This window comes from Streptomyces sp. NBC_01317, assembly GCF_035961655.1.
GTDB lineage: Bacteria > Actinomycetota > Actinomycetes > Streptomycetales > Streptomycetaceae > Streptomyces.
The window spans coordinates 455,042-512,712 of the sequence record NZ_CP108393.1 but is presented as its reverse complement, the minus strand read 5'-3'; the positions used below and the strand labels follow the sequence as shown (position 1 = coordinate 512,712).

Here is a 57,671-nt window from a genome sequence, read left to right as displayed (position 1 = left end):
CGCAGGATGCGCTACGAGACCTGGTACTACCTGCACCTCCTCACCTATGTCGCGGTCTACCTGACCTTCTGGCACCAACTGGCCGCCGGAGCCGAGTTCGTGGCGAACCCGATGGCCCGCACCGCCTGGTACGCGCTCTACGGCGCGGCCGGGGTCCTGCTGCTCTGGTACCGCGTCCTGGCACCGATCCGGCTCAACCGGCGCCACCGCATGCGGGTCGAGAAGACCGTCTACGAATCACCCGGCGTCGTCTCCGTCCTGATCACCGGGCGCCGGCTGCACCGGCTCGGCGCCCAGCCGGGACAGTTCTTCCGCTGGCGGTTCCTCACGGACGGACTGCGCTGGAGCTCCAACCCGTACTCCCTGTCCGCACCCCCGCGCCCCGACCTGCTGCGCATCACCGTCAAGGCGAACGGCGAGCACAGCGAGGCCGTGGCCGGGCTGCGGCCCGGCACCCGGGTCTGGGCGGAGGGTCCGTACGGGGCGATGACGGCGGCCCGGCGCAGCCAGGAGAAAGTGCTGATGATCGCGGGCGGCGCCGGGATCACCCCGATGCGGGCGCTGTTCGAGACGCTGCCCGGCGAACCCGGCGACCTGACCCTGCTCTACCGGGCCAGCAAGACCGAAGACCTCGCGCTCTGGGGCGAGTTGCGGCGGATCGCGTCCGCACGCGGCGCGCGACTCCTGTACGCCGTCAACGGACCCGACGGCGTCAGACCGGAGATCACACCGCAGCGGCTGCGCGAACTGCTGCCGGACATCGACGACCACGACGTCTACGTCTGCGGTCCCACCGGGCTGGCCCGCCAGTCCTACGAGGCCCTGCGCGCGGCGGGCGTGCCCGCCCGCCGCATCCACCACGAATCCTTCGAGATGTGAGGCACACCCCGTGAAGAGGAGACATCCGCTGCGGCGGATCATGATCGGTGTCGCCGCGACCGCGTCGGGCGTTGTCCTGCTGCTCGCGCTGAAGCAGCCCGGCGGATCGTCGGTGGCGGTGGCGACCGTGCCGCCGGGCGGCGTGGCCGCGCCCCCGGCCGGGGCACCGCAGGCGGCGGGCGACGCCCCCTCGGCCGGTGACTCCGCCGCCGACGCCCCGGCCGCCGGTGCTCCTTCGGCGGGCGCCCGGGACGCCGGTGCCGAGGACGCGGATGGCCAGGACGCCGGCGTACCGGCTCCGAAGGCCCCGGCCCGGCCCGCGCCGCCGCGCGTGCGGACGGTGCTCGGTGACGCGGTCGACACCCAGTACGGGCCCGTCCAGGTGCAGTTGACCCTCAGCGGCACGAAGATCGTCAAGGCGGCGGCCGTCCAGGCGCCCGGTTCCGACGCGCAGAGCAAGTCGGTCACCGCCAACGCCGTCCCCCAGCTCAACCAGGCCGCCGTCGCGGCGCAGAGCGCGGGGATCGACGCCGTCTCGGGCGCCAGTTACACCAGCAAGGGCTACCAGGACTCGCTCCAGAGCGCCCTCGACAAGGCCGGGGTCTGATGGCCGCCGAAAGCGAACGCCTGCGCCACGTCGAGGAGTCGATGGGGACGGTCTTCTCGTTCGACGTCCGGGGCGTGCGCGACGGGGCCCGGGTCCGCGCGGGGCTGCGCGCCGCCGTCGCCTCGCTCCACCGCGCCGACGAGATCTTCTCGACGTACCGTCAGGACAGCGAGATCACCCGTCTCGCCCGGGGCGAGCTGACGGAGGCCGACTGCGACCCCGACGTCCCCGAGGTGCTGGCCCTGTGCGCGGCGGCCGCGCGGGAGAGCGGGGGATGGTTCACGACCGGCTACGCGGGCGGGCTCGATCCGACCGGGCTGGTGAAGGGGTGGGCGGTGGAGCGGGCGGCGAGGACGGTCGCCGAGGCCGGCGCGGGCGCGGTCTGTCTCAACGGCGGAGGTGACGTCCAACTCCTCGGCGGACCCTGGCGGGTGGGCATCGCCGACCCGCTGCGGCCGGGCGCGCTCGCCACGGTCGTCGAGGCCGGGGACGACCTGGGGGTGGCCACCTCGGGTCCCGCCGAGCGCGGCTGCCACATCATCGACCCCCGTACGGGCGAGGCACCGGCCGGCGGACTCGCGTCGATCACGGTGGTCTGCCCGGCGGGGCTGACCACGGCGGATGTACGGGCGACCGCCGCGTACGCCATGGGCGAGCGGGCCCGCGACTGGCTGGAGGCCCTGCCGGAGACGGAGGGTTTCGCGGTCACCGCGGACGGCACCACCTGGGCGACCAGCGGGTTCCACCACCACGTCGTCGGGCTGCCGCCGCAGGTCATGTCCGTCGGCTCATGACCGTACGGGGCTCATGACCGTACGGGGCTGTGGAAGGAGGCGCGGTAGGCCTGCGGTGTGGTGCCCGCGACCCGCTTGAACCGCTCGCGGAACGCGGTGGGCGAGCCGAACCCGGCCTGTTCCGCGACCCGTTCGACGGAGTGGCCGGTGGTCTCCAGCAGGTACTGCGCCCGGCGGACGCGGGCGCGCAGCAGCCATTGCAGGGGGGTGGTGCCGGTCTGCTCGCGGAAGCGCCGGCTGAAGGTCCGCTCGCTCATCCCGCACCGGGCGGCCATCGTGTCCAGCGTGAGGTCGTGGCCGAGGTTGTCCTCGATCCAGGACAGGACCGGTTCGAGCACCGACCCGCGTGGCACCGGCGGCTGCTCGTGCACGATGAACTGCGCCTGGCCGCCCTCCCGTTCCAGCGGCATCACCGACAGCCGCGCGGCGTCGGCCGCCACGGCGGAGCCGAGGTCGCGGCGGATCAGATGCAGGCACAGGTCGAGCCCGGCCGCCGCCCCGGCCGAGGTCAGCAGCTGCCCGTTGTCGACGTAGAGCACGTCGGGGCGCACGTCCACCTCCGGGTACAGGCGTGCCAACTCCTCGGTGGCGACCCAGTGGGTGGTGGCGCCCAATCCGTCCAGGAGTCCGGCGGCGGCGAGGATGAACGTACCGGTACAGATCGAGGCGATACGGGTGCCCCGCGCGGCCGCCGTCCGCAGTGCCTCCAAGGCCTCCTCGGGAGGCGGCCCCGCGTGCTCGGAGCAGCCCGGCACGATGATCGTGTCGGCGTCGGCCAGCGCCTCCAGGCCCCACGGCACGCTGAGGGAGAACGCGTCGCCCGCCACCTCCGGGGTCACCCCGCACACCCGCACCCGGTACGGGCGGCGGCTGTCGGGCAGGCGGACGCGCCCGAAGACGTCGATCGGGACGGCCATGTCGAAGGCCACCACATGGTCCAGGGCCAGCACCGCAACCGTATGCACAAAACAGACGATAGACGGGTTCCCGCCGTGCCTGGTACCTGGGGTGTTCTTCACGACCCCCTCATCACCCCGGCTCGGACGTGTGGCGAGAATCCGTTGGCATCTGTCGTTCCAGCCCATGGAGAGAGGTGACCGGCCGGCCCTAGCGTGAGCGCGGTGGCCCTGACGATCACGGACCGCACCACAGAAAGAGACGTTCTCCCGATGACCAAGTTCCTGCTCACCGTTCATGTGCTGGTCGCCATCATCGCCATCGGTCCCGTGACCGTCGCGGCCAGTATGTTCCCCGCCGCGGCGCGGCGCGCGGCCGCCGCCCCGGACACCGGGGAGGACCTCGCCACGGTACGGGTGCTGCACCGCGTGTCCCGCGTCTACGCGGGAGTGGGGCTGGCCGTGCCGCTGGCCGGGCTCGCGACGGCCCGTTCCATGCACGTCCTGGGCAGCCCCTGGCTGATCACCTCGATCGTGCTCACGGCGGCGGCCGCGATCGTCCTGGGCCTGCTGATCCTGCCCTCCCAGGAGGCCGTCCTCGACACCCTCGCGGGCACGGGCACGGGCACGGACACTGGCTCTGGACAGGTGGCGGTCGAGCGCGCGACGACCGCCCGGCTGGCGATGCTGACCGGCGTCTTCAATCTGCTCTGGGCGACGGTCACGATCCTGATGATTGTCCGCCCCGGCTCGACCACCGGGGCGTGACCCTCACGACGTACAATTTCCGCCTTTGTGTCAGGCGTTGGGGTTGAAGGGAATTCCGGCCGGCATGGAATGCTCAAGGGCGTAGTCGAAGTCGCCGTCCTTGATTTTGATCGAGGCGGAGCCGAAATTCGCACTCAGGAGCTTGTCGCGGAATCCCGGCGGGTAGCCTTCCCAGCCGGCGAGGCGCGGGAAGAACCAGCCGCCGGTGGCGTTCTCCGCCGGCTCGTCGTTGTTGCCGGCGAAGCGGAAGGCGTGGGTGGAGGCGCCGTCCTTGTGGTAGACGATCTTGGGGTGGCTCCCGTCGAAGCGTATGGACGACCTGGCGGCCACCTGGTAGCTGGAGTGCTGCGACACCGAGACGTACTCGGCCTGGTTGTCCTTGACCCACACCACGACGTGCTCCCAGTCGTGGCGGTGCCCGATGGCGGCCGGCCCGAGCGTGGCCGGGGTTGAGGGGGCCGTCGCTGCCGATGGCCGCGGTGGCGTAGCGGCCGTTGGGGCGCCGTTTTCTCGGAGTTCTTCGCAAAAAAACAGCATGCTGCGCATACCAGCCTTGACGATCGAATGTGGGGGTGGGAGAGGCGTCTCCCGGGTGACGCGGCGTAAAATTAGCCCGGGGCGGGGCAAGTTGCAAGTAAAGAAAAATGTCTCCACGGAAACCATGTGCCGAATGAGCGGCATTCCGGCCGCCTCTTCGTGACCGGTCGGGGTTCGTGCATCATGGACGCCATGAACGCATCGGGTGGCAGCGCCGAGTGGCTCACCGTGGCGGCTTACGAGAGTGTGCGGGGCTGTCCGCACCCCGTGGCGGCCGTGCGCGCTTGACTGCGCGACCGCGGTATCGACTGGATGCCCTTCGACGAGGGCGAGATCCAGGTGGACCTCGCCTGCGGCCCCGGCCCTGACGGGCACTGGCGAGGCTGGTTCGACGTCCGCGTCCGAGCCGCCGACCTGCGGCGGCTCGGACTGCACCCGGACCAGCCGACCTCGGAGGTCACCGCCCCGTCCCCGCCGCGTTGGTGGCACGCCGCCGCGGAACGTGACGCTCGCCGGTCGCGGTGACCGTCAGGAAAGTGCTCCAGTCACCAACGCGGCTGTTCTGGCGATCAGTTGGTCGTCGGCCGGGGCGTCGGGGTCTCGCTTGGTGGACAGGACCGACAGGACGACGGCCCCCCGGCCGGGGGGCCAGGCGACTCCCACGTCGTTCGTGGTGCCGTAGTCGCCCGTCCCGGTCTTCTCGGCGACGGTCCAGTCGTCGGGGAGGCCCGCGCGCAATCGTGCGGCGCCCGTGGTGTTGGCCAGCAGCCAGCCGGTCAGCCGTTCGCGGTCCGCGGGGTCGAGGGCGTGGCCCAGGATCAGCCGGGCGTAGGTCCGGCCGACGGCGTACGGGCCGGTGGTGTCGGTCGCCCGCTCCGGTTCCGCCGAGTTCAGCTCGGGCTCCCACCGGTCGAGCCGGGTCACGGTGTCCCCGGTGGAGCGGCAGAAGAGGGTGACCGACGCCGGTCCGCCGAGCTTTCCGAGCAGGAGGTTCGCGGCGGTGTTGTCGCTGTGGGTGATGCTCGCGGCGCACAGGGCCTCGACCGTCATGCCCTGGGCGAGGTTGGCGGGCAGGCCGGTGACCGGTGCGTACCCGGACCGTACGACATCCTGCTCGGTGTACCGCACGCGCCGGGACAGGTACTCACCGTCCCTGTCCCGGTCCCGCAGCACGGCCGCGACGGCGAGCGTCTTGAACACCGAGCAGATCGGGAAGCGTTCGTGCGCCCGGTGGAGGACGGTCCTGCCCGTCGCCACGTCGTGGGCGAACACCCCCAGCCGGGTGGACCGTTCCTTTTCGAGGTCGAGCAACTGCCGCGCCAGTGGCGTGTTGTCACGCCGACCCGACGCGTACGCGGTCGTCCCCAGCGGCACGATGCCCGCCAGCGCGGTCCCGGAGCCCGCCGCCAGCAACAGGCGGCGCGACAGGGCTGTTGATTCTTTCGACCCCAAGATCCTGCTTCCCTTCTAGTCGTCGTCCGGCTGGTCCCTCTCCGGTGCCCGCCAGCCCAGCGCCGGGCCGAGCTTCGTGGCGATGTCGGTGAGAATCTGGACGTAGTCCTCGTGGTCGAAGGTGAACGGCAGCGCGAACGCCACCTCGTCGATCTCCCGGAACGCGACGTCGGCGTAGAGCTGTTCGGCGATCTCCGCCGAGGTGCCGACCAGGTCGCGCGCGAACAACATGCGCGCGGGACCCTGCGGTGTGGTCGTACGCGGTGTCCGCTTCGCGACGAACTCCTCGTACCTCGCCCGCTGTTCGGACGACGCGCTGTCCGTGGGGATCACGACGAGCCCCTGCGAGACGCGGGCACGGTCGCCGTCGGGGTGGTGGGCGCGGAAGGTCCGGATGTGCGACAGCTGGATCTCCGCGAAGTCCTCGGACTCCTCCGCCTTCACGACGCTGCTGGTCAGGTAGTTCATCCCGTGCTCGCCGGCCCACCGGGCGGACCGCAGACTCCCTCCGCCGTACCACATGCGGCTGCCCAGACCGGCGGCGTGCGGCTGGACGCGGTCGGAGAACACCTCGAAGCCCTCCGTGCCGCTGAAGTTCGTGGCCGGTTCGCCCCGCACGAAGCTCAGGAGCCGTTCCACCCGGGCGTAGCTGAAGTCCTCGACCTCGGCGGTGTCCGGGTAGAGCGCCTCCTTCACCTGGTCGTAGTGCATCGGCGGCCCGACACTGATACCCGGGTTGAGGCGGCCCCCCGACAGGATGTCGACCGTCGCCAGGTCCTCGGCCAGCCTCAGCGGGTTCTCCCAGCCCAGGGGGATGACGGCGGTGCCCAGTTCGATACGGCTGGTGCGCTGCGAGGCGGCCGCGAGGACCGCGACGGGGGAGGAGATGCCGTACTGGAGGTGGCGGTGCCGCATCCACGCGCTGTCGAAACCGAGCCGCTCACCCAGTTCGATGATCTCCAGGGTCGATTCGTGGCCCCGGCGGGGATCGGCGTCCTCGAAGAGCCCGATGGTCAGGAAGCCCAGCTTCCGCAGCGGCTCCGAAGTCAGCGGCACAGGATCCTCCGAGGTCCGCGGCATGCTCTGTCACACGCCAACGCTGCGCCGATTGTGGCAGGTGGTCCGTGTGCGTACCGGTGGGGGAGCGGAGTTGTGCCTACGTCCAGCGCAGGGCCGAGCGCCGGTTCCAGTACGTCCCCGGGTCGACCGCGAGCGCGGTGAGGCGGTCCGGGTCGGGTACCGGGGCGGTGGTCGCCGTCAGGTTCGAGCGCAACTGGCCGACCGTGGTGGCACCGGAGAGGACGACGTCGGCCCAGGGCCGGTCCAGGGCGGCGGCCAGCGCGGTGACGTCGGGGCGGTCCCCGAGCGCCTGTGTCGCGGGCCCCGGCACCGCGAGCAGGCCGTTGGCCAGCGGCTCCTTGACGATCACGGTCCACCCCGCCGCCTTGGCCTCGCCGAGCGCGGCGCCGGCGGAGGGCTCCAGCAGGTTCCAGGTGGCCTGTACGGCGGAGAACAGCGGCGCGCCGCCGACCTGGACCGTCAGGGCCCGGCGCAGGGTGTCGGCCTGGCCGGGACCGCTGAGGCTGAGGCCCACGGGTACGCCCAGCGCGGCGAGGTCCCGCAGGACGGTCTTGTCGTCGAGAATCCCCGAGTCCAGCGTCGCCGAGTGGACCTGGTAGAGGCGCAGCCAGGGCCCGAGCAGCGCCTCCGTCTGCGGCCACTGACGGGCCAGGGCGGCGGCGGAGTGGTCCTTGACCTCCTGGACCTCGGCGTGCGCCTGCCAGTCGGCGGTGTAGGTGTAACCCCACTTGGACGACACGGTGACGGCGTCGGCGGCCACGTCACGCCCGGTCAGCCACCCGGACAGGAACTGCTCGGCCAGGCCGTACGAGCGGGCGGCGTCGAACCACCGGATCCCGCCCGCCCACGCCGCGTCGCACACCTGCTCACAGCGCGCGCGGAGCGCGTCCACCGAGCGGTCGGCGCCGAGGGAGGCGCCATGACCGACCGTCAGGTATTCCGGGCGGCCGAGCGCCGCCAAACCCAGTCCGAGGACAGCCACGGCCGCATCGTAACCGCGCCTCCCGCGTGTGCCCGGCGGGGCCCGCCGGTACCGCAGTGCCCGGCTCTCGCGCAGCGGCGCGACCGCCTCGCTCCGGGCGACGGCCCGGGTGCCTCCGGCGGAGCCGTAGCCGACGGAGCCGTTAGCCGACGAAGCCGACCGCCTTCTGACAGCGGGTCCACCGAGGTAAACAGGTGGTGCGGGATCGTGGGCCGGGGCACACTCAGGGTTATGTCCCCACCGCCTCAGGCCGGTCCCCTGTGTACGCGCGGCTCGATCACCGCCGCCCTGCGTGACCTGGGCCTGCGTCCCGGCGAGACCGTCCTCGTCCACTCCTCCCTCAGCTCGCTGGGCTGGGTCTGCGGCGGCGCCGAGGCGGTCGTGCGGGCGCTGATGGACACCCTGGGCGACGACGGGACCCTGGTGGTGCCGGCGCACTCCGGCGGCAACTCGGAACCCGCCGACTGGCACAACCCCCCGGTGCCCGAGGCCTGGTGGGCGGCGATCCGCGCGTGCATGCCGCCGTACGACCCCCGCATCACCCCCACGCGGGGCGTCGGTGTGATCCCGGAGACCGTACGGAACTGGCCGGGCGCCCTGCGCAGCGCCCACCCGCAGACCTCGTTCGCGGCCCTGGGCCCGCGCGCCGCCGAGATCGTGGACGGCCACGCCCTGGACTGCCAGCTGGGCGAGCGCAGCCCGCTCGCGCGGCTGGAGGAAGCGGGGGCGCGGATCCTTCTGCTGGGCTCGGGCTTCGACACCTGTACGGCGTTCCACCTGGCCGAATACCGTGTCCCCGCGGCGCGGGTCGACAACTCCTTCGCGGTCATGACCCCCGAGGGCCGCCGCTGGAGCACCGTGCGCGACGTCGCGATCACCAGTGACGGCTTCGCGGAGCTGGGAGCGGCCTTCGCGAAGGATTGCGCGGTGGTACGGGGCAGGGTGGGCGGGGCGCAGGCGCGGCTGTTCCCGCTGGCGGACGCGGTCGCCTACGCCGTGACCTGGCTGCGCGAGCACCGCCCGCTGTCCGTCCCGAGGTGACGGCGCGTACGCCGCGTCCCCGGGTGACGCGGCGTACGCGGCGTGCCGGTGCGTGCCCGGCCCGCCTATTTCCGGTTGTTCCGGCCGGGCTTCGTTGACAGGATCCCCGCCATGCCTACCTTCTCCGCGCCCGACGGAACCCAGCTCGCCTACCGCACGATCGGAGACGGTGACCCGGTCCTCTGCGTCCCGGGAGGCCCCGCGGACTCCGCCTACCTCGGCGACCTCGGCGGTCTGGCCGCACACCGCCGGCTGATCTTCCTGGACCTCCGGGGCACCGGCGGGTCCGCGATTCCGGAGGACACCTCCTCGTACCGCTGCGACCGTCTCGTGGACGACGTCGAAGCCCTGCGCGACCACCTCGGACTGGTCGGGCCCGACCTGCTCGGCCACTCCGGGGGCGCGAACGTCGCGGTGCAGTACGCGGCCCGCCACCCGGAGAACACCGGCAGGCTGGCCCTGATCACCCCCGGCCCCGCCGCTGTCGGCATCACCGTCACAGCTGAGACGCGGCGGGCGCTCGCGCGGCTCCGTCAGGACGAACCGTGGTTCCCGCCGGCGTTCGCCGCGCTGGAGGCGATCACCGAGGGCACCGGCGGCGACTGGGACGCCGTCGCTCCCTTCTTCGCCGGCCGGTGGGACGCCGAGGCGCGGCGGCACCAGGCCGGGAGTCGGCCGGTCAACCAGGAGGCCGTCGCCCTCTTCGGCGCGGAGGGCGCGTTCACCCCGGAGGCCACGCGCACGGCGCTCGCCGCCCACGGGGGCCCCGTCCTGCTGCTCGCCGGGGAGTTCGACCTCAACACGCCCCCGTCGGCGGTGGCGGAGTACGCCGGACTGTTCCCCGACGCCACCTACGTCGTACAGCCGGGAGCGGGCCACTACCCGTGGCTCGACGACGCCGAAGGGTTTGTCGCGACCACGGCGGCGTTCCTGCGCTGAGCGCGCGTCGACCGCCCCCCGGCACGGATTGAGCGCCGGCGTACCCGAGGCCGTTCATTGAGATTGCTTTAAGCCCCCGCCCGGTGGATCGTGCGCGCAACATTCGCGTGTTACGAAGGAGGGGGGACCCACGGCCCGCATGCGCCCGGTCCGCCGCCCGCCGGGGCAACACGCCCCGGCGGGCCGAGTCATGGGATGGGGAGAGGTGGGTACGCGCGGATGATGAGAGTCCTTCGCCCCCGGCCGGGACTGTGGTGGCGCTGGAGACGCAATCCGCTCCGGCGTCGCAGTGACGCCGTGGAGGCGTGGATGCTGCCGACCGTGTGGGCACTGGCCCTGACCGTGGCGGTGGTGGCCGGGCTGCTGGCCGCCCAGGGGGTGCGGTCCGCGGCCGACGGGCAGCGGGCGCTGCGGCACCACACCCCGGCCGTCCTCCTCGCCGGCACCCCCGTCGCGCCCGCGTCGGCGGGCCGGCCGAACGGCGCGGTCCTGGCTCCGGTCCGGTGGAAGAGTCCTGGGGGTGCCGTGCGTACGGGCCGGATCTCCGTGCCCGGCGGGCGGCCGGCCGGAAGCACGGTCCGGATCTGGGTCGACGCCGGGGGAAGGCCCGCGCCACCGCCCGCCACGCGCGACGAGGCGGCCTTCCACGCGGTGATCCTCGGCGGTCTGGCCGGCCTCGCGAGCGGCGGTACGGTCCTGGGTTTCGGGGCCCTGGCCCGGCACCGGCTGTACCGGCGGCGCATGCTGCGATGGTCGCGGGAGTGGGACCGTATCGCCCCCGAGTGGAGCCGCGGGACGCTCTGACGGTCGCGGGACGCTCTGTTGCGGGACTCTCCGACGGTTGTCCGTCCGCCCGTTGGGTAATAAGCGTGGACCGGCACGCCTCGCCTCCCGGCGGTGCGGACGCCATCAGGCTTTCCCCGGACGAGGAGACGACCGATGACGCGGATCAGAATCACCCCCCGTGCCCCGCGCCCTCAGCAGCCCCCGCCCCTCGACCTGCGGACTCCGTCCGGCCGCCCGCTGCCCTACTGAGCGGGTTCCGGCCCCCCCACCGACTACCGCTCGGGTCCCGTGCCCGCCCGCGTGGCCAGGAGGAGGGCGACGTCGTCCTCCTGGCCCTGCCGGTTCTCGATGCTCGCGACGATGTGCTCCGCCATGGCGTCGAGATCGAGGGGCCCGGTGTCCAGAAGTGCCTGGATCTGACGTTCCCCTGACTCCATGTCGGTGTCGTGGAACTCCAGCAGGCCGTCGGTGCAGAGCAGGAGCGTCTCCTCGGGACGGAGGCGGAAGCGGCCGGTGGGGTACGGCCCGTCGCCCAGGTCCGACAGCCCGAGGGGCAGGCCGCCCGCCACATCCAGGCGGGCGCTCCCCCCGGCGGTCCTGAGGTGGGGGGACGGGTGCCCGGCGCGGACGGCCTCCGCCTCCCCGGTCGCCGGATCGAGGCTGACGTACAGACACGTGGCGAGGCGCTCGGTGTCGAGGTCGTGCAGGAACGCGGACGTCCGGGACATCAGCGCCGACGGCGCGTGCCCCTCGGCGGCGTAGGCGCGGAACACCGTCCGCAGCTGCCCCATGACGGCGGCGGCCTGGATGTCGTGCCCCTGCACGTCACCCACCACCAGCCCGACCTTTCCGCCGGGGAGCGGCAGGACGTCGTACCAGTCGCCCCCCACCTGGTGACCGGCGCGCGCCGGGCGGTAACGCGCCGCGACCCGCAGCCCCGGCACGTCCTCGATCCTGGCGGGCAGCATCGCCTCCTGGAGGCCCACCGCCATCGCGTGCTCCTCGTCGTAGAGCAGGGCCCGCTGGAGCGACTGGGCGACGGTGGCCGAGAGAGCCAGCAGAAGGTATTGCTCCTCGGGGGAGAAACCGTCCTTTTCCTCGTACAGAATCGCCAGTACGCCGGTGAGTCTCGCCTGCGCCATGAGAGGGAGAACCGCGGAGGCGGTGAAATCCGTGGTCTTGATGTACGGCCACAGCATCGGGTACGAGGCCTCGATCTCCGCCCGCGTGATGAACAGCGGATTCTGGTGCTGGAACACCGCGGCGATGGGCCGTTCGTCGTCGAGGCGGCCGAATTCCAGATCGCGGATGTAATCGGGGGGCATTCCGGCGGCCGCGAGCCGCCGCAGCCTGTTCTGTTCGAGAACCGTGAGTGATATCCCCACGGCACCCACCGGACCCAGGATCTCGTTGCTCGTCAGGGCCCCCAGCACGTCCTGCACGCTGAGCGCCCGGGACAGCGCGGCCGTCGTCGCCTGGACCACACCGGCCTGGTGGCGCCGGTCGGACTCCAGAATGGCCTTCCGCTCCGCGTATTGCAGCTCGGTACGGATCACACCGACCGCGCGGACCGCCTTCCCGGCGTCGTCGCGGCGGATGGCGGCCTGCGTGTGGACCCACCGGACGGTGCCGTCCGAGTGGCGGACACGGAAGTAGCTGCCGTAACTCATGGAATACCGCGAGTCCGCGAAGACCTCGGCCGCCCGCTCCCTTATCTCGTCCAGTTCCTCCGGCATGATCCGTTCGTAGAGGGTGGTCATGAGTCCGTCGAAGTCATTCGCCTTCAGGCCGAATATGGAAAGCGCACTGGAATCGAGAATGATACGGCCGGAATCGAGGTCCCACGCGAATCCGCCGATGCCGTTCAATTCCAGCGCCATCGACAATTCCGCCCGCAGGTCGGCTTCGAGTTCGTCGGACGACGTATGACCCGGCGTCGGGTTCCTGTCGTGTTCCATGTGACCTCCGGTTTTTCCAGTGTAGTCCGGGGGCCGGAAGGGGCCTGGGGAAGCGGCGTACGCCGCTGACCAGCGGAAAGAGGGGCGGCACGGCCGCCCGGCGGTGAGGCCGGGGGCGGAGGCGCCACCGTTCGGGGGAGATCACCGCGGCGCGCGTGTGGACGCCCGGGGGCGTGTCGAGGGTAGGGCCATGACCCTGCCCCGATTTGCCCCCATGCTCGCGACGACGGGCGGCCTGCCCCCGGCGGCCGAGGAACGGTTGTGGTCCGCGGAGACCAAGCACGACGGCCAGCGCGCGCTGATCTACCTGCCGGGCGACGGTTCCGTGGTGCTGCGTTCCAGGTCGGGCGCCGACATCACCCCCGCCTACCCCGAGCTGGGGGTGCTGGGCACCGCCCTCCCCACCGGCGTGGCGGCGGTGCTGGACGGGGAGATCGTGGCGCTGGACGACCAGGGGCGCCCGGAGTTCGAACGCCTCCAGGCCCGGATGGGACTGGCCGGATCGCCCGCGAAGGCCGCGGCCCTGGCCCGTACCGTCCCGGCCCATCTCATGCTCTTCGACGCGCTCCACCTCGGCGGGCGTCCGCTCACCCGCGTCCCGTACGCCGACCGGCGACAGGAGTTGGAAGGGCTACGGCTCCTCGGTCCTTCCTGGTCGACACCCGCCGCGATCGTCGGACACAGCGCCCAGGCGCTGGAAACGACCCGTGAGCACGGCCTGGAGGGCATCATCCGCAAGCGGCTCACCTCCGTGTACGAGCCCGGCGTGCGCTCCCGCGCGTGGATCAAGATCCGCAACGTGCGGACCGTGGACGCGATCGTCGGCGGCTGGGTCCCGGGCCGCGGCCAGCTCGGCGGGCTCCCGGGAGCGGTGCTCGTGGGACGCCGGGAGGAAGGCGCCCTGCGGTACATGGGGAGCGTCGGCACCGGGTGGAGCGACCGTGAACGGGCCACCCTCGCCCAGCTGTTGCACGCCGCGCGGATCGATTACTGCCCCTTCGACCGGGAGCCCCGCGTCGCCGGCGCGCGCTGGGTCCTGCCGCGCCTCGTCGGCGAGGTCACGTACAGCGTCCGCACCCGGGCCGGCCTCCTGCGCCAACCCTCGTGGCACCGGCTGCGCCCCGATCTCGCGCCGGAGGACACCACCGACTGACGCGTCCCCACGCCACCCGCACCCTCCCGTCGGCGCGCGGACGGCCGGAGGCCGCCTCCCTGTCGCTGTTGAGACATGTCGCAACAGCGACACCGGGAAGCAGTGACAGCCCTTTCCGCTCTACCGGAGTCTGTCGTTCAGCGCGTGACAGCGGAGTCGGGCGAGCTGGAACGACTGGAACGAAAGGGCCCTGATGATGAGATGGATCCGCCTGTCGGCGGCTGTGTCGACTGCTTTGCTGGTGACCGGAGGGATCGTGACGCCGGTCTCGGCGCGGTCGGGACCGGCGGTCGCGGCGGCGCCGGCCGCCACCGACCACCCCGCGGCACCCGCCGCCACCGTCCGCCTGGTCACCGGCGACCGGGTGACGGTCGGCGCGGGCACGGACGGCAAGCGTGTCGCGTCGGTGACACCCGGCCCCGGCCGCCAGGGCATCCTCTTCCGTACGGCGGAGCAGGACGGCGCCCTGAGCGTGATCCCCTCCGACGCGGAGGCGGCGCTCGCCGCCGGCCGGCTCGACCGCCGCCTGTTCGACGTGACGGCCCTGCTCGCGCAGGGATACGACGACGCGCGCACCGACGCGCTCCCGCTGATCGTCGCCGGCGCGCCCGGCGCGCGGGTCTCCTCCCTGGACGCGCTCACCGCCTTCAACGACACCACCGTCCCCTCGCACCATCTGGGCAGCATCAACGCCCGGTCGCTGCGCGTCCCCGACGCCGACCTCGGCCGCTTCTGGAAGCAACTCACCCCCGCCGGGGAGAGCTTCACCACCTCCGCAGCCGCCCCCACCGTGTGGCTCGACGGGCGGGTCAGCCCCACCCTCGACCGCAGTACGGCCCAGATCAACGCCCCGGCCGCCTGGCAGGCCGGCTACCAGGGCCAGGGCGTCAAGGTCGCCGTCCTGGACACCGGCGCCGACCTCACCCACCCCGACCTGGCGGGACGGGCCACGGAGACCAAGGACTTCTCCGGCAGCGGCGGGACGAACGACGTCTTCGGCCACGGCACCCACGTGGCCTCCACCGTCGGCGGTACGGGAGCGGCCTCCGCAGGTCTCCGCAAAGGTGTCGCCCCCCGGTCCGACCTGCTGATCGGCAAGGTGCTCGGCGACGACGGCTACGGCAGCGAGTCGGCCGTCATCGAGGGCATGGAGTGGGCCACCGCCGAGGGCGCCCGCATCGTCAGCATGAGCCTCGGGTCCGACGCGCCCAGCGACGGCACCGACCCGATGAGCCTCGCGGTCAACAGCCTCACCCAGGACAGCGGCGCGCTGTTCGTGGTCGCCGCGGGCAACGCGGGCGAGCAGGGCGCCCAGACCATCGGTTCCCCCGGGGCGGCCGACGCCGCCCTGACCGTGGGCGCCGTCGACCGCGACGACTCCCTCGCCCCCTTCTCCAGCCGGGGCCCCCGCCCTGGTGACAAGACCGTCAAGCCCGACGTCACCGCGCCCGGCGTCGGCATCGTCGCCGCCCGCGCGGCCGGGACGACCATGGGCGACATCGTCGACCAGTACTACGTCGCCGCGTCCGGCACCTCGATGGCCACCCCGCACGTCGCGGGCGCCGCCGCGCTCCTCGCCCAGGAGCACCCCGACTGGGACGCGGGCCGCCTCAAGGACGCCCTGATCAGCACCGCCCGTACCGTCCCGGGACAGGAAGCCACCGAGCAGGGCGGCGGCCGCATCGACGTCGCCGCCGCCGCGCTCGGCACGGTCACGGCGACCGGCACCCTCGCGCTGGGCCCCTTCCGGGCGGGCGACACCTCCGGCCCCTCCCAGGACGCCACGATCCGCTACACCAACACCGCCAAGGCGGACGTCACCCTCACTCTCGCGGCCCGCCTCGCCACCTCCGGCGGCCGTGAACTGCCCGCCGGAGCCGTGCGGTTGGGCTCGGGTTCCGTACGCGTCCCCGCCGGCGCCACCGTCGGGGTCCCGCTGCACGCGGAACCGTCCGCAGCGGAGCGCGGCGACTACTACGGCTACGTCACCGCCACCGCCGGCGGAAAAACGGTCGCGCACACCACGGTGAGCATGGGCGTCCACGGCCCGGTCCACCGCCTCACCGTCGTCAGCGTCGACCGCGACGGAAAGCGCGTCCCCGGGGCGCCGACCATCTGGGGTCCCGACGGATTTGTCGGCTACGACAGCTACGAACCCGCCGTCGCCCAGGTCGAGGAGGGCACGTACCAGATCAGCTCGGCCTCGGTGAACGGCGCCGCCGACGGCGAGGAACTACGCCAACTCGTCCTGCCCGAGGTGAAGGTCACCAAGGACATGACCGTCACCCTGGACGCCCGCAGGACCACCCAGGTGGAGATCCGTACCCCGCGACCCGCCGAACAGCGCGGCGTCATCAGCTTCCAGACGTACCGTCAGATCGACGGCCACGGGCTGATCCAGGGAATGATGTACTTCGACATCGCCAAGCGGCTGTACGTCAGCCCCACCGCGCGGGTCACCGACGGCGCGTTCGAGTTCGCCTCACGCTGGCAGCTCGTGGCGCCGCTCCTCACGGCGAAGGTCCCGGGCACCGCACTCGGCCTCGACCCCTACTACACCCACGTGTCGGCGCTGTTCGACCACAAGGGCGCCAGGCTCACCGCGGTGGACGCGGGCAGCACCGCCGCGCCCGACTTCCGCAAGGCACGCGGCAAACTCGCGGTCGTACGGGACGACGCGTCGGGTGAACTGGACCTGCCCGCCCGGGCCGCGAAGGCCGGAGCCGCCGGACTCCTGCTTGTCTTCCCCTCCGACATGTACGCCTGGACCCGCTGGACGCCCAACGGCGACCGGACGGCCCTACCCACCCTGCGGGTCGACGCGGCCCAGGGCGCGGCCTTGTTGGAGCGGCTCAAGAAGCACACCACCACGGTCGAGTTCTCCGGCACGGAGAAGAGCCCGTACCTCTACGACGTGATGCAGGTGTCGGAACAGCAGGTCCCGGCCCAGGTGGTCCACACCGTCTCGGACCGCAACAGCGCGCAGGTGCGCACCACTTACGCCGACAACGGCGGCCAGGCGTGGGCGGGCGAACAGCGCTTCGGCTGGCGCCCCTACCAGGACACCTCCTGGAACCAGTACACCCGCGACGTGCCCACCGGCACCGAGCGCACCGAGTACGTCAGTTCGGGAACGACGTCGTGGCAGCACGTCGTGAACCACACACCCGTCGTCGACATCGACACCCCCCTCAACGCCGGCATGCGGGACACGGTCCGTACGTACACCGCCGGTCAGCGCTCCGACGAGGCATGGTTCGGCCCCGTCGTACGGCCCTCGATCCCGCGCGGCACGGACACCCCGTCCGTCCGCACCGGTGACGTACTCGCCCTGCGCGTACCGGAGTTCACCGACTCCGCGGGCCACTGGTCGCGGCTGGGCGCAGGCGGCGAGGACGGCGGTATCGGTACGAGGACACCCGCCCCGCAGGGGGACTCGGCCGCCGCCACCCTCTACCGCGACGGCAAGAAGGTCGCCGAACGCGCCGACGCCTGGGGCGACATCCAGGTGGCGCCGGGGAAGGCCGGCTACCGGCTCGACCTGACGACCTCCCGGGTCTCCGGCGAGTGGGCCTTCGGCACGAGCACCCGCACGTCCTGGGAGTTCCGCTCGGACACCACCACCGACAGGACCGCGCTCCCGCTCCTCCAGCTCGACTACGACGTACCCGTCGACGCGCGCAACACGGTCGGCGCGGGGCGTACGCACGACATCGGGCTGACGGTCCGCGCCCAGGACGGCCTGCCGGCGCCGCGCGGGGTGTCGGCGAAGGTCGACGTCTCCTACGACGACGGCCGGACCTGGACGAAGGCCTCCCGGGTCAAGGACCGGGGCGGCAACCGCTTCACGGCCACCGTCGAACGGCCCGACCGGATGCGGGCGGACGCCTTGGTGACCCTGCGGGTGACGGCCGCCGACCGCGCGGGCGACACGGTCACCCAGACCGTGCGGCGGGCGTACCTGCTGGAGAAGTAGCGGCGGAAAGGGTCCACGGCGGGTACGGAGGTGGCCGACGCCTCCGTACCCGCCGCTCTTTTCCCGCCGGGGAACCGGCCGTGACCTGGGCGTAGAGTGCGCTTGCCCAGAGTCGGCCCCGTTCTTCGGGAGGAACATGATGCTGGAGGCAGCGGGTCTCACCACCGGTGAGGAAACCGTCTACCGGCTGCTCGTCACGATGTCCGCCGCGTCGGCGGACGAGCTGGCCGGGCCCGCGGGACTGTCCCAGGGAGAGGCGGAGCGGGTGCTGACGGCACTCGCCGCCAAGGGGCTCGCCAGCGGAACGGACCGGTCTCCGCAGGACCGCGCGCCGCGGAGCTTCGCCGCCACGCCTCCCGATGTGGCCCTGCTGCCGCACCTCCAGCGGCAGTCGGACTCCCTGGAGCAGGCCCGCGCGGCCGTCACCGACCTCCTGGAGACGTACCGGAGCACCCGGCGCCGCCGCGACCCCGACCAGCTCATCGAAGTGATCACCGGCGCGGAGGCACTGCGCCAGCACCTGCGGCAGATCCAGGACAGCACCCGGCACGAGATGCTGTGGTTCTGCAAGGCGGGGCACGTGGCCATGCCGTCGGGGAGCAACAGCGCCGAGTTCGACGCGCTCGCGCGCGGGGTGCGCTACCGCGTCCTGTACGAGCAGGCGTTCTTCGACGACTCGGGCGCCGTGGACAACGTGGTCGAGGGGGTACGGGCGGGGGAGATGGCCCGGGCCGTGCCGCACCTCCCGCTGCGCCTGGCGGTCGCCGACCGGGCCATCGCGATCTTCCCGCTCGTGCCCGGCGGCCCGAGCGGAAGCTCCGAGGAACCGACGACGGCCCTGGTACGGGGCAGCAGCCTCCTGGACGCGCTGGTCGCCCTGTTCGAGCGCTACTGGGAGGACGCCGTACCGCTGCACGTCAGCGAGTCGGGCACGGTCAGCGGTACGGACGCGTCGGCCGGCGGAGGCGTACTGCCGCCGACGGACCGCCAGTTGCTGTCCCTGCTCGTCGCGGGCGTCGCCGACAAGGCGATAGCCAGCCAGCTGGGCCTGAGCAGGCGTACCGTACAGCGCCGGATCCAGTCGATGATGGCCCTCGCGGGGGCGACGACCCGGATGCAGCTGGCCTGGCAGGCGGCGCGCCGGGGCTGGATGTGACGCGCTCCTACCCCGCGAGCGGGACCGAGGCGGGGTCGTCGTTCCCGGAGCGGGAGAAGAAGGGCTGCTCGGTCCAGATCGTCTTCCCGCTCCTGCCGTACCGGCTGCCCCAGCGCGTCGTGCAGTTGGCGACGATGAACAGGCCCCGGCCCCCTTCGTCCAGGTCGGTGGCGCGCAGGAGCCTCGGCTGGGTGTTGCTGGGGTCGGTCACCTCGCAGATCAGGACGTTCTCGCGGATGAGCCGCAGGCCCACCGGACCGCCGGCGTGGCGGACGGCGTTGGTCACCAGCTCGCTGACGACCAGTTCGGTCGTGAGCGAGAGATCGTCCAGTCCCCACGCGGCCAGCTGCCGCATCGCCGCCGCCCGCGCGACGGCGACCGACGCGGGTCCGGCCGGGAACTCCCAGCTGGCGACGGAGTGGGACGAGAGCGTCCTGGTCCGGGCGAGAAGCACGGCGAGATCGTCCTGGGGAGGCTCGTCGCCGAAGTCGGCCAGCAGGGAGCGGCCGACCTCTCCGAGCGCGGACCCCGGCCGGCACGTCGTGTCCAGGCGGCGTTTGATCCGCGCCAGCGCGCGTTCGACGTCGAAGTCCTCCAGGCCGAACAGGCCGTCGGTGTAGAGGGCCAGGACGGTGTCCGGCTCCAGCCGCACGGTGACGGACTCGAAGGGCACCCCGCCCACACCCAGCGGGGGACCGGGCGGCACGTCCAGGAACTCCGCTCCGCCGCCCGGCCTGACCAGGACGGGCGGGGGCTGGCCGGCGCTGGCGAAGGTGCACAGGCCCGACACCGGGTCGTAGAGGGCGTACAGGCAGGTGGCACCGACCACGTCCCGCCGCCCCGGGGGCGCCTCGGCGGCCAGCCGCTGGACGAGGTCGTCCACCTGGGTGAGGACCTCCTCAGGAGGCAGCTCCATCCCGCCGAACGCCTGGATCGCGGTACGGAGCCGGCCCATCGTCGCCGTCGCGGGGAGGCCGTGGCCGATGACGTCACCGATGACCAGCGCCACCCGCGACGAAGGCAGCGGGATGACGTCGAACCAGTCGCCGCTGATGCTCATCGCCCCCTCCGCCGGGCGGTAGGTGCCCGCCGTCTCCACGGCCGGCAGATCGGTCGTGGGCTGCGGGAGCAGCTGCTCCTGGAGCGCGACCGCCGCGCGGTGCTCATGGGTGTAGCGGCGGGCGTTCTCCACGCCCAGGGCGGCCCGCGAGGTGATCTCCGCCAGGAGGAGCCGGTCGGAGTCCTCGAACGGCTCGGGCCGCCGGTCCGTACGCCACACCGAGACGCTCCCGAGGCTGCGGCCCCGCGCCCGCAGGACCGCCACCAGGACGGAGTGCGCCCGGTCGGGGACGAGCAGCCCGGCCAGGCGGTCGTCGCCGCCCAGCGCGCCCATCACCGCGTCGCGGGACGCCAGCAAGGTGGCCCCTTCCTGGATCCCGCGCAGTTCGTCGCTGTCCGGCAGCGGCGGGTACGACTCTCCCGGCCCCAGCAGACCGGCCTGCCACCCGCCCCCGGCCGTCGCGACCGCCACCCGCGCCAGGTGCTGGCGCCCGCCCCCGAAGACGAGCGGTGGCTCCTCCCCGGAGAGCACGGACTCGGAGAGGTCCACCGTGACCACGTCACCGAGTTCCGGTACGACCACGTCGGCCAGCTCCTGCGCGGTCTCGACGACGTCGAGCGAGGAACCGATCCGGGCGGCGGACGTGTGGAGCAGGTCGATCTGCCGGCGGAGCGTCTCCTCGGCGGTGGTGTCGTTCACCGCCACGGCGACCCCGCCCGGGCGCCCGGACCGGTCCAGGAGCCGGAACGCCGTGAGCGACATGACCCACTGCCGGCCCCAGGGGTGCGGGGCCCGGACCAGGTGCGTGCTGCGCACGGCCGGCACGCCCGTCTCCAGCACCTCGCGGAGCACACTCTCCACGGCCTCCGCGTCCTCGGCGTCCATCACCTTGCCCAGCCGGCTGCCGACCGGCAGGGGCGGGCCGTCGAACATCTCGGGGGTGATGTTGGTCCGTACGACGTTCAGGTCCGTGTCATGGATGCCGACGCCCAGGCGGGTCTGGGAGAACAGGGCGCGCAGGAGGGACAGCGCCTGCTCGGACTCCGCCGCGTCGGCCGTGGGGACGGCCGTGAGCAGGTACTCGTCGGCGCCCTCCAGCGGGACCACGCGGTAGGCGGCGTCGACGGTCCTCCCCGAGGAGTGGCGCAGCCCGGCGACGCCGCTGCCGGGGCGGTACCGCCCGACGCCGTACGCCGGCGGGAGCGGGCGGGCGAGCAGTCTCCGGACGGACCGGCCGCAGACGTCCTCCGCACCGCGTCCGAGCAGGGACTCCGCGGCGGACGACCAGCGGATCACGGTACCCCTCCGGTCCACGACCGCCGCCGCCACGGCGTCGAGGGGGATCCCTGACCCCGCGGGGGATGCGTCATCTGGGTGCATGCCGTCTCCTGAACCGGGCACCGGCGGTGTCGCATGCCTTCCGCGCACCGTGTGACCTGGCCGTACAGCCGGTTTCGGCTTTCCGCCGACACCTACAGTCTGCTCGCGGAGACGCCTTCCCACTCACCGGCGGCGCGACTTCCCCGCGGGCGGGCCGGTGGGTTCGGCCGAGCGGTGTGTTCAGCGGGCCGAGCAGCCGGTCGTGGAGCCGGGCGTCCGCGGCGATCAGCTGGAGAGTGGCAGCCGGAGTGGCAGCGGGCGAGGGTCAGCGGGCGTACGCGACGGCGAGCAGGAACCAGCCCGTGTGCGGGATCCACTGTTCGGCCCACCTCCAGGACTCGTCGTCGGGCGCGTCCGGAGGCCGGAAGGCGAGATCGTTCTCGTCGCTCCAGCCCGACGTGACGCCGTTGACGATGCCGCCGGGCAGGTTGGGGAAGTCCGACGCGTAGTCGATGGTGTTGCGGCCGCGGCCCTGGAGCATGGAGGCGTCGAACGGATTGCGGCCGGTGATCCAGGCCAGCTGGTCGTCGGCGAACCCGGTCAGCCGGCGGCGCTGCTCCTCCGTGACGCCACCGGCCGCGGCGCAGGCCGAGGCCGCCGCCGACAGGGAGGCGATGGTGGCGTTCTCGCCCTGCCACCAGTAGCCGGTCTCGTTGGCGTGCGGGAAGAAGAACGCGTCCCGGTCGGTGCCGCCGAGGGGCCGTACGCGTTGGCGCGGGTAGCCGAACGGGTTCGGCACGGCGTACGTACGGTCGAGGGTGTCGAGCATCGCCTCCACCGCCAGAGCCCGGGCGGGGGCCGCCTCGGGAGCGCCGGGCAGGGTCTCGGCGAAGCGCAGGAGGGCCAGAACGGGCAGGCCCGCTTCGGCGGCGTGGAAGAAGGGCCGCCCTTCGGCGTCCGCGGTGAACCATCCGGGGCCGTCGCCCGGCCGTACGTACCGGTCCAGGAGCGACCGCGCCCGGCGCCGCGCGGCCTCGTGCGCCCCGTCTCCGGGGCCGGCGCCGGCCGCGACCAGCTCGGCGGCGGCGAGCAGGGCGGTGTAGTCGTCCAGCACGTTTTCCGTACCGTCGTCCAGATACTCCAGGTTGTGCTTCTCCAGGTGGGTGAAGCCGTCGAGCGCGGCGCCGAAGTACGTCTCCCGCGAGAACTCGCCCTCGTCGTCCGCGCGCGAGGCGCGGGCCAGCGCGGCGACGGCGAGGCCGCCGCCCTGCCGGTAGGCGGCCTGGTAGCGGTCGGTACGGACACACTCGGCGAGCGGGGCCGTCACCACCCGCTCCTCCAGCCGCTTGGTCAGGGCGTCGAAGACGCCCGTGTAGAAGTAGCCCTCGGGCGCCCGGAAACGAACCAGGAAGTCGGCTCCCCACAGGGCCTCGTCGCGCAGGCGGGTGCTCAACGACCTGACCAGGGCGGGGTGGTGGGCGGTGATGACGTCACGGGCGGCGAGCATGGCCCAGGCGCAGAGCGGGATCTGCTGCGGGCTCATGGTGCGGGTGTACGTGAGGTGGCTGAGGAACTTGCTGGTGTCGCCGCTCGCGTCGAGCCAGCCGCCCCGGGCGTCGACGCGCCGCCCGGTGGTGTCGCCCCACAGGGCGGCCCGCCGGTCCTTGCGGTCGATCTCGCCGCTCGACCGCATGCCCTTGAAGTAGCTGAGCACGTCGGACATCGTCGCGCGCTGGAGGCGGTCCGCGGCGCGTTCGAACGGCTCCGACACGGTGACGCGTCCGTCGCTCCCCACGACCCGTACCGCGTAGCGGCCGGGCGGGAGGTCCGGTGGCAGTGCGACCCGGGCGAAGGGCCCGGCGGTCCATCCGGGGACGGCCTCGACCGGGCCGGGGGCGAGCGGGCGGGGCGGCGCCGAGCCGTCCTCCGCCAGCAGCTCCACCGTGGGCGGGGCGGCTCCGCCGGGCAGGGCGAGCACGACGGCCGGGGCGCCGCCGAGGCCGTACCCGAGGTGATTGACCAGGACCGTCGGTCCGGTGCGTGGGTCATCCCTGGAGAGCACCTGTGAGCACCGCGCCTTTCCTCGGTGAGTGTCCTGCCGCGCGTGTCCTGCCGCGTTTCCGCCGCCGCGGGGCCGTCCGCCGTGCGGCGGTCCCCGCACAAGGTATGTAGTGGAAGGCAAGTGGTCAATAGTGGTATGTTCCTGGTGATTGCTGGAGGTTCACCGATGGGCGTCGACGCCTTCTCGATTCGCGCACCACGGCGCGAACGCAGCTCCGACCCGCTGTGGTCACAGGCTTCCGACGCGATTCTCGACCAGATCGAGAGCCAGGAGCTGACCGCCGGCGCGAAGCTGCCACCCGAGCGGGAGCTCTGCGCTCAGCTGGACATCTCGCGGGTGACCCTGCGCAAGGCGCTGTCGCACCTGGTGGACCAGGGGATCCTGACCGCGTCGCACGGCCGTGGCTGGTTCGTCGCGCAGCCGGTGGCCGTACGGGAGTGGCCCAACGACCTGGAGTCGTTCACCACCACGGCGCACCGCAAGCACATGCGGCCCAGCTCGCTCGTCCTGCGGCAGACGGTGGAGGCGGCCTCGCTCGACGAGGCGGACCGCCTCGGAGTCCCCGCCGGCACGCCCCTCCTGCACCTGGAGCGGGTACGGCTCCTGAACGACGTACGGATCGCGGTGGACCGCACCATCATCGCCGCCGACCTCGTCCCCGCCCTCACCACCGCCGACTTCGGCTCCGCGTCCCTGTTCGAGGCGCTGCGCGCCCAGGGGATCGAGCTGAGCAGGTCGATGGCCACGATCGAGGCGCGCAGCGCCGACAAGGAGCTGGCGGACCGGCTGGAGATCGAGCCGGGGGCGCCCGTGCTGGTCCTGGACCAGACGATCCACGCGCCGGACCAGCGGCCGCTGCTGGCCTCGACGGTCGAGTACAGCGGCGAGCGGTACCGGCTGCGTACCACTCTCGCCTCGTCGAACGACGTGCCGCGGAGGTGAACCACGGGAGCGGCGCGGGACGGGCGGAGCCCCGTACCGCGCCGCTCCCGTCGTGCGAAGCGACTCGCGGTGCGACTAACCGGTGTACGCGGCCAGCGCCTTGGTGAAGTCCAGCGCGCTCTGGCTGACACCGCTGCAGTCCGAACCCGCGTCCGTGGTGGAGCCACCACAGGCGCGGTCCCGGTTGACGGCCCAGAAGCTCACCCGGGACAGGTGCTTGCTGGTCGCGTAGCTCACCATCGACTTGAAGTTGGCCACGGACACGGTCTCGCCGGGCACGTCCGACTTGCCGTTCATCGAGGAGAAGCCGACCTTGCGGTACGCGGCGTCGGAGGAGAGGCCGTACGCAGAGGCCACGGCGTTCTTCAGGCCGTCCACGGCGCCCTTGGTGGCGGCCACCATGTCGATGGTGCCCTCGTCGAAGTCGAACGGCATGACCGCCCAGCCCTCGATGTCCAGTTTGTTGTTCGCCCCCCGCTTGATCAGGTCGAGCCCGGTCGCGTCCGGGCCCGTCCGGGTGGTGCCGAAGGTGACGTACACGGTCACCCCGGGGTTGTTGGTCTTGATGATCTTCAGGGCGTCCACCACCCGCTCCCGGACCGTGGCGTTGGTGAACTCGGTGTCCTCGATGTCGATGTCGATCGACTTCAGCTTCAGGGCGTCGATGGTCTTCTGGTACGCCCCGGCGAGGGCGGTGGCGGACGCACACTTCTCGCCGAGTTTGTTGCCGGACCAGCCGCCGATCGAGACCGTCACATCGCCCCCGGCGGCGCGTATGGCGTTGATCGTGGACTGGTCGTTGCCGCCCGTCAGCGCACGGCTCCCGTCCCACTTGGGGTTGCAGCCGCCGTCGGAGAGGATGAACGCCATCGTGAACTGCTTGACACCGGTCGCGCTCATGACCGACGTGGCGCTCTGGGGACTGCCCCAACCGAGGTACAGGTACGGGGCGTTGAGCCCGACGGGCACGGCCGCCGCGGCCTTGGCGGCGGGCGCACCCGAACCGGCGTCGGCGGTCGCGGTCGCGGTCGTGGCCGCGGCGAGTGCGGCGGTGGCCGCCAGGGACAGGGCCGCGGTCGCCGCCAGGAGGCGGGGCCGGCGCCGGAGCATGCTGGGGTACGGGGATGTCATGTCGCGGGTTCTCCTCAGGTGGGGGGTGCGCGCCGGACGGAATCCGACGGCTGGTCAGGGAGTCCAGTAGTTGTGGGTGACGACGAGCATCGACTGCAACTGCACACTGGTGGAGTAGTAGTCGGTGCTGCTGGGCGTGGTGGCGAGCATCTTCTTCCACAGCGCGTCCAGCCATGCCTGACTGGCGGGGTCGGTCATGGCCGCGACCGCGAAGGGGGCGAAGAACGCGGGCTCGTTGCCGGTGCCGAAGCTGGTGCCGTTGAGCTTGTAGCCGTCGCGGATCTTGGCCGGGTCGTCGGCGGCCTTGGTCTTGATCCAGGAGTTCATCTTGCGGACGGCCGTGCGGGACGCGCTGTCGTTGTTGACGACCGCGTCGGTGCCCAGACGCCAGGGGTCCCGGCAGGCGTTCCAGTTGTAGTCGCCGTCGTGCGCGTCCTCCAGGACCTCGCCGGACGCCGGCTTCGGTGTGCTCGTGGTGTTGACGACGAAGTCCGGCAGCAGCCCGGTGGTGGACGCGTACCCGGACTGGAGGCTGCCGATCACCGACTGCGTCCTGGTCAGGACCGCGTCCCAGGTGGTGTCGCCGGTGGCCTTGCGGAACGCCTTGAAGTGGCCGGGGATCCAGTCCGAGGTGCGGGAGATCTGGTCGTAGCTGCCGGAGGACCAGTCGCCGAGCTTCATCAGCTTGGAGCCGCTGTGCAGTTCGCTCGCCTTGACGGCGTTGATCCGGCGTGTCGCCAGGCTCTGGTAGTCGTACGTGCCCGTGCTGCCCCACTGCTTGTGCGCGAGGAGCAGTCCGTACGCGATGTCCAGGTCGCCGTCGGTGGCGGAGTCGCTCCCGTTGACACTCCGGCACCCCGCGTCCTGTTCCGCCGCGTGGAGGTCGGGGTTGTTCACGGAGGGGTGGGCCAGGACGTATGTGAGGATGCCGTCGAAGATCTTCTTGGCGTCGGCGTCGGCGCCCGCCATCAGGGCCGTGATGACCAGGCCGTAGCCCTGGGCCTCGGCGACGTAGGGGTGGTCGGCGTCGGCCGCGTACACCTCGTACCAGCCGTTGCCGCAGTTCTGCTTGACGAAGTTCGCCTTCCACTTCGCGTAGAAGTCGACGACGGCGCGGTCCGCGGCGGCCTGGCCGCCGCTGGGCGCGAGGGTGCCGGCCGCGTAGGCGAAGGAGTGGCTGCCGAAGGGGACGGCCGGTCCCGCGGCGGCACCGGCGGCCGGGGTGAGTCCGGTCCACACGCAGGTGGTGAGGACGGCGGTGGCGGAGAGGGCTGCTGCGCATCTCGCACGGCGACTGCGGGGCATCGGGCCTCCGGGGTTGGGGGGTTGTGGGGAAGTTAGCCGCGTGGTCATGACCTCGACAAGGTGTTGGTTAGTAAAGTTTCCTGTCGTTTACCTGGCGGGTACAGGACGACAGGCCGGGAGCGCGCGAATGCCTTCGGGCGGGCGTATCGGGGCGGTACGGCGGGGCGGCACGTCGGGGCGGCACGGAGACGCCGAGGCCGACGGGGGTCGGCCTCGGCGTGTGGGTGGCGGGTGCCGGCGTGTCAGCGGCGGTGCCTGCGGGGCGGGCGTCCGGCGGCGGCCGTGCGGCGGCGGCGCAGGAGGAAGGCGCCCATGGCCGCCGCGGCCAGCGCGGCGGCCCCGGCGAGCGAGGCGGTGGTCGGCGTGAGCGGGGAGCCCGTGTCCGCCACGGGGGAGGCGTTCCCGGGATCGGCCGCCGTGGACGCCGGTACGGGGGAGGGGGAGGACGGCGTCGGGGAGGGGGCCGGGGAGGCGGCGGCCGCGGGCTTCGGGGTCCGCTTCGGCGCGGGGGCCGGGGCCGGGGTCCGGGCCGGCGGTGAGGCGGGGCGGGTGGCCGGGGCAGCGGCCCTGGCCTGCCCCGCGCTCCTGCCGGGGAAGACGACGTCGGAGCACGAGTAGTACGTGTCCGGGGTGCTGGAATTGCGCCAGACCGTGTACAACACGTGCCGGCCGGTCCGGCCGCCCGGAAGGCGGGCCGGGATGCGGTAGGCCCCGTTTTCCAGCGCCGGGTCCTTCGCGGTGAGGAACGGCTCGGGATCCAGGTCGTCCCACGTCAGCGGGGTGGTGGGGGAGTAGCCCTGTCGGGTGAGATAGAGGCTGAACGTGCCCTCGTGCGGGATGGAGGACCGGTAGGTGAGGGTGAACCCGGCCCCCGGGACCAGCGTGGTGGCGGGCCAGTCGGAGCGGGGCAGGTCGAGTCCGGCGTACGCGGCGAGGCCCGCGCTGCACAGCTTCCCGTCCGGAATGACCTGCCGGTCCCTGCCACCGACATCCGCGACCCGCAGGTTGTCCCAACTGCCCAGCGCCTGGCCGCCGTTGGCGGCGACCGCAGCCCGGCACGCGGGCGAGCCGGTGAGCCCCTCCGACGCCAGGCCGCACGCGGCGACCCGGCTCACCGGATCGGTCGGCGCGCCGTGCGCGTACGCGGGACCCGCGGCCAGCAGCGTCGAACCCGCCAGCAGGAACGTGACGGCGCCGGCGAAGGCGGCCGTTGCGGAGGTGCGGTGACGGATCATCAGGACGGACTCCCTCGGCGGGCCCGGGGGCCCTGCGCGTAACAGTGTGCTGTCCATTACGGCCGGGGCGCCCGGCCCGTTCACCGGAGTCGTCGGCCCAGGGCCGCCGTTTCCGGGGGCGCGGCGGGAATCCGTGCTCGGCATCGGGGTGAATCTGCTCATGATCGCCGGTGAGCGGGGTACGTGTCGGTCACGCGATGGCAGCGGAATCGGGCCTGGACACGACGAGGGGCGAGACGGACATGGACAACATCTGGGCATACGCGGCGGACTGCGGCTACGGGGAGGACCGGTCCCTGGTGGGCTACGAGGTGGAGGCGACCGACGGGGTCGTCGGACAGGTGGAGCGGCAGACGGACCACGACGGCATGCGGCACCTGGTCGTCGACACGGGCATGTGGGTGTTCGGCACCAGCCTCCTGATCCCCGCGGGCCTCATCACCGGCATCGACTCCGAGACCCGGCGGGTGATCGTCGGCCGGGCCCGGGAGGAGATCAAGGGAGCACCCCGCTTCGCCAGGGACAGCGAGACGACGGACGTGGCGTACCTGTCGGAGGTGGGCGACTACTACCAGGCGCTGGGCCCCGTCCCTGTCTCCTGACGGCCCGCCACGGCGCGACCTCCGCCGTACGTTTCCGGCGCCGGGTCGCCCACCTCCCGCCTCCGGCGCGGGCCCCCCGGCGCCCCCGCCTCAGGCGGGGCTCTCGCCCGAGCCGCGCGCGATCAGCGTGGGCGGGATCGTGATCGTGCGGATCGGTTGCGCCGGGTCCGACAGGCGTGTCCGGAACAGTTCGATCGCCGTACGCCCTATCTCCTCGTCCCCCTGGGCGATCACCGTCAGGCCCGGGCGCAGGAGGTCGGCCAGGGAGAAGTTGTCGAAGCCCACCAGCGCCACGCTGCCCAGGTCGGCGCCGAGGGCGCGGATGACCCCGAGGGTGGTCGAGTAGTTGCCGGTGATGAGGGCCGTCGCGGGCGCCGTACCGCCGAGCAGGCGCGCCAGGGCCGCCGCGATACGGTCCTGCTCGACCGGGCCCGGATGTGCCATGCCGTCCAGGGGCTCGCCGATCCCGCTCAGGCAGTCGCGGAACGCCGCGGCGCGTTCGTGGCCCGTGTACACCCGCTCGTCGTCGCCGATGTAGCCGATCCTGCGGTGGCCGTGGCGGACGAGGTGCTCGAAGGCCATCCGGATGCCCGCGCGGTTGTCCGTGAGGACGGTGTCGACCGAGACTCCCGTCGCGGGCCGGTCGAACGCCACGACGGCGAGCCCGGAGTCGATCTCGGGCTGGAGGTACTGGTGGCCGTCGGCGATCGGCTCCAGGATGATGCCGTCCATGCGGCGCCCGCACATGGAGAGCACGGCCTCCCGCTCACGTACCTCGTCGTCGTCCGTGGACATCGCGACGACGTTCAGACCCACACCGCGCGCGGTCGCCTCGATGGCCCGCAGGACGGGGTGTGCTTCCGCGATGTGCCGTACGGCCGCCCCGATCGTGCCCGTACGCCCACTGCGCAACTGCCGTGCCCGCTCGTCCGGTTGGTAGCCGAGCGTCTCGATCGCCCGGCGTACGCGCAGAGCCAGCGCCTCACCGACCGTCGCGTCGCCGTTCACCACCCGTGACACGGTACGCAGCGCGACCTCCGCCTCCCGGGCGACGTCGACCATGGTCGGTCTGCGGGGGCGGGACGGGCCACGCTTTCCCGTGGCATCAGGACGAGGCACTGCGCTTCCTTTCGCTCAGGTCCGAGCATGATCGCATCGAAGCGCCGGCCGGAGGAGTGACCGACGCTCCGAGATCCGTCCGTGACGCCGGAGGGGTTGACTTGACGTCGCGGAAACATACTGTACTTCCAAGACAACGTTATCTCGCTGTCGGGTGCACGATCCATCCCTGACGAGGGGTGCAAAGACCCCCCGTTCCACCGAACGGTTCCGGGCCCGGTCGCGCCAACTGCCCACTCGTCAAGGAGAAAGAAAGAATGAAACGCGCACGCACGCTGTTCGCGACCGCGGTGGGACTCGCCGCCGCGCTGTCGCTCACGGCCAAGTACGCCAAGCAGCTCCAGGCCTCGGGGCAGTTCCCCGACGTCCTCTCCTCCATCACACCCAACGACTTCATCGGCGCCGGCCTCCTCCAGCCGTACGACCGGACGTGGCTGGACGACCACTTCACGGACCCCGACGGCAACGCGATCAAGGGCAGGAGCTACATCCCGCCCACCAACGCGCAGATCATCCCCATGATCTTCTACAACAAGAAGATCTTCGCGGCCCACCACCTGGAGGTCCCGACCACCTGGGACCAGTTCATGACCGTCGTCAGGACGCTCGGGAAGGCCGGGGTCACCCCGCTCCAGATGGCCGGTGCCGAGCCCTGGGCGGCGGCCTACCCGCTGTCGGGACTCATCACCGCCGATGTGCTGGGCGAGAACCCCGACTGGGTCAAGGACCGGTACGCGGGCACGGTGAAGTTCACGGACGCCGACGTGGTGGCCGCGGTGAGCAAATACCGTGAGCTCGTCACCGCGGGAGGCTTCGACAAGGGCGCGCTCGGCGTGAACTACAACGACGCCAATACCCAGTTCCTCGCCGGGAAGTCCGCGATGTACCCGATGGGCAGCTGGCTCATCGGCCTCATCCCGCCCGCCGGCGCGGCGGACTTCGGCACGTTCCTGCTGCCGAGTGCCGGTGGCGGCGCGGTCGTTCCCTTCACCACCGGCGGTACGACCTCCGTCAGCGCCAAGTCCGCCGACGTCCCCAAGGCGATGGACTTCGCGAAGGCCTGGTCGCTGTCCCGGACCAATCTGAAGACACTGATCGAGACCGACGGCGCCTTCCCCATGCTGAAGGACGTGCCCTTCGACTCCTTCGGCGCGAAGGTCACCCCGGTCTACACCGAGGCCTACGCGTACGTGACCGGCGGCGCCCGCAAGGTCAGCGCCTTCGGTGAGGTCAACAACGACGACGCTCTTCCCGCCGGTCTCGTCGACCAGTTCAACGCCATGGCGCAGAAGCTGTTCACCGACTCCGACGTGAAGGGACAGCTGGCCGCCTTCGACGCGGCCTGGGACAAAGCCGCCAACTGACCGACTGTGTGAGGAACCAGGAAAGGATCTCCCGCAGTGCCAAGTCGCACGCCCCGCGGCGGCCGGAGTCTCGGTCTCGCGCCCCTCGCGTGGATAGCCGTCGCTCTCTACGCCATGTTTCTCCTCTTCCCGCTGTTCCAGAGTCTGTTCTGGAGTTTCACGGACAAAAGCCCGCTCCAGGGGAAAAGTGACTTCGTCGGCCTCGCCAACTACACCGACCTCTTCTCCGACGACCTGTTCCTGCACAGCCTGTTCTTCACCGGCATCGTCGTCGTCTCCGTCACCGTCGTCGCCAACACGGTCGGCCTGCTGCTCGCGATGCTCCTCAACAAGTCGACCGCGAACTACCGCGTGATGCGCACCCTCATCTTCATTCCCCAGGTCCTCTCCGGGGTCATCGTCGCCTTCATCTGGCGCAGCATCCTCACGCAGAACGGACTGCTCAACGTCCTCCTGGTCAAGGTGGGCCTGGTCGAGGAACCGGTCGCCTGGCTGGGCAGCTCGGGGCTCGCCACGTTCTCGATCTGCGTCGTCGTCAGCTGGATCACCATCGCCTTCGCCACCGTCGTGTACACCGCGTCCCTCCAGTCGGTGCCCGCCGAGCTGTACGAGGCGGCCCGCGTCGACGGCGCCGGGTTCTTCGGCCGCTTCCGGCACGTCACCCTCCCCATGATCGCGCCCGGCATGACGATCAGTGTGGTGCTCTGCCTGATCACCACACTGAAGCTGTACGACGTCATCGCCGTGCTGACCAGCGGCGGGCCGGCGAACGCCACCCAGTCGACCGCGTACTACCTGGTGACCGCGGCCTTCACGGACAACAGGTTCGGCTACGCCTCGTCCATCGCCATGGTCCTGCTCGTCCTGACCGCCCTGGTCTCCTACTCGGCCACCCACGTCCTGCGGAAGAGGGAAGCGGACCTGTGACTCTCCCCGGATTCCTCCGCCTGTCCCGCCTGGCCGGGCGCGCCACCGCGGCGTGGCTCGTCACCCTGGCGTTCATCCTGCCCGTGTACATCGCGTTCGTCAGCGCGTTCAAGCACCAGGACCAGATCCTGTCCAACCCGGCCGCGCCGCCGTCGCCGTTCACCTTCGACAACATCCTCAACGCGCTGCGCCGCCCGGACCACTTGGTGCAGGCCGGACTGCTCAACTCGGTCCTGGTGACCGTGGTGAGCGTGCTGGTCCTCGTCCCGCTCGGCTCGCTGGTCGGCTTCTACATCTCCGAACGGTCCCCGCGGATCAAGTCCCTGCTGCTCGCGCTCTTCGCGCTGGGCCTGATGGTCCCGCCGCAGGTCGTCCTGCTGCCGGTCGTCATCATGCTCCAGTGGATCGGCCTGGCGCACAGCTACCCGGGCCTCATCCTCTCCAACGTCGGCGGCGGCTATCTCTCCTTCGCGGTCTTCGTGTACGTGGGATTCCTCCGCACGATCCCCCGCGAGATCATCGAGGCCGCCCGCGTCGACGGCGCGGGTGACCTGCGGATCTGGTGGAAGATCATCTTCCCGGTCGTCAGGCCGGCCACCGCCACCGTCGCTATCTTCCTGGGGCTGTGGGTGTGGAACGACTTCCTCAACCCGCAGTTCATCCTCGGCCCGCTCCAGGGCCAGACCATCACCACCGGAATCTACGTGTCCCTCGGTGCCTATTCGACGGACTACAGCCAGCTGTTCGGGATCATGTTCCTCGCGGCGATCATCCCCCTGGTGGGATATCTGGTCAGCCAGCGGGAGTTCATCCACGGCCTGATGTCGGGAGCCTCCAAATGACCAGCCGCCAAGCGACCCTGACGACCGACGGGGTCCCGGCCCTCGACGCGCTCGCCGGACCCTGGACGGACCGGGCGGACCTGGCCCACCTCCCCTCGCTGCGCAACCAGGCGGGCCAGGGGCATGTGAACGACGACCTGACCTCCCTGTCCTGGCTCGCCTTCCCCCCGTACAGCGGCGGCTACCACACCGGCGTCCTGCGGATCGACGGGACGCCCCTGCCCGCCCGGCGGCTGCGCTGGTCCCCGTGGGGCGTGGAGCGGGAGGGCGCCGGTGAGGGGCTGACGGTCCACACCGGCGTACGGATGGGTTACGAACGCAGCCGTGTCCTCTGGCGGTTGACACTGCGCAACACCTCCACGCGGACCCGGACGGTGACCGTCGAGCAGGAACTGCTCGCCATGTTCGCCCGGTCGGACGTGGACTGGGGCTGGTTGTACGGCTGCCCCTGGAACGCCGGTCACCACCACGACTTCTACGCCACCGAGCGGCTGCGCTCCGAGGTGACCGCGCCCCGCCCCCGCCAGGTGCAGCTGCTGCCGGTGGGCGCGCGCCGGATCCGTATCGGCAGCCCCCGGATCCCCGGCATCCAGCGGGACGAGGACTCCGCGCCGATGCTGCTGGAGTCGGAACTCCCCGACCACAGCACACCGGACTCCGGCCGCGTCCGGGCCCCCGGAGCCACCTGCGCGCTGCGGGAGGTCGCGTTGACGCGCGCCGGCGGGACGCCGGTGCCGCTGGGTCAGCCGGGCGCCCGCCACGACATCCGGCCCGGCACCGACCGGTATCTCGGCGCGGTGGAGATCGAGGAGGGGGACACACTCCACTTCCAGGTGAGGCTGGACGGCCCCGGGGGCACGGACCGTACCGGGGTGATCCTCACCCACGGCAACCACCCCGACTCGCTGCAAGTCGCCCTGGACGACGGGCGGTTGTCACTGACCATCGGCGGCGAGCGGGTGACGGCGGCGAAGCCCCTGCTCCCGGAGACCTGGCACACCGTGGCGGTACGGGTCGACGCCGAGGCCGCCGAACTGTCCCTGGACGGCGGGGTGGTGGCCAGGACCGACCCGTGGTGGGACGGTCAGCGGTGGACGGCGCGGGTACGGGACGGCGGGGTGACCGTGGAGGACAGCGGCAGCTCGGCGGTGTCGTCGTACGCCTTCTCCGTTCCGCCCACGGCCCTGGAGGCGGACGGGGCGCGGGCCGTGGCCCGGTGGGACCTCACCATCGGCCCAGGGGACAACGTTGTCATCGGCTGGGTGCTCGACATCGGGGAATCGGCCGCCGAAACGCGGGAGGCCGCCTCGACCGCCGCCGCGTCCTTCGACCCGTCCTTCGACGCGGTCGCGGACCGCTGGCGCCGTACCTGGCGGAGCGCCTTCGAACCGGGCAACGACGAGTTCTCCGGCCACCTGCCGACACTGTCCGAGGCGGACCCGGACCTGGCCAGGACGTACTACACCGGCGCCCTTCTCGCGGTCTACCTGCGCAACACCCGGTCCGGCCGCCCCGGGCCGGTGTTCCTGACGGGCGGGCCCCGGCTGGGGGCGACCACGACGTTCTTCTGGGACCAGTCCGAGTGGGGAAGGACCGCCGCCCTGCTGGAGCCGGAGGGCGTACGGGCCTGGCTGCTGGCCGCGCTCGGCCAGCCGTACGACAGCTGCCATTCCTTCGACACCCGGAACCTGCTCCCGGTCGGGAACCACTACGCGGCCAACGACCACGCGCTGTTCCGGTCCGTCCAGTCCTATGTGGGCGTCACCGGGGATCTCACGCTGCTCGGCGAAGTCACCGGCGGGCGTACGGTACTTGACCACCTGCGCGCGATGGCCTACCGGCCGAGGGGGCGGCGCGCCTCCTTCGGCTCCGGGGTGCTCGTCGATTTCGGCGACGACGCCTGGGAGTTGCTGGAGTGTGTGCCCAACTACCGCCACGCGGTGGTGTCGTTGAACGCCGGGTACGTCGGCATGATGCGGTCGCTCGCCACGCTCCTGCGGTTCATGGGGGAGCGGGACGAGGCCGAGGCGGCGGAGGCCGAGGCGGGACAGCTGTCGGCGGCGGTGCTGAAGCAGTACGCCGGGGACGGGAGGTGGGCGGTCTCGCACCCGGACGGGTCGGAACCCATCGGCCACTGCCTCGACTTCGCGCTGGTGGCGGCCGACATGTCCGAGGACCTCACGGCGGAACAGCGCGAGGAGATGGTCCGGTTCGTCACCGGCCACCTGGTCGACGGTGACTGGATGCGCGCCCTCGATCCCGAGGACCCGATCGCCCCGCTCTCCGACCGGCCCGACCACGGCGCGGCCGGCGCCTTCGCGGCGTGGCCCGGGGCGACCGCGTACGGGCTGTGCCGCCTGGGCCGCCCGGAGACGGCGGCGGCCATGCTGCGGCGTGCCCATCGCACCACGTCGGGGGGCTTGTGGGGGCAGGCCATGGAGGTGACGCCCGACGGGAGCTACCGCGTGGCGGAACGGGGGGTGTCCAACCGGGAGAGCAACGCGGCGGTCGCCGTCACGGAGGCGGTCCTGGCCGGGCTCTTCGGCATCCGGAGCGGATTCACCAGCCTCACCCGCGACCAGGGGACGGCGCGGAGCCCGTACGGCCGGCTGGAGAACATCCGGGCGCTGGGCTTCGGCCTCTCGCGGAACCGGGACACGGTGTAGGACGCCGGCGGATGGGCGGCGGTGTACCGTCGCCCACCCGCCGGATCAGGAGTTCTCCGCCAGCCACGGTCTGACCTGGCGGCGGGCGTGGTGCAGGCGTGACTTCACCGTGCCCAGCGGGATGCCCATCCGCTCCACGATCTCCGCGTACTCCATCTGACAGATGTCGCGGTAGACGAGCGGCTCCACCAGGTGCGGGCTGTCCCGTTCGAGCCGTTCCAGCGCCTCCAGCAGGTCCACGCGGGACCCGGCGATCACACTGGTCGTCCGGGGATCCGCGCGGCCGGTCACCTCGGCGGACAGAGGCATCTCGCCGGCCCGGCGCTTCAGCTCGCGGTACTTCTGCCGGGCACAGTTGGCCACCACCGTGTAGAGCCACGTACTGAACCGGCTGCGGCCCTCGAAGCGGTGGATGTGGCGTGAGACCTGGAGCAGTACGTCCTGCGCGGCCTCCTCGGCGTCCTCCCGGAAGAGCAGGAACCGGCCGCACCGCCGGACCGCCTCCGGCCAGATCTCCCGGAGGAGCTGGTCCAGGGCCGCCTGGTCACCGGCCGCGGCGCGCGCCGCCAGAGCCTCGGTGTCCGGTGCCCAGGTCATGGGGTATGCGTGCAGAGTGAAATCACCCAGGCATGATAATCACATGTCTTCACCTCAGTGGATCGGTCGCTACCGCGTCGAGCGACGCCTGGGCACGGGTGCCTTCGGCGTCGTGTGGCTGGCCCACGACGACCGGCTCCAGGCGCCCGTGGCCATCAAGGTCATGGCGGAGAACTGGGCGTACCGGCTCGACATCCGGGAGCGGTTCCTGTCGGAGGCACGACTGCTGCGCCGCGCCGCCTCCGACGGACTCGTCCAGGTCTTCGACATCGGTGAGCACTCGGAGGACCGGCCGTACTTCGTCATGGAGTACGCGGACCGGGGCACGCTGGAGGACCGCCTCGCCGCCGGGCCGCTGCCGGTGGCGGAGGCGCTGCGGCTCACCGCCGCGGCCGCCAGGGGAGTGGCGGCGCTGCACCGCGCCGGCGCCGTACACCGGGACATCAAACCGTCGAACGTGCTGGTCGCGACCGCCCCGGACGGCGGGGAGCGGGTGCTGGTCGCGGACCTCGGCCTCGCCAAGAGCCTGGCGCAGGCCTCCGGGCTGACCCTGACCGTCGGATCGGCGGGTTATGCCGCGCCCGAACAGCTGGACCAGAGCGACGGCATCGACGCGCGCGCCGACGTCTACAGCCTGGGGGCGCTGCTCTACCACCTGCTGACCGGCGTGGTCCCGGGCCCGGCGGGGAAGATCGTGCCGCCGGACGGGCCGGCTCCGGCGGTCCGGCGGGCCGTCCTCCGAGCCCTGGAGAGCGACCGCGAGCGGCGGTGGCCGACGGCGGTGGCGTTCGCGCTCGAACTGGAACGGCTCGCCGGACAGGCGGACGGCTACGCGGCCGGGCGGAAAGCGGCCCGGGTACCGAGACGGCTGCTCGCCGCCGTGGCCACCCTGGCCGTCGTCGCGCTCGGCACGGTCGCCGCCGTACGGTGGCAGACCGATTCCCCGGCCCCCGCCGTGGAGCGCGTGAGCGACGCCACCGGCCGTATCCAGGTGGACGTGCCCACCGCCTGGGCCGGGCGGCTGGCCGGGTCAGGATGGACACCCAGGACGCTCGGACTGCCGGACCACCACGCTCCCGGGCTGACCGTCGCCCGTGATGTGGGACGCTGGCCCGACCTCGGCGCGGAGGTCAGCGGTGTGTTCGTGGGGATCGGCGCCGCCCGGGACCTGGCGGGCCGCGTCGGCACGATCAGCCACCGGGCCTGCCGGTACGACGGCAGCCGTACGTTCTCGAACGCCTCCTGGCACGGTCGCGTACGGACCTGGTCCTCCTGCGGTACGGCCGGGCGGTCGCTGGAGGAGATCGCGCTCACACCGGTACGGGACGGCACCCCGCAGGCGTACGTCCAGATCAGACGGGGCGCGGGCGACGACCCGACCGACCGGATCCTGCGCAGCCTGCGGGTCTCGGGCTGAGACCCGGCGCGGGGCCGCCGGAAGTTTCCGGGAACAGGCGTGAACTTTTACGCCGGGCCCGTCATCGAACCGGGGTGTAGCGCACCACAGCTTTGGGCCGCACGGGCCCCGGGCGCCGTGTGGTGCGGGGATGACGGTCCGGAAGGACCTCGTACGGAGAAGGAGTGACGGCAGACATGACCGAGAACGAGGAGACGTTCCCCGTACGACCCCGGTCCGCGCCCGCCCGGCACGGGCGGGGCACACGGCTCGCGGCGGGCGGCGCCCTGGTGGTCGCGGTCGCCGCGCTGCTGACGGGCTGCGGGGGCAAGGACGATCCGGCCGCCTCGGCCCCGCACACCGTCGGCGGACCGGCCGTCCCGGTGGGCGGCGACCCGTCGGGTACGGCGGCGCCCGACCCGGACACGACGGCGTCCGGCACTGCTTCCACCCGTTCGCCCACGAAGAGCGGCGGGACGTCCGGCTCACCCACCCACAGTGGTGGCACGAGCACGTCGGCGGGCGGCGGACGCTGCCACACCCCGGACGTCAAGGCGTCCGTCGGCCCCGACAACCCGGGAGCCGGCCAGGAGAACTTCGCCCTCGTCCTGACCAACACCTCCGGCCACACCTGCACCGTCGACGGCTTTCCCGGGCTCGCCTTCCTGAACAAGGCGGGACAGCACGTCTCGGTGGACCCCGAGCGCGCCAGTGTGACCGGCACACTCGTCAAGCTCGCCCCCGGCCGGAGCGCCTGGGCGCCCATGACCTTCGGCAACCCCGAGATCACCGGGGTCACGACGGTCACCCCGGTGGCGGTGCTCATCACCCCGCCCGACGAGAAGGACGCGCTGAAGGTCGCCTGGACCGGGGGCGGTGCGACCGACACCGGCAAGGCGTCGGTGCCGACGATCGGTGTGTTCACGGCGGGCACGGGCGCCTGACCCACGGCGCCTGGACGACCCGGACCGAACGCGAGGGCCGGGGGGCCGCATTCACCCCCGGCCCTCGCTGCCCGGTCAGCGTCAGGCGCGCGCCACCGAGCGCGCCGCGTTGTACCCCTCGGTCCGCAGGGCGGGCCGGCCCGACGGCAGTGCCTCGGCGGGCCAGGAGAGCGTGACGCTCCGGGACTCACCGGGCAGCAGCCACACGTAGTTCTCGCTGTACAGCGTGGGCAGCACCCGTTCGCCGCTGGTGGCGTCCAGGAGCGAGAGCCGTACCATCGCCGCCACCGCCGAACCACGGTTGTGGACGGTCGCCGTCAGTTCGCGGCGCCCACCGGCCTTCGTCACCCGGCCGAGGTCGGCGGAGACCTTGACGGACTTCGCGCGGTTGAGCGCCTTCATGTCGGCGGCCTCGCGGTAGCGCCAGTACGTGTTCTCCGACAGGGTCCTGCCCCTGCTGTCCTCCAGGCGCAGCCGCAGGAGGTGGAAGTCCGGCTGGTCCTTCGTCCAGTCGGCGGTGAACGCGTCCGTCGTGGTCGACGAGGCGACGTCCACCCGCACCTTGCGGGTCGCGCCGAGCTGCCGTCCCGACAGGTCGAAGCAACGCGCCGAGACCGTCGCGCCCTTCAGCGCCTCGGGCGTGTGGTTGACGGCGATGACCTGCCAGCTCCGCGGATCGGCCTGGACGTGCACGGCCTCGCACGCCGCCCGCGCCCCGTAGTAGGTGCCGTTGACGTCGAAGTCGTAGTCGTACGTCTGCCACACCGTGCTGTGCCACGCCGGGTGGGACATCCACAGCATCAGGCCGCTGGCGTCCTTCCACAGGTTGGCGTTCCACGCCTCGAACATGGCGCGGGTGTTCTCGTAGTTGACGAACTGCGCCTTGCGCGCGAAGTCGTCCAGGTCACGGGCCGTGTCGAGGCGCGCCTCGATGGCGGCCTGGTAGTTCTGCGGCGCCTGATTCCCCCGCGTGCTCCAGTCGTGGTAGTACCACGCACCGCCGATCGGCCACTCGGGCTCGTCGCCGACGAGGTTGCGCGTGCTCTCCGCGGTCGACACCACGGGCATGCCGATCTCGGTGTGGAAACCGAAACTGCCGCTGCCGTACGTGGACGGCGAGAAGTAGCGCTCGTGCTCGACCCAGCCGTACGGGCCGCCGCCGGTGACGATGCCGCCCGCCGAGTTGTTCTGGTAGAAGATGCCCGGCGCCGTGGACTCGACCGCGTCCCGCATCCCGTTGTCGATCGCGGCGGGCGGGTTGCCCTCGTTGGCGCCGCACCAGACCACCACGCTGGGGTGGATGCGGTAGCGCAGGACGGTGTCCCGCGCCAGGCTGTTGAACGCGTCGTGGTCCGGCGGGTCCATCGCCCAGGCGTTGGGGAAGTCGTTCCAGACGAGCAGCCCGTGCTCGTCACAACTGGCGAAGAACTCCTCGCGGTTGACCGACCCCACCCAGTTGCGGATCATCGTGAAGTTCATGTCGCGGTGCATCCGGACCGCCGCGTCCATCCGGGCGGCGGGCATCCGGCGCAGCAGCTCGTCCCAGCCCCAGTTGCCGCCCCGGCAGAAGACCCGAACCCCGTTCACACTGATCTTCAGCGGGTCCGGTGTGTTGTCGAGGGACGTGATGTCCGTCCAGGTGTCGCCGTTGTCGGAGACCTGGATCGTGTACGTCTTGGGGTAGGCCGCCTCCCACACGATGACCACGCGGTCGAAGGAGACGGACGAGCCCAGGTCGACCTGGATCCACTGGTTGTCCTCGTAGGCCGAGGACCAGCGGGAGCCGGGGTTGCCGTCGGTGGCGTTGGCGGCCTTGTTGGAGCCGTCCTCCGACGACGCGGTCGCCGTCCTGTGCAGCGCGAGATCCGTGCCGGGCGTGGCGGTGTCGATCACCGACAGCGTCCACAGCGAGGAACCCCAGCTGGTCGCGCGGGCCCCGCCGCTGATCCGGACGTAACGGCCGGTCCTGGCGGCGAAGTCCACCGTCTGGAGGCTCGCGTTGCCGCTCTGGAACGGCAGCGGTACGGCCGAGTTGTCGACGGACTTCGCGTCCGTCCACGTGTCTCCGTCGGCGGAGATCTGCACGACGTACGTCTTCGCGTACGCCTGCTCCCAGGTGAGGTCCACGCGGTCGAAGGAGACGGACGCGCCCAGGTCGACCTGGATCCACTGGTCGTCCTCGAACGACGAGGACCAGCGGGTCGCCGGGTCACCGTCGGTGGCGTGGGAGGCCGGGTTCCCCGAGTCGTCCACGGAGGAGGCGGTGGCCGTCCTCCCCTTGGCCAGGTCCGTGCCGGGCACGCTGCTGTCGAAGACCGACAGGGTCCACAGCGACGAGCCCCAACTGGTGGCGCGCGTCAGACACTTGATCCGTACGTACTGGGCCTTGCGGCTGCCCAGGTCCACGGACTGCGTGTACGCGTCGCTGCCGCCGGTGAAGGGCAGCTTCACGTCGAACTCGTAGCCGAACTGGCGGATGCCGAAGCGGGTGGCGCGCCGGTCGCTCTCCGCGCCCCCGACGGACGCGACCAGGGTCAGGTCGTGCAGGTTCGGCTCCCCGTAGCCGTTGGGCCACCACAACTTCGGGTTGCGCAGGCGCAGCTGGCTGTGGTCGGCCGGGGCGAAGGTGACATCGGCCGTGGCGCCGGCGGCCACCGTGACGCTCCGGGAGACCTTCACGCCGTCGAACGAGGCGGTGACGGTCACCTGCCGGTCCGCGGAGTCGGCGTTGCGGACGGGGACGACGATCGTCACGTCGGCGCTGCTCGTGTCGGGCAGGTTCGGCAGCTTGGTGTCCACCCGGGGGTCGCCGATGACCGCGTGGCCGGTCGAGCGCAGCCGTACGTGGTTCCAGATGCCGGAGACGCGGTCACGGACCGCCGGCATCCAGTCCCAGCCCGAGGAGGCCAGGTACGTGGGCGAGTTGCGGTTCATCATGTTGGCGCCGGCGTCCACCCAGGACTCGCCGGCCGGACCCTTGTCACCGGGGCTGCCGGGGAAGGGCATCGGCGAGATCTTCACGGCCAGCGCCTGCTCGCCGCGTACCAGCAGATCCGTCACGTCGTGCGCGGAGCGGGCGAAGGGGAAGGTCAGCCCGCCGACCTGTTTGCCGTTGAGCCAGACGTCCGCCTTGTGGTTGACGCCGTCGAACTCCAGCCAGACGTGGCGCCCCGCGCCGGTGCGCAGCCCCTTCGGCAGGCTGAAGCCGCGCCGGTACCACCAGGAGTGGCGGGACAGGGCCTCCGGGACGTGGAGGTTGTTCAAGCCGGCCACCGGGTCGGGCAGATGACCCTGGTCGACCAGCGTCGCCAGGACGGTGCCGGGAACCGTCGCGGGCAGCCAGCGGCTCGTGTCCACCGTCGTACGGGACAGGTCGGCGCCCTCGCCGCCGGCCCAGTCGTCCATGGTCAGGGTCCACCCCGACTCCAGCGGTACGGTGCCGTCGTCGGCCACGTCGAGCGCCGGGGCCCTGTGGGTGTGGGTGCCCCAGTCGGTCCAGCCGGTGGCGGCGGGGCGGTGGTCCTTGGGCGTGCCGTACACCTCGAAGCCGTTGAGGCCCAGCGGGTTGGCGTTGGAGCGCTTGCTCACGGTGAGCCGTACCCACCGCGCGATCACCGGCCTGGCCGGCTTGATCTCCACGAGCCCGCCCTTGCCCGAGGTCGTGCGGTGGACGGCGGTCCACGTGCGGTGGTCCCGGGACGTCTCGACCACGAAGTCGACCGCGTAACTGGAAAGGATCTCCTGGCCGGTGGTGTCGGTGCGCGGGTTGCCGCTCGTGGGCGGCACGAACACCGGGTCCTCCGACGTCGCCTCGAACGTGAGGGAGATGGAGTCCACCGAGCAGTCCGCCTGGAGGTCGACGGATATCCACTGCGGGTCGCCCGCCGCCGCGCGCCAGCCGGTGCCCCGTACGCCGCCGGAGTTGAGCTTGTCCACGACGAACTCGGCCGGGGTGGGCGCGTAGTCGGTGGAGGACACCGCGACCGGGCGGTAGGCGGCGAGTTCACCGCGCGCGGCCGCCGTACCCCCGGCCGTGGTCGTGGCGGCGCGGCTGGTGCCGGGCAGCGCGACCCCGAGGCCGAGACCGGCGAGCAGGGTCGATCCCGTGGCGACGACAGACCGACGGGAGGGGTGTGGCGACTGATTCGACATGTGCAAGACGTCCATTCCAGGTGGGCCCGCAGGAGCAGGCGACCTGGCTCAGTTCGCCTGACAACGTTGCCATAGGCTGTAATCCGCCGCCGTTTCTGTCAAGAGTCGGGGCGATTCCGACTCGGTGAACGGAGGGCGGGAGCCGGTCGGCTCCTGAGAAACCCGCAGGGAAAAGTGGCTGTCCGCGTGACGGAGATCGCGTGGCCCGGCAGACTGCTGCCCAGGTGACGGCTGACAGCGACGCCGCGGTGGGTGGGGGAAGGACGTGGGCGGGTGCCGCTGAGCGCGGTGGATCCGGAGTCGGTCGGCGGCTACCGGCTGCTGGACCGGCTCGGCTCCGGGGGCATGGGCGTGGTTTATTTGGCGAGTTCGGCCTCCGGCATGCGGGTGGCGGTCAAGGTGGTCCATGCCCAATTGGCCGGGGACGACGAGTTCAGGACCCGGTTCAAGCAGGAGGTGGCCGCCGCCAGACGGGTCAGCGGCGCGTTCACCGCGTCGGTGGTGGACGCCGATCCCGATGCCGTACAGCCCTGGATGGCCACGCTCTACATGCCGGGGCCCACCCTGTCGCACCGGGTGGGCGGGGAAGGCCCGCTGCCGCCCGGGGAGTTACGGCGGCTGGCCCTGGGGCTGGTGGAGGCGCTCGACGACATCCACCGCGCCGACGTGGTGCACCGCGACCTCAAACCGGCGAACGTGCTGATGGCACGGGACGGGCCCCGGGTCATCGACTTCGGCATCTCCCGGGCGGCCGACCACCAGTCGTACACCACCACCGGACGGGTCCTGGGCACACCGCCGTTCATGTCGCCGGAGCAGCTGAACCGCCCCCGTGAGGTGACCGCCGCCTCGGATGTCTTCTCGCTCGGCGCGCTGCTCATGTACGCGGCCACCGGGCGGGGGCCCTTCGACGACGAGAACCCGTACCTCACGATGTACCGGGTGGTGCACGAACAGCCCCTCCTGGACGGTGTGGCGCAGCCGCTGCGCCGGATCGTGGAACGGTGCCTGGCGAAGGAGCCGGCGGGGCGGCCGGGCCTGGGCGAACTGGCCAAGATGCTGGAGGAGTTGCCCGAGGACGGCGAGTGGGACGTGCCGGCCGAACCGGTCCCCGCGGCGGGCGACATCGCCCGGGCCACGGTCGACCCCAGGCCCGCAGCCGACCCCGCGCCGACGGCCGACCCGACGCCGACGACCGACCCCCCGCCGACGGCCGGTCCGACGCCGACGACCGGTCCGGCTTCCACGGCCAACCCCACAGCCATGACCGACCCGACGCCCACAACCGACTCCACCCCGACGGTCGGCCCGGCCCCCGCGGCCGGCGCCGAATCGCGGCCGGGCCGGTCCTTCCGGCGCCGCGTCTCGCTCGCCGCCGCGGCCGCGTTCACCGTGGCCGGCCTCGGCGCCGGGGCGGCGCTGCTGACCAACGGCTCCGGGGACGACCCGGCACCGGCCGGTGGCCGCCCGGCGCCCCCGGCGACCTCCGTCCCCTCGCTCCTGCAGGAGGCGGCTCTGCCCGCGGGATGGAAACCGTGGTACCTGACGCTGCCGAGCTCGAACGGGAACGGCCCCTTCGCCGCCGTCGAGGGCTGCCGGGCGTACGAACTCGCCGTCTACTGCTGGGGGGACGGCTTCTCCGCGGCCCGCGTCGACGCCGCCTCGGGAAAGGTCGTCTGGCGGGTCCCGTACACGGACGTGGGGACGCCGAGCGCGATCGACGTACGCTCCGGCCAGGTGCTGGTGGTCGGTCCGGCTTCGGGGGACGGGCTGCGGGCTGACCTGGTCGTCCTGGACAGGGAGTCCGGGAAACCCCTCTGGACGAAGCGGGTGGCCAACCACCCGGCGGTGTTCTTCGGTGGCGCGGTGCTGTTCCGCGACTCCTTCTCCGGCGGTGCGCTGGTGGCGCGCGACGCCGCGACCGGTGAGCGGCGGTGGTCGACGCCGTTGCCCGAGGGGGCGGAGTGTGTGCCGCTCGTGTCCGGCGCCGTACCGTACGCCGTGTGCACGACGGATCCCGACGGCCGGCGGACGACGCTGCTGCGGCTCGACCCCGAGAAGGGCACGCCGGAGGAGGTGGCCCAGGTGAAGGGAGCTGTCCACGCGCTCGGGATCGTGGGCGGCGCGCTTCACGTCCTCGTGCCGGACGGCGGGCCGGGGATGTCGTACTCCGCGCTCGTGAAGGTCGATGTCCGTACGGGCGACCGGCGGACGGTCGAGCTGGCCTCGCGCCCGGACGGCAGGCCCTCGGCGGTGGGCGGCCTTGTGGTGTTCGTCCAGCAGACCGGGCGGGTCACGGCGGTCGATCCGGACACCGGCGACCGGGTGTGGAGCCGGGAGACCGGCGTGGACCTGCTGGGGCCGCCCATGGCGTCGGAGCGGGAGGGCGCGCTCTACCTGTCCAGCTACAGCGGGCGGTTGGTCGCCCTCGACCTGCGGACGGGCGCCAAACGGTGGCAGACGGCCGCGATGGGGACGAGCACCTCGGGGATGCAGGAGGGGGTGGCCCCGATGCGGACGGGCGGTGCGATCGTGACGCTGGCGAACGGGTCCCTGCGCTCGGTCGACCCGCTGCGCCCGCACGCCGGGGAGTGAGCGGAGCGGAGTGAGGACCGGGGGAGTCCGACGGGAGTCCGGTGCTTGGCATGGACCTGCCCATGAACCTCCGTTAGGCTCCGGCTGGCACGCCTGAGAGCGCTCTCAGGCGCCTGCTGTTCCACCCCCACGTCACTGGAACACAGAAGGGCCACTTCCCTTGAGACGCAGCACAGTCATACGTACCGGCCTGTCCGCACTCCTCCTGGTCGGCGCCTTGTCCACGGCCGGGTTCGCCCCGGCCACCGCCGCCCCCGCGGCCACCGCCGCCGAGGCACCGGCCTCCGCGGGTCTGCTCACCGCCCTCCAGAAAGACCTCGGGCTGACGAAGGAACAGGCCACGGCCCGCCTCGCCGCCGAGAAGACGGCGACAGCGGTCGACACGAAGGCACAGCGCGTGGCGGGATCCTCCTACGGAGGCTCCTGGTTCGACCCCGCCAGCGGCACCCTGACCGTCGCCCTCGCCGGTGACGAGAAGGCCGCCGCCGTACGGGCCACCGGTGCGGCCGTCCAACTGGTGCGCCACAGCGAGCGCCAGCTCGACGCGGCGAAGAAGCGGATCGACAAGCTCACCGCGCCGGCCGGCGTCAGCAGCTGGCAGGTCGACCCCAGGACCAACCAGGTCGTGGTCAACGTGGTCGCGGAGCGCAAGGACGACAACGATGTCCGCGCCTTCGTCGCCAAGGCACTCAAGACCGGGCCCGTCACGGTCGCCGAGACCACCGAGGCGCCGCGTACGACCGCCGCGGGCACGGTGGGCGGCGACCCGTACTACACGGGCAACGTGCGCTGTTCCATCGGCTTCTCGGTGTACGGCGGGTTCGTGACCGCGGGTCACTGCGGGGGCACGGGCGCCGCGGTCTACGGCTGGGACCGCTCGTACATCGGCAACTTCCAGGGATCGACCTTCCCCGGCAACGACTACGCCTGGGTGAACGTCGGCAGCGGCTGGTGGACCGTCCCGGTCGTCCTCGGCTGGGGCACGGTCTCCGACCAGCTGGTCCGCGGCTCCAACGAGGCGCCCGTCGGCGCGTCGATCTGCCGCTCGGGTTCCACGACGCACTGGCGCTGCGGTGTCATCCAGGGCAAGAACATCACCGTCAACTACAGCCAGGGCGCGGTGTACGCGATGACCGGGACGAGCGTCTGCGTCGAGGGCGGTGACTCGGGAGGCTCGTACATCAGCGGCGACCAGGCCCAGGGCATCACCTCGGGCGGTTCGGGCAACTGCACCTCCGGTGGCCAGTCGTTCTACCAGCCGATCAATCCGGTGCTGAGCCGGTACGGCTTGACGCTGCACACGGCCTGACGGTCAAGGCCCGCTCGCCCCATCCGCCCGGCTCCCCGGCGGGTGGGGCGAGTGCCGGCCGGTCTGTGGGCGGCCGGGCCTGGATGCGGGCGGGCAGGCGCCGGTGGACAATGGGGATCATGACGGAACCAGTGCCGAACCAGCCCAGAATGATCACACCGGCGGGCCACGTCGAGCCGGTTCCCCGCCGCATCCGAGGCTTTCTCGGCGGACGCGCGGTGGTGGACACCCTGCGGGCGCGGTACGTGTGGGAGTGGCCCGGCTATCCGCAGTACTCGGTCCCGGTCGACGACCTGATCGACTGCGAGCTGGTGGACGAGGACCGCGTCCTCAAGCTGGCCCCCGGACCCGCGCGGCGTCAGGCGCTGAAGGCGGCGGACACCGTCGTGCCCGACGCGGGGTGGCTGTGGGCGGAGGGGGCGTCCGAGGGCCTGGAGGGGACGGTCAGGTTCCGGTGGGAGACGCTCGACGCGTGGTACGAGGAGGACGAGCAGGTCTTTGTCCACCCGAGGAGCCCGTACACCCGCGTGGACGCCCTGCGCTCCGGCCGTGAGATCCGTGTCGAACTCGACGGGGTCGTCCTGGCGGAGGCGGACTCCTCGGTCATGGTGTTCGAGACGGGCCTGCCCACGCGGTACTACCTCGACCGTCTGAACGTCGACTTCACGCTCCTGCTGCCCACGGACACGGTGACCGCCTGCCCGTACAAGGGGAGGACCAGCGGCTACTGGTCGGTCGAGACGCCCGCCGGTGTCCACGACGACCTGGTGTGGGCGTACGACTTCCCGACCCGTCAGCTCTCGCCGATCGCCGGGCTGGTCGCCTTCTACAACGAGCGGGTCGACCTGTTCCTGGACGGCGAACTCCAGCCCCGGCCGCCCACGGTGACGCGCGTGACGCACGAGGCGGCCCAGGGGTAGAGGCGCGGAAGTGGCGCCGGCGGGCCGCCGGGAAGTGCCGACGCCCGGCCCCCGCGCGGAAGTCCCGCCGCCCGGATGCCGGGCGGCGGGACTCGCGGGTGTGCGCCGGTGTTACGGGACGAGCCGGAGGAGCTTGTTCGGCGAGCCGGTGCCTATGCCGGTCAGGACGTTGGACGTCGCGCCGTTCACCAGGGCGGCGGCCACGGTCGCCGGGGAGGCGCCGGGGTGGTTCGTGAGATAGATGGCGGCCGCGCCCGCGACGTGCGGGGCGGCGAACGACGTGCCGTCGCCGGTGTAGGTCGCGGTGTCGGAGCTGTTCCAGCCCGCCGTGATGGCCGAGCCCGGGGCGAAGATGTCCACGGTCGCGCCGTAGTTGGAGTAGGAGGCCTTCGCGTCCGTCCTGGTCGTGGCGCCGACGGTGAGGGCGGTGGGCACGCGGGCGGGGGAGTAGTTGGCCGCCGGGGCACCGGAGTTGCCCGCCGCGATGGAGTAAGTCACCCCCGAGGCGATCGAGTTCTTCACCGCGTTGTCGAGCGTCGTGCTGGCGCCGCCGCCGAGCGAGACGTTCGCGACGGAGGACGCCACGTGGTTGGCGGTGATCCAGTCCACGCCCGCGATGACGCCGGCGGTGGTGCCGGAGCCGTCGTTGCCGAGGACCCGGACCGCGACGATCTTCGCCTTCTTCGCGACGCCGTAGGTGGTGCCCGCGACGGTGGTGGCGACGTGCGTGCCGTGACCGTAACCGTCCTGCGCGGTGGCGTCGTTGTCGACGAAGTCGTAGCCGTAGGAGGCGCGGCCCGCGATCTGCTGGTGGGTGATGCGCACCCCGGTGTCCAGGACGTAGACGGTGGTGTTGCCGCCCGCCGAGTCCGGGTAGGTGTACGTGCCGTTCAGCGGGAGGTTCGCCTGGTCGATGCGGTCCAGGCCCCAGGGGGCGTTGGTCTGCGTGGCCGTGGCGTAGACCTTCTGGTCCTGCTCGACCGACTCGACGGCGGGGTCAGCCGCCAGGCGCGCGGCCTCGGTGCTGCTGAGGGAGGCGGCGTAGCCGTTGAGCGCGGAGGTGTACGTACGCTTCACCTTGCCGCCGTACCCGGCGATGAGCTGCTTGCCCTCGGTGGCCTTGGCCGAGAAGCCGGCCGTCGTCCTGAGCGTGACGATGTAGCTGCCGCTGACGGCGTCGGCGGAGCCGGCGTGCAGGACTCTGCCTTCCGCCGGGGCGGCCTGGGCCGGCAGCGCGGTGCCGGCTCCGATGATCGCGGCCACGGTCGCCGCGGTGGCGATCGCGGTGGCGAAGCGCCGCTTGTTCGTACGTACTGCTGCCATGGGGGGTGTCCTTCGCGTCAGTGGCGCGGGGTGGTGTGCGCGCCTCAAGTGGGGTGCGGCGTACGGGAGTCGGACGCCGCCCAGTGACGATGCACCGGCCCGTTCCGGCGGGACAACCGTTTCCGGGAGATGTCATGGCCCCGACACGGGACGTTACGTTCTGTCTGCATGCCGTCACGATCCGGCAATCCGGCGTAGCGTTTCGATGATCGTCCCGTTACAAGTCACCCGGGGGCCCCGGTAGTTGACGGGACAACTCCCGACAGGCGGCGGTTGGCGCGAAGGCGCCGACCGCCGTCCGGGGCACTCTGCTTGAATGGAGGCATGGCTCGCCCCCAGCACGCGCTCACGGGTCGCAAAGACCTTGAGGGCTTCTGGCCGTCCCGCCGCGAGCACAACTTCGACGAGGTGTGTTGTCGCGTCACTCGCGCGTCGGCCCTCCGGGACCTGGCTTAGAAAGACGGTCCAGGGTCCCCCTCGCTCCCGGAGCGCGGGGCCGGGCGCGCGCACGGTGTACGTCCCCGACGACCTCCCCCGCGCGAAAGAGCCCCCCATGCCGAACCGCCCGCCGTACTGCCCTGCCACCACACCCTCGCCGTCGGCCGACGAGGTGCCCGGCCCGCACCCGCTGCCGCCCGGCACGATATGGCTGCCCGCCCCCTCGCACACGCTGCCCACGCCCGCGCCGGGCCGGCCCGCCGTGCAGGGGTACTTGGTGCTCGTACCGGCCGGTGAACAGCGCGGGCAGGACACCGCGCCGGGACCGGCGACCGGACAACCGCCGGGCCCCGGTGCCGAGGCGCCCGCCGAGGACAGCGCCGGTGACCGCGCAGGGCCCGTACGGATCGATGTCTCGCGCCGCACCGCGGAGGTGGGTGGCCGCCGCCTCGACCTCACGTACCTGGAGTTCGAACTGCTCGCCCACCTCGTGGCGCATCCCCACCGGGTCCACACCCGCGACCAGTTGGTCGCGGCGGTCTGGCCCCACGCCCGGATCCGCGACGGCCGGACGGTCGACGTGCACATCGCGCGCGTACGGCGGAAACTGGGCGCGGACCAGCGCGGAGCCGTCCAGACCGTGCGCAGCGTCGGGTACAAGTACGTCCCCGACTGGGCCGGGCCGACGTGAGCGCACGCGTCCCTCGGGCATGACGGTACGTCAGGTCACACTGCCGCCGGTCGCGGGACTCAGCGACGGGGCCGCCGACGGCGGCACCGGATGGGGTACGTCCAGCTCGACCAGGAGGCTCCGCACGGCCTCCACCGCGTGCATCACCATCGCCGGGTCGGCGCCCGGCCGGGCGTGGGCGCTCATCCGGATCGCCGGAGCCTGCGGGAGGCCCTTGTACTCGACCAGGCCGTCCGGGGCCCGGCCCGCCGTGGCCAGCAGCGCCACCCCGAGCCCGGCCCGCGCGGCGTCCAGCACCCCCGCCAGGTAGCCCGCGTCGCAGACGACCGACGCGGCGGTCCCGCGCGCGGCCAGCACGTCCAGCGCCCGGCGGCGGATCGCGCACGGCGCCTCGACCGCCACCAGCGGCAGCGGCGCCGGGGCCGTCGGCGGGGTCCACCCCGGGGCGGCGTACCAGGTCAGGGGCAGCCCGCCGACCTGCATGCCCTCGGTGGAGGTCGCCTCCGTCACGTACACCGCCAGATCGACCGACCTGCGGTCGACGGCCTCGACCAGCCGCGCCGAGCGGTCGATACGGAACCTGACCCGGCAGCGCGGGTGCGTCCGGTGGACGGCCGCCGTGATCCGGGGAAGGATCTGGTCGGCCGCGTGCTCGGTGGAGCCGATCACGATCGTGGCGGGTTCGGAACCGAGCAGCCGGCGCGCGGCCTCGTCGTGGACGCCGAGAATCCGGCGCGCCTCTTCGAGGAGGAGATTGCCCGCCTCGGTGAACCGCGTGGCCCGGCCCGCCCGTTCGACCACCGGACGGCCCAGTGTCTTCTCCAGCCGCCGTACGTGCTGGCTGACGGCGGACTGGCTGAGCGCGAGCGCCTCGGCGGCGCGGTGGAACCCGCCCCGGTCCGCGACCGCGACCAGACTGCGCAGCGCGACGATGTCAAAGACGGGACCCATGGGCGCACGCTAGCACCAACCAATAAGCATCCGTGATCACTTGTGATCGCAGTTCCTTGTTGGACGTGTGTGGCGAGGTCGGCCATCCTGAGCGCATGCCGCACACACCTGAGCACCTGCCGCACACCACGGCCGGACCGTGAACAGCCCCGCGCAGTCGGTCGAGCAGGCGGCGGCGGGAGCGCGGCTGCTCGGGCTGCTCGCCAGGGACCTGCCGCCCGACCGGCTGACCAGTGCCCCCCTCGACGTCGCGCCCTACGCCACCGACCGGTCCGGCGCCCCCGCGGGCGGCGAGCCGCTGGCCGTCGTGCACGCCCGGCGCACCGACGACGTGACCACCACCCTCCGGCACGCCGACGCGCTGCGGGTGCCCGTCGTGCCGCGCGGCGCGGGGACGGGCCTGTCCGGCGGCGCGACCGCGGGCGAGGGCAGTCTGATCCTCGACCTGTCCCGGATGAACCGCATCCTCGAACTGTCCCCGGACGACCAACTCGCCGTGGTGGAACCGGGTGTGATCACCGCCGACCTCGACCGGGCCGCCGCCGCGCACGGACTGCGCTACGCGCCCGACCCGGCCAGCGCCGCGATCTCCACGGTCGGCGGCGACATCGCCACCAACGCGGGGGGGCTGCGCTGCGCCAAGTACGGGGTCACCCGGGACAGTGTGCTGGGCCTGGAGGCCGTCCTGGCCGACGGTACGGTCGTACGGACCGGCCGGCGCACCGTCAAAGGCGTGACGGGGTACGACCTGACGGCGCTGCTCACCGGTTCCGAGGGGACCCTCGCCGTCATCACCGCCGCGACCGTACGCCTGCGGCCGGTCCCCGTCGACACCGCCACCCTCGCGGCCTCCTTCGACACCTTCGACGCCGCCGCCGACGCCGCGAGCGCGATCACCGCGGCCGGTATCGAGCCCGCGATGGCGGAGCTGCTGGACGGGCCCGTGCTCGCCGCGATCGACGCGGCCGAGGGGACGGCCCTGCGCGAGCGGGGGGCGGCCCTGCTCATCGTGCAGTGCGACGGCGCGGGCGCGCGGGCCGAAGCGGAACGGGTCGTGACCGTACTGAAAGGGCGTGCCGCGTCGGTCACGGTGGCCGCCGACGAGGCGGAGGCGGGCGCCCTGCTCGCCGCCCGCCGGCTGGCCCTGCCCGCGCTCGAACGCCTCGGCCGCCCGCTGATCGAGGACATCGCCGTGCCCCGCTCCCGGCTCGCCGAGGCGGTGCGTGCCATCGAGGAGATCTCCACGCGGCGCGGTGTCCCGGTGTTCACCCTCGCGCACGCCGCCGACGGCAACCTGCACCCCATCATCGTGGTGGACCCCGCCCTGCCCGAACTGCCGGAAGCGGCCTGGGAGACGGCCGGCGACATCTTCGCCGTCGCGCTGAAACTCGGCGGGACCCTCACCGGCGAACACGGGGTGGGGCTGCTCAAACGACAGTGGATCGCCGAGGAGTTGGGCGCCGACAACCACGCCCTGCAACGCCGCGTCAAGGCCGCGTTCGACCCGTACCACACACTGAATCCCGGCAAGGCGGTCTGAACCCCGGGCCGCCCGCGGGCCGGGTGGCCGGACCGCTTTCGACGTGCTGAATTCCCTGAGCGCCGAGTGCTTCGACGAGTGGGTGCCCGACGATGTGCGCGAGAGGTCGAGGAACGACGCACCGGTGGAGTCCACCGTGCGAGGCGCCGGGATCCCCGGCCGTCGCCGGTAACGGTACGCGCGCGTAAATCGTTCCGTATGAGCGCGTTCGTACTGAACGCTTAGTATGCTGAGTTCATGACTCCTCACCAGCGCCGCGACATGCGGGCCGACATTCTCGACGAAGCACGGAAGCTGTTCGGGACCAAGGGCTACACCGTGACCTCGATCGCCGACCTGGCCGAGGCCCTGGGCGTCACCAAGGGCGCGCTCTACTACCACTTCAAGTCCAAGGAGGCGATCCTCTCCGCCCTGGTCGCGGAGCCGGCCGCCGAGATCGCGGTCATCGCGAAGGACGCGGCGGGCCGGCCGGCGCGGGAGTTGCTCGGCGCCCTGATCGACCTCCAGGCCCAGCACCCGGCCGCCTACATGGCCCTGCAGTCCGGGGATGTCTCCGTACTCCAGGAACACTCCCAGCGTCACGACTTCGCCGGGAAGACGGAACTGATCATCATGGCCGTCGCCGGGCCGGACCCCTCACCCATGCACCTCATCCGCGCCCGCATGGCCGTCGCCGCCGTCAAGGAAGGCACCACGGCCGCACTCGCGGCAGGCCACGGCAAGCTGACCGATCAGACGCGGCTGGACCTGCTGGAGGCCGCCATGGCCACGCTCGACGCGGGCGGCGAGTCCTGAGGGTTCGTGGTGGCGAGCCTACTGAACGACTGGTATGTTGAATCCTCGACGACCGGTCCGCATCCCCGCGCCCGGCTCCCCGACATCCCTGGGACCACGGTGAACAGAACGACTTCCGACCTCACCCCGAAGACCGCCCCCGGCACCTCCCTTCCACCGCGGGGCGTGACGTCGTGACCACCGATCCAGCGGCCCTCGAACGACTCTCATCGGGCAAGTACCTGCTCGTCACCACCTTCCGCCGGGACGGCAGGCGAATACCGACCCCCGTGTGGGTCATCCGCGACGGCGACGCGCTCGGCATCTGGACCGTCACCGACTCCGGCAAGGCCAAGCGGATCCGCAACCGGTCCGACGTCGTCGTCGGCCCGTGCGACGTACGCGGCAACCCCACAGGCGAGCAGGTCCCCGCCCGGGCCGTCCTCCTCGACGCCTCGCAGACCAAGCGCTATCGCGGCCTTGTGGGACGCAAGTACGGCCTGCCCGGCCGCCTCACCCTCCTCGGCAGCCGACTGCGACGCGGGAGGGACGGAAGTGTCGGCATCCGGATCACCCTCGGCTGAGGGGCTCCGGCGGGCGGCCGTAGTGCACGAGTGTGGTCGGCACGACGGTGCGCCGGTACGGGACGCCGCGCCCGGTACGTGCCGATCCCCCGGCCGTACGCGCGAGGAGCAACCGGCCCGCCTCACGCGGAGTTCCGGCTCCGCGAGGCGCTGGTCACCAGTCAAGGCCCTGCGACCGGCGCCGATCTTGGTTCCGTACGCGTATTTCGCTGTCGGGTGAGGTTCCGGTCATCAGGTCCGCGGCTTTCTCGGCTATCGCGAGGACGGTCGCGTTGGTGTTGGCCTCCGGCAGCGTCGGCATGATCGAGGCATCGACCACCCGCAGGCCCTCGATCCCCCTTACGCGCAGGTTTTCGTCGGTCACCGCGGCGGCGTCGGTGCCCATCCGGCACGTGCCCCCGGTGTGGCAGTACGAGATGACCGCCTCGCGCAGGTAGGCATGCAGGTCGTCGTCGCTCCGCAGCGCCGGGCCGGGGAGCACCTCGTGGTCGCGCCAGGGACCGAGTGCCTTCGAACCGCCTGCCCGGCGTGCCTGGCGCAGACCGGCGGTCATGCGGTCGACGTCCCGTCGGTCCGTGAGGAAGCCGGGATCGATGGCGGGCGCGACGTCCGGGGCTCCCGAGAGGAGCGTGACGGACCCGCGGCTGTACGGCGACAGCAGGCCGACGCCCATGGTGTAGCCACTGGCCAGGCCGGGCGGTGCCAGCGGCACGTCCATGAAGAAGAGGTGCAGGTCCGGCCGGGGCACGTCCTCGCTGCTGCGCACGGCGGCGAAGACATCGATGTGATTGCTGTCGCCGGGGGTCAGGTCCGCCGCATAGGTCGCCACCCCCACGGGGTGGTCGGACAGATTGGTGCCGACTCCGGGAACATCCCGGACGACCTCGATGCCGTGCGCGCGGAGCATGTCCGCGGGTCCCACCCCGGACAGTTGCAGGAGGTGCGGCGAGCCGACGGCTCCGGCGCTCAGTACCACCTCGCGGCCGGCCCGCGCCTCGGACTCGACCCCGCCCCTGACGTAACGGACACCCGTGCACCGATCGCCCGAGAAGGTCAGCCGTACCACCAGGGTGTCGGTGGCCACGGTGAGGTTGGGGCGGCCGGCGGCCGGCGTCAGGTACGCGTCGGCAGCGGACTGCCGGACCCCGTCGGCCGCGGTCAGCTCCGTCCAGGTGACGCCCTCGGGGTGGGCGCCGTTGAGATCGTCCGACGCGGGGATGCCGAGGTCCCGGAACGCGTCGAAGGCCGCCCGGGACGCGGGATGGGGGGCGTCGACGGGCCTGGGGCGCACGGGCCCCTCGGTTCCCCGGTAGGCGGGGTCGAGTCCCTCGGTGTTCTCACTGCGCCGGAAGTACGGCAGCAGATCGGCGGATCCCCAGCCGCGGACCTCCCACGCGTCGAGCGCCGCGGGATGGCCGCGTACATGCATCATCGCGTTGATGGCGCTGGAGCCTCCCAGCACCTTGCCGCGCGGGTAGACGATCTCCCTGTTGTTCAGCCCCGTCTGCGCGACGGTCCGGAATCCCCAGTCCACCTCACCGCCCCACAGGGTGAACCACGCGCCAGGAACCGCCATCGCCGGGGGGCCTTCGGCCTGCCCCGCCTCGATCAGCAGCACCTGGACGTCCGGGTCCCGCGACAGACGCGCCGCCAGCACCGAACCCGCCGTACCGGCCCCCACCACCACATAGTCGAAATCCTGCGCTGTTTCAGTCATGAGCACATCCCTCAACAACTTGCCAGGTTTTCCTCTTGACGTTCCGTCACTTACAGCTCGAACAAACACTCGATGTGATTGTGTGGCATCCGGCCGGAGGCGGAGAACCGCAACCGCCCAAGGAAAGAGCGCGCCATTCGCGGGAGCGGTATGGATCTCGGCGCTGGAACCGGTCGCGCCGGCTCGGGTGGATCACCCCGGCGTCGGTGCGATGCCCTCGGCCGCCTTCGGACCCTGTCATCGACAAATCCGACAAAACGACCTCAGTACCAACGTACCAGCCGTTCAGTAGGCACGCCAGGCCGACGCCGGCGAGGGGGTCCGGATATTCGCATACCAATCGTTCAGTACGGCGTTGACATACTGAACGATTGGTATGTACGTTGGTCGTGCGGTCCAGGGGATCGGCCCCTGCAAGCCGAGGAGGAACGAAAATGACTCACGAGCAGACGTGGGACGTGGTGCGCCGCTACCACGAGGCGTGGACCACGACCAAGGACTTCGACGCGGCCTCGCGACTGCTCGCGGAACGCCTTGAGACGGATCTTCCCGTCAACACGTACGTGGACAAGCGGGAGTTCGTGAAGGCCATCCGCGGCTTCGGCGAAAGCGTGTCGAGCGTCCGGCTCCTGTCGGCGTGCACCGGCCCCCTTCCGGGTGAGGCGCTGATGATCTACGACCTGGTGCTCGACCCGATCGGGACCCTGCGGATCGCCGAGCAGTTCAAGGTCGCCGAGGGCCGGATCACCTTCATCCGTCAGGTCCACGACACGGCGACCATGCGCGCGGCCGGGTTCGCACCAGCCCTGCCGCTGTGACCGACCCCGCTGCCGGAGAGCCGCGACGGCGGCGCCGACAACGATCAACGGCGATCCGGTCGGCGTACGGCGGAATCCGCCGTCCGGTCACCACCGAAGCCGACCAGCAACGTCAAGAAGGAGATGAAGGCAGAACAATGCCCGAATACAGCGAGCGCGTCGCCGAGGTATCGGCCGAGCTTCTCCAGGCGATACGAGGCGTCCTGCTCCGGCAGAAGGTCCAGTACGACGAGTACTCGGCCGCGGTCCTGTGGATCCGTGATCTCGTCGACGCCCGCGAAGTGCCGATGTTCATCGACAACCACTTCGAGGCGACCGTCGAGCAGGCCACGTACGACGGCCTGCCCGGCTCGCAGGGAACGGTCGAGGGCCCGTACTACGTCGAAAACGCGCCGCTGCTGACGGAGAAGCCGTACGTCATGCCCATGCGCGACGACGAGCCGGGTGACGCGATGGTACTCAGCGGCCAGGTCCTCGACCTCGACGGCAAGCCCGTTCCCGGCGCCCTCGTCGACATGTGGCACGCCGGCAACGACGGCACCTACTCAAGCTTCGTCGGCGACGCTCCTCCGCTGAATCTCCGGTGCAAGATCATCACGGACGACGAGGGCCGCTTCCGGATCAGGACGATCAGGCCCCAGCCGTACCAGATTCCCACCGGCGGCCCCACAGGACGCTTCCTGGCCATGATCGGCCGCCACGCGTGGAGGCCCGCGCACTTCCACCTCAAGGTCTCGGCCGAGGGCCACGACCTGGTGACGACGCAGCTCTACTTCCGCGGCGGGGACTGGCTCGAAGGCGACGGCGACGTATCGGGAGCCGTCAAGGAAAACCTGAAGATCGACGTGACTCCGAGCGAGGACAAGGACGTGGCGGCGGCGTACTCGCTGAGCACCCCGTTCAACTCGTGCGAGTACACCTTCCACCTGCGTCCGGCGACCTGACGATGTGTCACGGGAAGGAGAAGCACACCGTGTCGCTTCGCTGCCGGCCGAGCGGGAGCGCAAAGTGTCGCAGACGACAGTCCGTCCTCGCTCCGAGGACGAACACTCACACAGGAGGACGAAGATGAACATCGTAAGGAACGGATTCGAAACGATGGCCGGCCCCGCCGAAGGGTTCACCGGGGACGTCTACATCGACGTGATCAGCAAGCCGCTGCCGCCTTCCCGGATCATGGGCGGAGTCGTCCACTTCACGCCCGGGGCCCACACGGCATGGCACAGCCACCCTCTCGGCCAGACGATCTACGTCACCGAGGGAGTCGGCCTCGTCCAGCGCGAGGGAGGACCGGTCGAGGAGATCCGGCCGGGCGACCGCGTCTCCATCGAGCCGGGTGAGAA

45 protein-coding genes and 1 pseudogene (2 of these 46 running past the window's edge) are annotated in these 57,671 nt (G+C 71.9%); 29 read left to right on the top strand and 17 right to left on the bottom strand.

What is annotated here, in order from left to right; all coding sequences use genetic code 11:
* The 3 genes in view from OG349_RS02155 to OG349_RS02145 are tightly spaced (at most 10 nt apart) and all read left to right on the top strand, a layout consistent with a single transcriptional unit that may run on beyond the window.
* A protein-coding gene (locus tag OG349_RS02155; protein ID WP_327238410.1) for a ferredoxin reductase family protein crosses the window boundary here: on the top strand, positions 1 to 879 show its 3' portion. The gene continues 489 nt to the left of window position 1, outside the view; the window shows 879 of its 1,368 coding nt (coding positions 490-1,368); its start codon lies beyond the left edge, outside the window; its stop codon occupies positions 877 to 879.
* A 10-nt stretch (positions 880 to 889) separates the two neighbouring features.
* On the top strand, positions 890 to 1,486 hold the full coding sequence (locus OG349_RS02150; protein WP_327232929.1) for an FMN-binding protein: 597 nt from the start codon (positions 890 to 892) through the stop codon (positions 1,484 to 1,486).
* On the top strand, positions 1,486 to 2,280 hold the full coding sequence (locus tag OG349_RS02145) for an FAD:protein FMN transferase (protein WP_327232928.1): 795 nt from the start codon (positions 1,486 to 1,488) through the stop codon (positions 2,278 to 2,280). The genes OG349_RS02150 and OG349_RS02145 overlap by 1 nt, the downstream gene beginning before the upstream one ends.
* An 11-nt stretch (positions 2,281 to 2,291) precedes the next feature.
* Here the strand turns inward: OG349_RS02145 and OG349_RS02140 are convergent, their stop codons facing one another.
* Positions 2,292 to 3,245: a GlxA family transcriptional regulator gene (locus tag OG349_RS02140; protein WP_327232927.1), complete on the bottom strand. Its 954-nt coding sequence runs from the start codon at positions 3,243 to 3,245 to the stop codon at positions 2,292 to 2,294.
* Positions 3,246 to 3,449: 204 nt separating this feature from the next.
* On the opposite strand from OG349_RS02140, the gene OG349_RS02135 reads away from it, so the two are divergent.
* A complete protein-coding gene (locus OG349_RS02135) occupies positions 3,450 to 3,944 on the top strand; it encodes a hypothetical protein (protein ID WP_327232926.1) in 495 nt (164 codons plus the stop codon).
* A gap of 30 nt (positions 3,945 to 3,974) precedes the next feature.
* Here the strand turns inward: OG349_RS02135 and OG349_RS02130 are convergent.
* A pseudogene (locus tag OG349_RS02130) lies at positions 3,975 to 4,388 on the bottom strand (NPP1 family protein); the annotation flags it as partial.
* Between the two features lie 405 nt (positions 4,389 to 4,793).
* On the opposite strand from OG349_RS02130, the gene OG349_RS02125 reads away from it, so the two are divergent.
* A complete protein-coding gene (locus OG349_RS02125) occupies positions 4,794 to 5,006 on the top strand; it encodes a hypothetical protein (RefSeq protein WP_327232925.1) in 213 nt (70 codons plus the stop codon).
* 3 nt (positions 5,007 to 5,009) lie between these two features.
* Here OG349_RS02125 and bla read toward each other — a convergent pair whose 3' ends face one another.
* The 3 genes from bla to OG349_RS02110 form a co-directional block, all read right to left on the bottom strand.
* Complete coding sequence (gene bla / locus OG349_RS02120; protein ID WP_442806357.1) at positions 5,010 to 5,909, bottom strand: class A beta-lactamase; 900 nt, start codon at positions 5,907 to 5,909, stop codon at positions 5,010 to 5,012.
* Between the two features lie 39 nt (positions 5,910 to 5,948).
* Positions 5,949 to 6,989: an LLM class flavin-dependent oxidoreductase gene (locus OG349_RS02115; RefSeq protein ID WP_327232923.1), complete on the bottom strand. Its 1,041-nt coding sequence runs from the start codon at positions 6,987 to 6,989 to the stop codon at positions 5,949 to 5,951.
* Between the two features lie 100 nt (positions 6,990 to 7,089).
* A complete protein-coding gene (locus OG349_RS02110; RefSeq protein ID WP_327232922.1) occupies positions 7,090 to 7,995 on the bottom strand; it encodes an aldo/keto reductase in 906 nt (301 codons plus the stop codon).
* A gap of 231 nt (positions 7,996 to 8,226) precedes the next feature.
* On the opposite strand from OG349_RS02110, the gene OG349_RS02105 reads away from it, so the two are divergent.
* From OG349_RS02105 to OG349_RS02095, 3 genes are all read left to right on the top strand, one after another.
* Complete coding sequence (locus tag OG349_RS02105; RefSeq protein ID WP_327232921.1) at positions 8,227 to 9,036, top strand: aminoglycoside N(3)-acetyltransferase; 810 nt, start codon at positions 8,227 to 8,229, stop codon at positions 9,034 to 9,036.
* A gap of 111 nt (positions 9,037 to 9,147) precedes the next feature.
* A complete protein-coding gene (locus tag OG349_RS02100) occupies positions 9,148 to 9,975 on the top strand; it encodes an alpha/beta fold hydrolase (RefSeq protein WP_327232920.1) in 828 nt (275 codons plus the stop codon).
* 195 nt (positions 9,976 to 10,170) lie between these two features.
* Entirely contained in the window at positions 10,171 to 10,779 is a 609-nt protein-coding gene (locus OG349_RS02095; RefSeq protein ID WP_442806184.1) for an Rv1733c family protein, read from the top strand.
* A gap of 254 nt (positions 10,780 to 11,033) precedes the next feature.
* Here the strand turns inward: OG349_RS02095 and OG349_RS02090 are convergent, their stop codons facing one another.
* Complete coding sequence (locus OG349_RS02090) at positions 11,034 to 12,719, bottom strand: SpoIIE family protein phosphatase (protein ID WP_327232918.1); 1,686 nt, start codon at positions 12,717 to 12,719, stop codon at positions 11,034 to 11,036.
* A gap of 190 nt (positions 12,720 to 12,909) precedes the next feature.
* On the opposite strand from OG349_RS02090, the gene OG349_RS02085 reads away from it, so the two are divergent.
* The 3 genes from OG349_RS02085 to OG349_RS02075 all read left to right on the top strand — a co-directional run bounded on the left by OG349_RS02085 (position 12,910) and on the right by OG349_RS02075 (position 19,004).
* Positions 12,910 to 13,872, top strand: a complete 963-nt coding sequence (locus OG349_RS02085) for an ATP-dependent DNA ligase (protein WP_327232917.1) — start codon at positions 12,910 to 12,912, stop codon at positions 13,870 to 13,872.
* A 196-nt stretch (positions 13,873 to 14,068) separates the two neighbouring features.
* Positions 14,069 to 17,848 carry a S8 family peptidase gene (locus OG349_RS02080; RefSeq protein ID WP_327238409.1) on the top strand — a complete coding sequence of 1,260 codons (3,780 nt, stop codon included), beginning with the start codon at positions 14,069 to 14,071 and terminating at the stop codon, positions 17,846 to 17,848.
* A gap of 136 nt (positions 17,849 to 17,984) precedes the next feature.
* On the top strand, positions 17,985 to 19,004 hold the full coding sequence (locus OG349_RS02075) for a helix-turn-helix domain-containing protein (RefSeq protein WP_327232916.1): 1,020 nt from the start codon (positions 17,985 to 17,987) through the stop codon (positions 19,002 to 19,004).
* Positions 19,005 to 19,011: 7 nt separating this feature from the next.
* On the opposite strand, the gene OG349_RS02070 is transcribed toward OG349_RS02075, so the two are convergent.
* The gene (locus tag OG349_RS02070) at positions 19,012 to 21,444 is read right to left on the bottom strand and encodes a SpoIIE family protein phosphatase (protein WP_327232915.1); all 2,433 of its coding nucleotides are present in this window, start codon (positions 21,442 to 21,444) and stop codon (positions 19,012 to 19,014) included.
* 265 nt (positions 21,445 to 21,709) lie between these two features.
* Entirely contained in the window at positions 21,710 to 23,446 is a 1,737-nt protein-coding gene (locus OG349_RS02065) for a glycoside hydrolase family 9 protein (protein ID WP_327232914.1), read from the bottom strand.
* Between the two features lie 165 nt (positions 23,447 to 23,611).
* Between OG349_RS02065 and OG349_RS02060 the strand changes: the two genes are divergently transcribed.
* Positions 23,612 to 24,388, top strand: coding sequence for a GntR family transcriptional regulator (locus tag OG349_RS02060; RefSeq protein WP_327232913.1), 777 nt, complete (start codon positions 23,612 to 23,614; stop codon positions 24,386 to 24,388).
* Positions 24,389 to 24,463: 75 nt separating this feature from the next.
* Here the strand turns inward: OG349_RS02060 and OG349_RS02055 are convergent, their stop codons facing one another.
* The 3 genes from OG349_RS02055 to OG349_RS02045 all read right to left on the bottom strand — a co-directional run bounded on the left by OG349_RS02055 (position 24,464) and on the right by OG349_RS02045 (position 28,059).
* Positions 24,464 to 25,519: a chitinase gene (locus OG349_RS02055; RefSeq protein WP_327232912.1), complete on the bottom strand. Its 1,056-nt coding sequence runs from the start codon at positions 25,517 to 25,519 to the stop codon at positions 24,464 to 24,466.
* 54 nt (positions 25,520 to 25,573) lie between these two features.
* Positions 25,574 to 26,824 carry a glycosyl hydrolase family 8 gene (locus OG349_RS02050; RefSeq protein WP_327232911.1) on the bottom strand — a complete coding sequence of 417 codons (1,251 nt, stop codon included), beginning with the start codon at positions 26,822 to 26,824 and terminating at the stop codon, positions 25,574 to 25,576.
* A 242-nt stretch (positions 26,825 to 27,066) separates the two neighbouring features.
* On the bottom strand, positions 27,067 to 28,059 hold the full coding sequence (locus OG349_RS02045) for a lytic polysaccharide monooxygenase auxiliary activity family 9 protein (RefSeq protein WP_327232910.1): 993 nt from the start codon (positions 28,057 to 28,059) through the stop codon (positions 27,067 to 27,069).
* 197 nt (positions 28,060 to 28,256) lie between these two features.
* On the opposite strand from OG349_RS02045, the gene OG349_RS02040 reads away from it, so the two are divergent.
* The gene (locus tag OG349_RS02040) at positions 28,257 to 28,661 is read left to right on the top strand and encodes a PRC-barrel domain containing protein (protein WP_327232909.1); all 405 of its coding nucleotides are present in this window, start codon (positions 28,257 to 28,259) and stop codon (positions 28,659 to 28,661) included.
* Between the two features lie 90 nt (positions 28,662 to 28,751).
* Here OG349_RS02040 and OG349_RS02035 read toward each other — a convergent pair whose 3' ends face one another.
* Positions 28,752 to 29,780: a LacI family DNA-binding transcriptional regulator gene (locus tag OG349_RS02035; protein WP_327232908.1), complete on the bottom strand. Its 1,029-nt coding sequence runs from the start codon at positions 29,778 to 29,780 to the stop codon at positions 28,752 to 28,754.
* A gap of 257 nt (positions 29,781 to 30,037) precedes the next feature.
* Here OG349_RS02035 and OG349_RS02030 point away from each other — a divergent pair, with 257 nt between their 5' ends.
* From OG349_RS02030 to OG349_RS02015, 4 genes are read left to right on the top strand one after another with little or no spacing between them, the layout of a single operon-like run.
* On the top strand, positions 30,038 to 31,144 hold the full coding sequence (locus OG349_RS02030) for an extracellular solute-binding protein (RefSeq protein ID WP_327232907.1): 1,107 nt from the start codon (positions 30,038 to 30,040) through the stop codon (positions 31,142 to 31,144).
* 36 nt (positions 31,145 to 31,180) lie between these two features.
* Positions 31,181 to 32,071, top strand: coding sequence for a carbohydrate ABC transporter permease (locus OG349_RS02025; protein WP_327232906.1), 891 nt, complete (start codon positions 31,181 to 31,183; stop codon positions 32,069 to 32,071).
* Positions 32,068 to 32,913, top strand: a complete 846-nt coding sequence (locus tag OG349_RS02020) for a carbohydrate ABC transporter permease (RefSeq protein WP_327232905.1) — start codon at positions 32,068 to 32,070, stop codon at positions 32,911 to 32,913. Before OG349_RS02025 ends, OG349_RS02020 begins: the two co-directional genes overlap by 4 nt.
* Positions 32,910 to 35,579 carry a laminin G domain-containing protein gene (locus OG349_RS02015; RefSeq protein ID WP_327232904.1) on the top strand — a complete coding sequence of 890 codons (2,670 nt, stop codon included), beginning with the start codon at positions 32,910 to 32,912 and terminating at the stop codon, positions 35,577 to 35,579. Before OG349_RS02020 ends, OG349_RS02015 begins: the two co-directional genes overlap by 4 nt.
* A 45-nt stretch (positions 35,580 to 35,624) precedes the next feature.
* Here OG349_RS02015 and OG349_RS02010 read toward each other — a convergent pair whose 3' ends face one another.
* Positions 35,625 to 36,176, bottom strand: coding sequence for an RNA polymerase sigma factor (locus tag OG349_RS02010; RefSeq protein ID WP_327232903.1), 552 nt, complete (start codon positions 36,174 to 36,176; stop codon positions 35,625 to 35,627).
* A 43-nt stretch (positions 36,177 to 36,219) separates the two neighbouring features.
* Between OG349_RS02010 and OG349_RS02005 the strand changes: the two genes are divergently transcribed.
* Positions 36,220 to 37,593: a serine/threonine-protein kinase gene (locus OG349_RS02005; protein ID WP_327232902.1), complete on the top strand. Its 1,374-nt coding sequence runs from the start codon at positions 36,220 to 36,222 to the stop codon at positions 37,591 to 37,593.
* Positions 37,594 to 37,769: 176 nt separating this feature from the next.
* Entirely contained in the window at positions 37,770 to 38,516 is a 747-nt protein-coding gene (locus OG349_RS02000) for a DUF4232 domain-containing protein (protein ID WP_327232901.1), read from the top strand.
* Positions 38,517 to 38,597: 81 nt separating this feature from the next.
* On the opposite strand, the gene OG349_RS01995 is transcribed toward OG349_RS02000, so the two are convergent.
* Positions 38,598 to 42,668 carry a discoidin domain-containing protein gene (locus OG349_RS01995; protein ID WP_327232900.1) on the bottom strand — a complete coding sequence of 1,357 codons (4,071 nt, stop codon included), beginning with the start codon at positions 42,666 to 42,668 and terminating at the stop codon, positions 38,598 to 38,600.
* A gap of 273 nt (positions 42,669 to 42,941) precedes the next feature.
* On the opposite strand from OG349_RS01995, the gene OG349_RS01990 reads away from it, so the two are divergent.
* The 3 genes from OG349_RS01990 (at position 42,942) to OG349_RS01980 (ending at position 47,492) form a co-directional block, all read left to right on the top strand.
* Positions 42,942 to 45,263, top strand: coding sequence for a serine/threonine-protein kinase (locus OG349_RS01990; RefSeq protein WP_327232899.1), 2,322 nt, complete (start codon positions 42,942 to 42,944; stop codon positions 45,261 to 45,263).
* A gap of 160 nt (positions 45,264 to 45,423) precedes the next feature.
* Positions 45,424 to 46,572, top strand: coding sequence for a S1 family peptidase (locus OG349_RS01985; protein WP_327232898.1), 1,149 nt, complete (start codon positions 45,424 to 45,426; stop codon positions 46,570 to 46,572).
* Positions 46,573 to 46,691: 119 nt separating this feature from the next.
* On the top strand, positions 46,692 to 47,492 hold the full coding sequence (locus tag OG349_RS01980; RefSeq protein WP_327232897.1) for a DUF427 domain-containing protein: 801 nt from the start codon (positions 46,692 to 46,694) through the stop codon (positions 47,490 to 47,492).
* Positions 47,493 to 47,603: 111 nt separating this feature from the next.
* Here OG349_RS01980 and OG349_RS01975 read toward each other — a convergent pair whose 3' ends face one another.
* Entirely contained in the window at positions 47,604 to 48,815 is a 1,212-nt protein-coding gene (locus OG349_RS01975) for a S8 family peptidase (RefSeq protein WP_327232896.1), read from the bottom strand.
* A gap of 553 nt (positions 48,816 to 49,368) precedes the next feature.
* Here OG349_RS01975 and OG349_RS01970 point away from each other — a divergent pair.
* Positions 49,369 to 49,944, top strand: a complete 576-nt coding sequence (locus tag OG349_RS01970) for a winged helix-turn-helix domain-containing protein (protein WP_327232895.1) — start codon at positions 49,369 to 49,371, stop codon at positions 49,942 to 49,944.
* A gap of 30 nt (positions 49,945 to 49,974) precedes the next feature.
* Here OG349_RS01970 and OG349_RS01965 read toward each other — a convergent pair whose 3' ends face one another.
* Positions 49,975 to 50,895, bottom strand: coding sequence for a LysR family transcriptional regulator (locus OG349_RS01965; protein WP_327232894.1), 921 nt, complete (start codon positions 50,893 to 50,895; stop codon positions 49,975 to 49,977).
* Between the two features lie 139 nt (positions 50,896 to 51,034).
* Here OG349_RS01965 and OG349_RS01960 point away from each other — a divergent pair, with 139 nt between their 5' ends.
* From OG349_RS01960 to OG349_RS01950, 3 genes are all read left to right on the top strand, one after another.
* The gene (locus tag OG349_RS01960; RefSeq protein ID WP_327232893.1) at positions 51,035 to 52,435 is read left to right on the top strand and encodes an FAD-binding oxidoreductase; all 1,401 of its coding nucleotides are present in this window, start codon (positions 51,035 to 51,037) and stop codon (positions 52,433 to 52,435) included.
* Positions 52,436 to 52,672: 237 nt separating this feature from the next.
* Complete coding sequence (locus OG349_RS01955) at positions 52,673 to 53,230, top strand: TetR/AcrR family transcriptional regulator (protein WP_327232892.1); 558 nt, start codon at positions 52,673 to 52,675, stop codon at positions 53,228 to 53,230.
* A 173-nt stretch (positions 53,231 to 53,403) separates the two neighbouring features.
* Entirely contained in the window at positions 53,404 to 53,793 is a 390-nt protein-coding gene (locus OG349_RS01950) for a PPOX class F420-dependent oxidoreductase (protein WP_327232891.1), read from the top strand.
* Between the two features lie 154 nt (positions 53,794 to 53,947).
* Here OG349_RS01950 and OG349_RS01945 read toward each other — a convergent pair whose 3' ends face one another.
* On the bottom strand, positions 53,948 to 55,510 hold the full coding sequence (locus tag OG349_RS01945; protein ID WP_327232890.1) for a GMC family oxidoreductase: 1,563 nt from the start codon (positions 55,508 to 55,510) through the stop codon (positions 53,948 to 53,950).
* Between the two features lie 434 nt (positions 55,511 to 55,944).
* Between OG349_RS01945 and OG349_RS01940 the strand changes: the two genes are divergently transcribed.
* The 3 genes from OG349_RS01940 to OG349_RS01930 all read left to right on the top strand — a co-directional run.
* On the top strand, positions 55,945 to 56,328 hold the full coding sequence (locus OG349_RS01940; RefSeq protein ID WP_327232889.1) for a hypothetical protein: 384 nt from the start codon (positions 55,945 to 55,947) through the stop codon (positions 56,326 to 56,328).
* Between the two features lie 137 nt (positions 56,329 to 56,465).
* Complete coding sequence (locus OG349_RS01935) at positions 56,466 to 57,272, top strand: dioxygenase family protein (RefSeq protein WP_327232888.1); 807 nt, start codon at positions 56,466 to 56,468, stop codon at positions 57,270 to 57,272.
* Positions 57,273 to 57,396: 124 nt separating this feature from the next.
* On the top strand, positions 57,397 to 57,671 hold the 5' portion of the coding sequence (locus tag OG349_RS01930; protein ID WP_327232887.1) for a (R)-mandelonitrile lyase. The gene runs 121 nt beyond the window's last position; only the first 275 of its 396 coding nucleotides appear in the window; it begins with the start codon at positions 57,397 to 57,399; its stop codon lies beyond the right edge, outside the window.

What these genes read in the sequence shown, in the direction of transcription:
- OG349_RS01935 (WP_327232888.1), top strand. Translation starts at nt 56,466, where the DNA reads ATGCCCGAATACAGCGAGCGCGTCGCCGAGGTATCGGCCGAGCTTCTC.
- OG349_RS02030 (WP_327232907.1), top strand. Translation starts at nt 30,038, where the DNA reads ATGAAACGCGCACGCACGCTGTTCGCGACCGCGGTGGGACTCGCCGCC.
- OG349_RS02040 (WP_327232909.1), top strand. Translation starts at nt 28,257, where the DNA reads ATGGCAGCGGAATCGGGCCTGGACACGACGAGGGGCGAGACGGACATG.
- OG349_RS02105 (WP_327232921.1), top strand. Translation starts at nt 8,227, where the DNA reads ATGTCCCCACCGCCTCAGGCCGGTCCCCTGTGTACGCGCGGCTCGATC.
- OG349_RS02125 (WP_327232925.1), top strand. Translation starts at nt 4,794, where the DNA reads ATGCCCTTCGACGAGGGCGAGATCCAGGTGGACCTCGCCTGCGGCCCC.
- OG349_RS02070 (WP_327232915.1), bottom strand. Translation starts at nt 21,444, where the DNA reads ATGCACCCAGATGACGCATCCCCCGCGGGGTCAGGGATCCCCCTCGAC.
- OG349_RS02010 (WP_327232903.1), bottom strand. Translation starts at nt 36,176, where the DNA reads ATGACCTGGGCACCGGACACCGAGGCTCTGGCGGCGCGCGCCGCGGCC.
- OG349_RS02075 (WP_327232916.1), top strand. Translation starts at nt 17,985, where the DNA reads ATGATGCTGGAGGCAGCGGGTCTCACCACCGGTGAGGAAACCGTCTAC.
- OG349_RS02145 (WP_327232928.1), top strand. Translation starts at nt 1,486, where the DNA reads ATGGCCGCCGAAAGCGAACGCCTGCGCCACGTCGAGGAGTCGATGGGG.
- OG349_RS02060 (WP_327232913.1), top strand. Translation starts at nt 23,612, where the DNA reads ATGGGCGTCGACGCCTTCTCGATTCGCGCACCACGGCGCGAACGCAGC.
- OG349_RS02095 (WP_442806184.1), top strand. Translation starts at nt 10,171, where the DNA reads ATGGGGAGAGGTGGGTACGCGCGGATGATGAGAGTCCTTCGCCCCCGG.
- OG349_RS02100 (WP_327232920.1), top strand. Translation starts at nt 9,148, where the DNA reads ATGCCTACCTTCTCCGCGCCCGACGGAACCCAGCTCGCCTACCGCACG.
- OG349_RS02050 (WP_327232911.1), bottom strand. Translation starts at nt 26,824, where the DNA reads ATGCCCCGCAGTCGCCGTGCGAGATGCGCAGCAGCCCTCTCCGCCACC.
- OG349_RS02080 (WP_327238409.1), top strand. Translation starts at nt 14,069, where the DNA reads ATGAGATGGATCCGCCTGTCGGCGGCTGTGTCGACTGCTTTGCTGGTG.
- OG349_RS02000 (WP_327232901.1), top strand. Translation starts at nt 37,770, where the DNA reads ATGACCGAGAACGAGGAGACGTTCCCCGTACGACCCCGGTCCGCGCCC.
- OG349_RS01945 (WP_327232890.1), bottom strand. Translation starts at nt 55,510, where the DNA reads ATGACTGAAACAGCGCAGGATTTCGACTATGTGGTGGTGGGGGCCGGT.
- OG349_RS02090 (WP_327232918.1), bottom strand. Translation starts at nt 12,719, where the DNA reads ATGGAACACGACAGGAACCCGACGCCGGGTCATACGTCGTCCGACGAA.
- OG349_RS02005 (WP_327232902.1), top strand. Translation starts at nt 36,220, where the DNA reads ATGTCTTCACCTCAGTGGATCGGTCGCTACCGCGTCGAGCGACGCCTG.
- OG349_RS02085 (WP_327232917.1), top strand. Translation starts at nt 12,910, where the DNA reads ATGACCCTGCCCCGATTTGCCCCCATGCTCGCGACGACGGGCGGCCTG.
- OG349_RS01940 (WP_327232889.1), top strand. Translation starts at nt 55,945, where the DNA reads ATGACTCACGAGCAGACGTGGGACGTGGTGCGCCGCTACCACGAGGCG.
- OG349_RS02055 (WP_327232912.1), bottom strand. Translation starts at nt 25,519, where the DNA reads ATGACATCCCCGTACCCCAGCATGCTCCGGCGCCGGCCCCGCCTCCTG.
- OG349_RS02045 (WP_327232910.1), bottom strand. Translation starts at nt 28,059, where the DNA reads ATGATCCGTCACCGCACCTCCGCAACGGCCGCCTTCGCCGGCGCCGTC.
- OG349_RS01965 (WP_327232894.1), bottom strand. Translation starts at nt 50,895, where the DNA reads ATGGGTCCCGTCTTTGACATCGTCGCGCTGCGCAGTCTGGTCGCGGTC.
- OG349_RS02015 (WP_327232904.1), top strand. Translation starts at nt 32,910, where the DNA reads ATGACCAGCCGCCAAGCGACCCTGACGACCGACGGGGTCCCGGCCCTC.
- OG349_RS01970 (WP_327232895.1), top strand. Translation starts at nt 49,369, where the DNA reads ATGCCGAACCGCCCGCCGTACTGCCCTGCCACCACACCCTCGCCGTCG.
- OG349_RS01955 (WP_327232892.1), top strand. Translation starts at nt 52,673, where the DNA reads ATGACTCCTCACCAGCGCCGCGACATGCGGGCCGACATTCTCGACGAA.
- OG349_RS02135 (WP_327232926.1), top strand. Translation starts at nt 3,450, where the DNA reads ATGACCAAGTTCCTGCTCACCGTTCATGTGCTGGTCGCCATCATCGCC.
- OG349_RS01980 (WP_327232897.1), top strand. Translation starts at nt 46,692, where the DNA reads ATGACGGAACCAGTGCCGAACCAGCCCAGAATGATCACACCGGCGGGC.
- OG349_RS01975 (WP_327232896.1), bottom strand. Translation starts at nt 48,815, where the DNA reads ATGGCAGCAGTACGTACGAACAAGCGGCGCTTCGCCACCGCGATCGCC.
- OG349_RS01995 (WP_327232900.1), bottom strand. Translation starts at nt 42,668, where the DNA reads ATGTCGAATCAGTCGCCACACCCCTCCCGTCGGTCTGTCGTCGCCACG.